This window comes from Nonlabens sp. (genome assembly GCF_047636915.1).
Classification (GTDB): domain Bacteria; phylum Bacteroidota; class Bacteroidia; order Flavobacteriales; family Flavobacteriaceae; genus Nonlabens.
On the sequence record NZ_JBLIGN010000018.1, the window covers coordinates 1 to 42,329 of the forward strand.

Genomic DNA, 42,329 nt, shown 5'->3' on the forward strand with positions numbered 1-42,329 from the left:
GCATCCACTCCTATGGAAAAAATTGACATCAGTTTTATGAAGTTGATCGATAGAGACAGTTTGCAAGTTTCTTTTGCAGCGAGGCTAGACAGCCTTAAAAACACAGTTACTCTAGATTTTGAAAGACAAGAAGAACAAAAATACAACCTCACCATCTTCCCAGGGGCTGTAACTGACTTTTATGGTTCGCAAAATCCAGATACCCTTGATTATAACTTTACAACTAAAAAATCTACATCATTAGGTAATTTTATTATTACTCTTAATGGCGGCAATTCTTTTCCTGTTATTATTCAGGTGACTAAAAAAGACCTGAGTGTAGAAGCTGAGTTATCGGTAAATAAAAATGGGGTCTATGATTTCCTTTACCTCAATCCTGGAGACTATTACATCAGAGTTATTTACGACACCAACTCTAATGGTGCATACGACTCCGGGAATTTCTTAAAAGGCATACAACCAGAAGAAGTATTTTATAGTCCTGAATTGATTCAATTAAAAGCCAATTGGGACAGAAAGTACACGCTTAGTTTAAAGTAAAACTATCACGATCCTCTAGAAAGCGCAATTTAGAACGGTATGTATCGATTTCAGATTTGTGTATTTCTACCGTTTGAATCCCTTCTGTTTCCCATGGATGAGCAAGTAATTCCTGACCCAATACATGATAAACCTGAGAATGACCGTTATAAGTCATTCCCGTACCGTCTGTTCCCACTCTATTAACTCCTATGCAATAGCTCATGTTTTCAATCGCTCGCGCTTTTAAAAGTGCATCCCAAGCATTAATTCTAGGCACAGGCCAGTTAGCTACATAAATAACCACATCATAGTCTTCTGTATTCCGTGCAAAAACAGGAAAACGCAAGTCGTAACAGATCTGCAAGTTAAATTTCCAGCCTAAATATTCTGCTATTACAGGCTGTTTTCCACGATGATATACTTTGTGTTCACCAGCGAGTGTAAAGGCATGACGTTTGTCATAAATTGCAGAAGATCCATCAGGTCGCATAAAGATGCCACGATTTACATATTGATTTCCTTCTTGAAACATCACACTTCCATAGATGGCAAAATCCCCTTTAACAGCGTGATCTTTTAAATAATCTAAAATTCCGGAGTCACAAGCAAGACCCTCTGGCTTCATAGAAAAACCTGTAGTAAACATTTCTGGAAGTATCACAAGATCTGTTTTCCCATAAAGGGATTCTAATTTTTCAAAAAAGCGATCGAGATTTTTTTTGGGGTTTTCCCAAACTAATGATGCCTGTATTAAGGAAATGCTTAAAGAAGTCTTTTTCATGTGTGGGCGAAACTATTTTTTTTGTTTTCAGTCGCAGCTTTTTATACGAGAAAAAAAACTCTTTGACAACTACCTAAAAACCAGAACTTTGATGGTCAATCATAAATTATAGCTTTACTTATTCATCAAGTCCTCAATCTCTTCAGCTTCAATAGGAATATCTCTCATTAAATTAAAAGGAGCACCACTGTTGTTGATCACCACATCATCCTCCAAACGTATTCCAAAACCTTCTTCTGGAATATAAATCCCTGGTTCTACAGTAAAGACGTTTCCTGCCTGCATGGGTTCCCATAGAACTCCATAATCGTGCGTATCCAATCCCATGTGATGGGATGTCCCATGCATAAAATATTTTTTATAAGCTGGCCAGTTGGGATCCTCGTTTTGAACATCGGCTTTGTCGAGTAAACCTAGTTCTAGTAATTCTTTAGTCATTATGCTTCCTACCTCAACATGGTACTCTTTCCATAAAGTTCCTGGAACGAGCATTTTAGTAGCCTCATTTTTTACTCTAAGAACAGCATTATAAACCTGCTTCTGTCTATCGGTATAGCGTCCATTTACCGGTATGGTACGGGTCATGTCGCTAGAGTAATTGGCATACTGGGCACCTGCATCGATCAGCATCAGGTCGCCAGATTCCGCTTTTTGATTGTTTTCTATATAATGCAATACATTTGCGTTGTTTCCGCTCGCAATAATAGGGGTATAGGAAAATCCATCACTGCGCCTTCTTATAAACTCGTATAAAAATTCTGCTTCTACCTCATACTCCATAACACCAGGTTCTAAGAAGCCTAACACCCGGCGGAAACCTGCATTTGTTATATCACAAGCCTTTTGTAACAAATCGATCTCGATCTGATCTTTTACAGCACGTAATCTTTGAAGAATAGGGGCTGCTTTTGAATAATTATGTGCTGGAAATTGTGATTTAGCTTTCTTTATAAAACGGTCTTCCCGAGTTTCTAACTCCACAGACTGTCGGTAATGCTCATTGGTATTGAAATAAATGGTGTCGCATTGCGTCATCATTTCAAAAAACTTCTTATCAAAATCACTCAACCAGTAAACGGTCTTGATCCCAGTAACTTCTGTTGCTTTTTCCTTAGTTAATTTCGCTCCTTCCCAAACGGCAATATGCGCATTAGTCTCTGTCACAAAAAGCACTTCTCTATGAGCAGGGTCTGGACATTCTGGAAACAAAACTAAGATGGTATGTTCCTGATCTGCGCCACTTAAATAGAATATATCTCTATTTTGTGAAAACGGCAATGTACTGTCTGCTCCTGTAGTAAAAACATCGTTGGAATTAAAAACAGCAAGACTCGACGGCTTCATTTTGGCCGTGAAATTCTTTCGGTTTTTGATAAAAAGATTCGGGTTTATAGGATGGTATTTCATTGTAAGGTCTGTAAGTAAGTTTAAAAAGATGGCTAGAGATCACTTTCGCAATCAATCGAGTTCCACGGAAGCTTCTATTTTTTAAAGAAAACAGAAAGCAGTATTCCATAAATAGCAAGGTAAGAATAGACCACAAGACAGCAAAGGAAACTAGAGTTCATTAACAAATGAAATCACTCCAAGACCCTATATGAATTTAAAATTAAGAACGCTTCTTTTTCTTGCGGTTCTTAAGAAATGTAACCACTAATAATAAAACGATAAGAACGGTAACACCGATAATGAAATATCTTGCAGCTTCCATAGGTTTGGGTTTTGATTGGGTATTTAAAGTTATACTTTTTTCACCGATAAAAAAAACTATCATAATAATGAGATCGAGAATAGTTTTAGACAACGCCAAAATATAGGTAGGCCTTTTACATAAAGATAGATAGGATGCGTTTACATCCTAATTAAAACTCCTTTGCTCCGTCCCAGATAATTCGTTAAAACAAATTTTTGAGATAAAAAAGGGGGCAAAAAGAATGGTAACCAAATCGGATCGGATAGGTAAAACCGGTGTTCTTCAGAGGCGGGATTAATGCTGCCTCTTTTGATGATAGGTAGTGCACTTTATTCGTCCACAAAAACACCGTTCTCTGGTTTTGCAAAAGTCATAACGTCCATATTTGCAGCATCTACATCTACTTTAGTAAACACTCTTGGTGTTCCTTGTGGTACCGTTGGTTTATTCTGCTCTACTTTATACCAAATCAACTCTTGAGGAAGTAATAAACCATTTACTTCTTGCCATTTGTTGTATTTGATATAACTATATTGATCCGACTTCCCTTCTTTACCATAGGTAACGGTATAAGCGAGCCATTCCATTTTCTTATTTTCAGGGTGGTAATATATTATATAGTTATCATCTGGAGCATCTCCTATATTTGCTTGAAAGCCTATTTTAATCCCTGGATACGTAGTTCCCTGTATGTCTAACGGATTCACATCATTATAAATGATTCCATCATCTGCAACTATAAAAGGCATCGCATAAAAATAGAACATGAGGTTGTGATAAAAGCGAGCCCTTGCTTCTGGAAAATGAGTACTGTCTTGATCGATCCACACTTTACCGTCTTTAGAACCTATAGTATGCGTAGGTGATTTCACCACTATATCTCTAGTTTTTAAATCCGTAATGGTTTCTTGATCTCCCATTATATAAGTCAAGCTCTTCATTTCAGACCATTTTGAAAGACTTCCATGAGCGGTAAGAACATCTTGCAATCTGTCTGGATATTGAGATAGATCTACCATTTCTTTCTTTTCGGTTAATTCTTGATCGATAGCAACTTCATTTTTGTCTTCGGTTTTGCAGGACAAAATCAATGTCGTTACCAATACCGCTCGTATTGTATTCTTCATGTGTGAAAATTATAAAACCACATTGGGATTTTTATAGGGTTGTGGTAAAGCTACGTTTTTCAATTTAGTATGAAATATAAGACTGCCTCCCTAAAATCATGTTGCTTTATTAAAGGCTTTGCAAGGAGCATGTCCAAATGAAAAACAGTCTGCTCAGAGTTACTGAGAACCAAAAGAGCTTGAAGCGGTGTACTATTTGTTTAAATAGTTACATCACAAGAGCGTTGCAATATCGATTTATTTCCAGCATCGTAAACCCCATATTTGATTTACAGCCTAACTTAATAGTGCTTTCCTACCACCTTCTCGAACAGATGTAAACAATACCAATACTACTAGTTGACCTGTCCAATCTCAGGAGCAATTCCCAAAAATATTATAGAAACCAATAAGCACAGGAAACCTTCCCTTATGGAATAATGAAGAGGAACGTTAAAGGTTTTTCAAATTCGCCTTTCCTGTTCCAGTTCCAATTCAAAGTCCCTATCTTTAAACTCCAATTAAAAAATGCTTTATGAAAACCATTTTATCTTTTCTATGTATCAGTTCTTTGCTACTTTCAACAGCTCAAAATCTGCTGCCTTCTGATTCACAGGTGATTCAAAGCAGTTTGGAAAAAATGGAGCAAATGGCACAAACATCGCCATTTAAAAATCTTGTGTTTAAAAATATCGGACCGACTGTGATGTCTGGCCGTGTCGTTGATGTAGATATAAATCCAGCAGATCCTACAGAAATGCTAGTTGCTTATGCCAGCGGTGGATTATGGTATTCTACTAATAATGGAACCAGCTTTACTCCTATTATGGATAACGCCAGTACCATCAATCTAGGCGATATTGCTGTGGATTGGGATTCTAGAACCATATGGGCAGGAACAGGAGAAAACAACTCCAGTCGCAGTAGCTATGCAGGAATAGGCATATTAAAATCAACGGATTGGGGGAAAACATGGAATCCACCTATGTTAACCGATTCCCATCATATAGGCCGCATATTAATCGATCCTAAAGATACAGATCATGTTGTTGTCGCCGTTACTGGCCCTTTATACTCCGCCAGTGATCATCGGGGCATTTATACTACAAAAGATGGCGGCGCCAACTGGGAAAAAACACTGTTTGCTACAAATATGGCAGGTTTTATTGATCTAGCTGCCGCACCTGAAGATTTTAATGTCCTGTATACTGCCAGCTGGGAAAAAGACCGGAAGGCCTGGAATTTTGATGGCGATGGAGCAGCGAGTGCGATTTATAAAAGTACCGATGCAGGGGAATCTTGGACTAAAATAACAACAGCGACTAGCGGTTTTCCTATGGGAACTAATGTAGGACGTATAGGTCTTGCTGTATACGATGCCCGTACGGTTTATGCCATTCACGACTCACAATTTAGAAGAGCTAAAGAGGATGCAGGCACCAATAAAAAGGAAGGTCAAAACCTTTCTAAAGATGATTTTAAATCCATGTCCAAAGAGGATTTTCTCCAATTAGAGGACCAACGACTCAATGCTTTTTTAAAGCAAAATGGCTTTCAAGAAAAATACCGTGCAGAAAATGTAAAGAATATGGTACGTGCTGGAGATGCGACACCTCTAGACGTGGCAAAATACTTAGAAAATGCCAATACACAACTTTTTGACACACCCGTAAAGGGAGCAGAATTGTACCGTTCTAATGATGGAGGTACAACTTGGAACAAAACTCACGATAAACAAATTGACGGCGTATTCTACAGCTACGGTTATTATTTTGCTCAGGTTCGCGTAGATCCTAGCGATGTAGATCATGTGTATGTTATGGGCGTGCCTATCATCAAATCAGATGATGCTGGTAAAAGCTGGATGAGTATCTCTAAAGAAAATGTACATGCAGATCATCACGCTTTGTGGATAAATCCCAACAAACGAGGTCATCTTATCAACGGTAACGACGGTGGTCTTAATATCTCTTACGATGATGGTGCCACCTGGATCAAGAACAACTCGCCTGCTGTCGGTCAATTTTATGCTATTAACTTTGATATGGAACAACCCTACCATGTTTATGGCGGCTTGCAAGATAATGGTGTTTGGGTAGGTGCTCACGACGCTAGAGAAGACAGATCTTGGCACCAAAAAGGGCAGTATCCATGGGAAACTATAATGGGTGGCGATGGTATGCAAATCCAGATCGATTCTAGAAATAGCGACCTGGTTTATACAGGATACCAATTTGGGAATTATTATAGAATTGATAGAAATAAAGAGCAACAAACCTATATACAACCCAAGCATGAATTAGGAGAATCTCCGTACCGTTTCAACTGGCAAACTCCTATCCTATTGAGCTCCCACAATCAAGACATTCTTTATTTAGGCGGCAATAAACTTCACCGTTCTATGAATCAAGGTGATGACTGGACAGCTATCTCTCCAGATCTTACTCAAGGTGGCAAAGAAGGAAATGTAGCCTATGGAACACTGAGCTCTATCAGTGAATCTCCTTTTCAATTCGGTCTGATATATACCGGTTCTGATGATGGATTAGTTCAAATCACCAAAGACAGCGGTGCCAGCTGGAACTCCATCAAAGGAGACTGGCCAGCAAATTTATGGGTGAGTCGTGTGGTCTCTTCTCAACATAAAAAAGAACGTGTTTATGTCACCCTTAACGGTTATAGATTTGACGATTTTACTACCTACGTTTATAAAAGTGATGATTATGGACAGACCTGGAAATCTATAGGAGAAGCACTTCCTACTGCTCCAGCAAATGTCATTATTGAGCATCCTAAAAAGGGAAATATCCTTTTTGTAGGAACGGATAATGCGAGCTATATAAGTACCGATACCGGAGCTACTTGGGAACTATTAAATAACGGCATGCCACCAGTAGCCGTTCATGATATAAAAATACAGCCCGTGGCAAACGATCTGTTAATCGGGACACATGGTCGTTCTATTTATACCGCAAACCTGGATGCGCTAGAGTTGTTAAATGATAAAGGTTTCGCTTTCGCGAAAATCGATAAAACAAGAGCTTCTTCCAGATATGGATCTAAAGGCTTTATGTGGAGCAAAGAACCAGAGCCTAAAATTAAACTTTCTTTTTATACAAAAATGCCAGGAAAAGTAACCATAGAAGTCCTCAACGAAAAAGGGAAAACCATTTATGAAAATGCAATAACCACTGACCAAGGTTTGAACTTTTACAACTATGACGGTACGGTAGGAGCCTATGCATTAAAAAGATTTGACAAGGAACATCAACCAGAAAAAGCAGACAACGGAAAATACTATTTACCTAAAGGCACTTATTCTGTAAAATTATCTGGCAATTCTAGTACAACAGCACAAGAACTGATTGTAGAGTAAAAACCCTAGCCTAAACCTTCCCAAAAAGAAGGGATCTTTTGTGCTGCATTTATCTTTATGAAAAACTATGTATACCTCTTTTCCATTCTTATCGCGAGTTGCGCGGCTAACAAGTCAACTCAAAACGACACCACTTTTATGACAACTACCATCCAACTTGAAAATGAGCAAGTAACTATTGATTTATCCCAACCCATTGACATCAGTCTTGCCGTACAAAATAATGCAGGTGTAGGAGCTTGGTACATCGACCAGCCACAAATTAAATACGTGGAAGTAGATGGATATGTGGGCAATGTGAAATTGGGTGGCTCGACTAATTTTAATGACGTTAATTTTAACCCGCATAGTCATGGAACCCATACAGAATGTATAGGTCATATTACCGAAGGGTTTCACAGTGTGAATGATGCACTGGATGGAACTTTTTTTAAAGCTCAATTGATAAGTGTAACACCGCAAGAGCTGAATGGCGATCGAGTCATCAATGAATCGGTTGTTGCTCCTCTAGAAGCTGGAATCAATGCCGTTATTTTGCGTACGTTACCTAATTTAGAAAGTAAGAAAAGTAAAAATTACTCCAACAGCAATCCGCCATATGTAGCTGCTGAATTGATGTTACGCTTTCGCGAAAGCGGTATCCAACACCTACTCATCGATCTACCCAGTGTAGATAAAGAAAAAGACAATGGTGCACTGCTGGCTCATAAAGAATTTTGGGATTTTAATGGGCAGCAACGACTTGACGCCACCATTACAGAGTTGATTTATGTTCCTGAGGCAATACCAGACGGCCTCTATATGATAGATCTTCAAGTGGCACCTATAGAAAATGATGCAGCACCTTCTCGCCCCATTCTCTATAAGATATTTTAAATTTGTTTTAAAAATATGCCTTCCTCTTTCAGTGGCTGGCTTTAGCATAAAACACTTTATTTTTTAAGTAGTAAAAAAAGCAACAACGCGCCGTCTTAAGGGAAAACATGTAAAAAGAGGTCCTTGTTTCTATTAAAATGACAGGTGGTATTGCCACTCGTAAAGGGGCAACGCTAAATGGTACTGATTTGGTTCTCGATGAAGCTAAGGATAGTGAAAACGCTGTGAATAGTGAATTTAGAAATGTATATTTGATAAAAGTGATGTAATGGACGTACCAACAAGAAAAAAAGAATGTATTCAAGAGTTTCTAAAACTCGAAAGCACTGAAGCTATTTGTTCCTTTAAGGGAGTTTTGAAAAGCATGCGCAGCAGGACTTCTTTTAAAACTTAGAACCGCGACAATGGAAGAGTTAAGGGGTCTTTACTTTTAAAGAAAACTCAATTTCTAGTACGAAAGAAACTATTGCTTAACAAAAAAAAAATCAAATAGTTAGTTTACAAAAATTATAAGGTTATTTGAGTTGTAGATTCGGCCGTCTATACGGTAAATAATTGCGATGAATTTAATTCTAGACCCAACCAAAAACCACTAAAAAAATAGCGCTACATGCAAATAGACGAGATTAGAGAGTATTGCCTTGCTAAACAAGGAGTGACGGAAGAATTTCCTTTTGATAAAGTGACTCTCGTTTTTAAGGTGATGAATAAAATATTTTGTCTTGCCGCACTTGAAAAATGGGAACGTGGAGAAAAGACCATTAATTTAAAGTGCGATCCTAGAAAAGCGGTTGGACTGCGTGAAAAATACGATGGCACTGTAATAGGTGGTTTTCATTCCAATAAAAAACACTGGAATACCGTTTATACCGATCGTAATTTGCCGAGAAAAGAATTACTACACTTGATCAACCACAGTTATGATCTTGTAGTAGCACAACTGACTAACAAAGACAAAGAGCTTTTAAAGAGCCTCTGACAAAAGAGGAACAATCTCTGCGTGAGAAGACCAAAAACACAAAACAACTCAGATTGACGTGTAAGGGTTCAATTAATAACAAATAAAAACTACCTACTTGGAATCCAAACTCCACTCCTTTTATAAAGAGCGTATCGCTCAATTTACAAATTCCAGCAACCGACTTCAGAATCAGCTGCGACTGTCTAGCACGATCAGGTTTCTGGTATTTATTGCCGGTGCCGCAGCTGTATATTTCCTTTTTAATTACTGGCAATATGCACTTCTCACCGGATTTGTGTTTTTTGGTGTTTTTCTGTTTTTAGTTTCTCGACATGAGAATTTAAAACGAAAACGTGATTTCCAAATTGGCTTAAGAGATATTAACGGTAAAGAGTTGCAAATTCTAGATCGCGATTTTCAAGGATTTCCTTCTGGTAAAGAATTCTTAGAGGACGATCACGAATACAGTCGCGATATTGATCTTTTCGGCACAGGATCTTTATTTCAATACTTGAATAGAAGTGTTACCAAAGAGGGTGTGATCTCGCTTGCGCAACAACTCAACAGCAATGACATCACTGCGATAGAGGAAAAACAAGCAGCCATAAAGGAACTTGCTGAAAAAGTAGATTTTAGACAGGAATTTTGGGCAACAGCCACTTTGTTAGACCAGGAGCGCAATCCAAAATCTATGCTGAAATGGGTTAAAGGTTATAAGTCTTTTGTTCCTAAGGTCTTTTCTTGGTTGTGCTGGTTGTGGGTGGCATTGAGTATGACAACATTTACCCTGTATTTCTACGATCAGATTTCAGGCTATATTCCAGCAGCTGTATTTTTTATTGGTTTGGGAATTACAGGAAAATACTTGAAACAAATTACTGCCTTTTCTGGTAACATAAGCAGCTTAGAATTATTTTTTAGTCAGTACAGTCAGTTGGTTTTGGCCATTGAAAACGAGACTTTTAAAAGTGATGTATTAGTAGCTTTAAAGTCAACTATCACCACCTCTGGAGCTCCTGCATCAGCACGTTTTCATGATTTGGCACGAGCAATAGGCAGACTAGATCAGAGAAATAACATGCTGTTTGGCGTTTTGGCAAACGGTTTGGGACTTTGGGATTTAAAACAAGTACATACCATTGAAAACTGGCTGCAAGAGAATGCCAGCCCCATAGAAAGTTGGCTGCAAGCCGTTGCAGAGGTAGACGCTATGAGCTCGCTAGGTAATTTTGCTTACAATCATCCTGATTATACCTATCCTATCATTGAAGAAGGCGATTTTCAATTGAAAGCTACCCAAGCGCATCATCCATTATTAGATCCTAAGAAGTCCATAGGTAATGACATTGGTATTTCCTCAGGAGAATTCTTTATCATCACTGGGGCAAACATGGCTGGAAAAAGTACGTTCTTAAGAACCGTTTCCATGAAAATAGTGCTGTCTAACGTAGGTTTACCTGTTTGTGCACATCAGGCAAGTTACAGTCCTGTAAAGCTGATTACAAGCATGCGTACTAGCGATTCTTTAACTGACGACGAGTCTTACTTTTTCAGTGAATTAAAACGTTTGAAATACATCGTAGATAAAATAGAGACCGATAGGTATTTTATAGTTCTTGATGAGATTCTAAAAGGAACCAACAGTCAGGATAAAGCTAACGGTTCTCGCAAGCTCCTTGAAAAGCTCTCCAGGAAACATGCGACTGGAATTATCGCCACACACGATCTAAGCCTTACTGAGGTGGCTAACGAGTACGATACTATTTCCAACTACTTCTTTGATGCAGACATTACAAATGATGAGCTGACTTTTGATTATACGTTTAAGGATGGAATCGCTACCAATATGAATGCGAGTTTCTTATTGAGGAAAATGGGGATAGTAGATTAGTGGGTGAGTGAAAAATATGTTTTTAATTCAAAAAAAAATGTACTCCTTTATCAACTTTAAATTCTCTAACACACCAGCATCACTTTGCAAATTTATAAAATACATTCTTGGAGAACGTTTGCTCACATCTAGTTGCTGCTGATTTTTAAACGCTCCAAAAAACACTTCTTGTCGAGATAAAAAAATAATCATGTGAACTTGAAGTGAGTTTGTTTAGATTCATCAGAAACAGTTTAAAAGGTTTCAGGCCCCATTTATCCATTAAATTTCTAGCTATAAATATTAATCAAAAAGTATGAAAATGAGTTTTTATACCGAGTCGCGTATGTGTTTTATCGATGAACAAGGTTGTAATATCATTCTCTCAACAGACTAATCTTATTAAAAACATCATAAATCACAATCCCAGCACAAACAGAAATGTTTAAACTGTGTTTGGTACCAAACTGGTCTAATTCTATGACTTCTTTACAGGAATCTACCACTTCTTGCTGGACGCCTTTTACCTCGTTCCCCAAAACGATGGCTACTTTCTCCCCTTTGGCAGGTGAAAAATTGTACAGATTTTGGGAGCGCTCTGCTTGTTCAATCGCGCAGGTAGTATACCCTTCTTGATTGAGTTTATTTACTATGTCAATAGTGTGTTCTAGATATTCCCAGTCTATGGTTTCTGTCGCGCCTAATGCTGTCTTTCTAATGTCTTTATGTGGTGGTTGTGCTGTAATACCACATAAATAGACTTTCTCTACACGATATGCGTCTGCACTGCGGAAAATGGATCCTATATTATTTAAACTACGCACATTATCCAATACGATGACCAAAGGCGTTTTTTCACTTTCTTTATAACCTTGAGGGGAAAGGCGATCTAATTCTTCGTTTAGGAGTTTTCTCATCTTTCAAATATAAGAAGATGTCTTTATGAAAGGAACTCTAAGCATTTAGGTTTTCGGAGAATATAGTGTTTTGCGTATCCTATTTTAAAGGAGTACCACAGAGGCTATTATTATTCTGCTTTCGCGAAAGCGGAATAATAATCAGCGTATAAAAAAAGGACAAGCTTAAGGCTCTCCTTTTTTTATACTTTGAACTATCTGCTACAAGTTTACAGCAGGACAATTACAACTCCATCTGTCTTTTTTACATAAGAAGTCAATTCCAAGTGTAATCTGATGAAAACCACCATTAGAAAAGCGAATATCTCCAAACTGATAACTGTAGTTATATCCAAAGGTAAACTCATTGTACTTGATTCCAAAAATAGGAGAAAGAAGAGATAAGTTTTGTTCTTGAACGCTATTTCCATCGAGATATTCGGCACCGTCAAAACTCTGACGGTAAGAAAGTCCCAAGTAAAGAACGCTGTTCTCGTTAAGGTCGTAATAAGCCTTTGCATTAATGTCCATAAATTGCTCTGCTGTTCGATCGGTACGCTGATACAAAAAAGATGGCTCAAATTGCCAGTCGCTATTGCGGGGTGCAAAAAGGTACCCTAAAGTTGTTAAGTAACGACGCTGGTTATTGCTTTCAAAACCTTCAGAATATATCTCACGGTTCTGAAAAACAGCATTTTTAACAGTAAAATGCGCATAAAACTCTTTAAAGAAATAAGACATTCCTATATCCACATTTAAATAGGTATCACTTCTAAGTACCCCAGTTATGATGGGATCAAAATCATTACGATCAAAGTCAGACTCATCAAGTCTACTTTGAACCATACCAGCACTCATACCAAAAGAAAGTCGGTTTAAATCTTCATAACCACCGCCTACTTGAAGATGGTACGCATAGGAGAGGTAAGCACCTGTTTGCGAGTGGTACCCATTTTTATCATTAAATAAGATAGCTCCTACACCACTGTTCTCTCCAACTCCTGTGTTAAAACTCAATGTCTGTAAATTAGGGGCATCTGCCTGATCAAACCATTGCTGTCTGACCGTACCTCTTATTTTACCACAAGCTGCCGCACCTGCCATAGAGGGGTGAATAAGATAATAATTATCAGTTAAATAATCTAAATAAACTGGAACTCCTTCTTGTGCAATGGCCATCTGACCAGTAAAAACGACAGCGAGTACAATGAATAGTTTCTTCATGTTTAGTTTTATGTGACTTACTAATGCCAAAAGCATTAAAATGGTTATATCTGTTGTATTGATCTGTCAATTACCTTAAAATTTAACAAAACCTTGTTTGGGCGCATCCTCAAAATAATCGACTATTTTTTAAAAGTCAATTAAAATTCGAAAGTTCCCAAATATATAGATTTTTGGTATAGGATTATGAATAATACGAATTATGTTCGGACAGTATAGCATTAATCCTATAATAAGGACCCGATTATTCCTGTTATCGATTATAAAATACCATTTATAGTTATTATCGATGATTTAAATGACCTGTTATCCTTATTGCTAAGCTTATCTTTGTCATTAATTATAACAATTATGGATAAGCATCAAATAAATATAATTTCTACCAGTAACGAAGCGATCGTTAAATTTGAAAGCAATCATTTTCTTGTAAAAAATCACAGTTACGAATTTAAAAATACTGACGAGGCGAAATCTTCTCCTCTTGCCCAACAATTATTTTACCTGCCTTTTGTGAAAACGGTTTATATAGCGCAAAATTTTATCGCTATAGAACGTTATGATATCGTTTCCTGGGAAGACGTACAAAATGAAATTTCAGAACAGATACAAGAATATCTGAATAGCGGCAAGCCTCTTGTGAAAACTGATGGTGAAAAAAAGCAAGTGCCAGTAACCGTCTATGCTGAAACAACACCTAATCCAAATTCGATGAAGTTTGTAGCAAATAAAAAACTCACCGTTAATAGCAAAGAGTTTAAAAGCATCAATGATACTGAGCCAGACACATTATCGAGAGGATTGTATTCATTTCCTTTTATAAAAGAACTTTATATTGATGAAAACTATATTTCTATTCAAAAACACGATGTGACTACCTGGGAGGAAGTTACTCATGAAGTGCGGTCTTTTATTAGAGAAACTCTCGAAAGTGGTAAAGATATAGGAGAAACAAAATACCAAAGTACAGCCATAGTTAAAGAAAAAGGGGAATCTGTGGACTTACCTAAATTTGAAAATCTAGATAATATTTCTAAGAAAATAGTTGAAATCCTAGACGAGTATATAAAACCAGCAGTAGCTAATGATGGCGGTAATATCGTTTTTGAAGGTTATGAAGAAAGTAATGGCGAGGTTCGTGTAATCCTTCAAGGAGCTTGCAGCGGCTGTCCTTCTTCTACTATGACCTTACGTAATGGAATTGAAAGTATGCTTAAAGAAATGATCCCTGGTAAAATAGAGCGAGTAGTTGCCCTAAACGGGTAAATGTTGCGAGTTTTATAACTGAGAATAATAAAACATACCACCATCAAGGTTTTAGGTTATTGAGTTCGTAGTTAACAGCGATAAAACTTGTAAAAAGGTACTCATAATGTGGTTGCACATGATTTTAAAAGCGCAAAAAACATAAACTCTGTTTATCGTCAATGAGAGCAGTGATAACCTAAAAGACAGTAAAATTTCTGAGTATCGCGTGAATGTGAAAATTACTTTAAAGGTAAAATAATTCTAACCAGCCTTAAACTCTTTGAGATAAAAAGGTTCAAAATAAGCAACATCTTCGGTGTCCTTTATTTTGAACTTTTCTATGGCAAGATCGCATATAGTCAGGGCTGTAGGATTTGAAGTTATATATAAATGCTGTTCTTCTTTTATCAACGCTCTAAACTTTTCTACTCCAGTACCTATAAAAGTGACCTTTCTGTCAAGGATTAGACCTTTTTCTTCGGGAGCACGAAATTGAGAAAAACTTTCTCCATCCAATAGTATTGCAGACACGTTTTGCACTTGATCATCGCCATGAAAAACAGAACCATAAACTTCCATCCTTCTTGCGTCCAGCATTGCGATGGTTATGCCAGACGCTGTATTTTGCTTGCTCAAGGACTTTAAAGTGCTAATGGCAATCATAGGAATTTCTAACGCATAGCACAATCCTTTTGCCGAGGCGACTCCTATACGCAATCCTGTATATGAACCGGGTCCTTCACTAACTGCAACAGCATCAAGGTCTTTTGTCGAAAAATTATTGCGCGCTAAAATATCTTTGATATATACATGTAAACGTTCTCCATGACTATATGCATCACTATTATCCTCTAATACATCAAGACAGTTGAGCACTCCATACTTGTTTGCAAAACCTCCGTTCTCTACCGCTAATGCTACAGAACAATTGGTAGACGTAGTTTCTATGCATAAAACTAAAGACATAACTATTGTTCTTTGGCTTCTTCTGAAGTGGTTTCTTTGGACTCTTTATCTTTTTTTGAATTTATGAGCTTTCCTGACTTTAAAGTTTTCGTGACCGTTCGATAAGGCCCTGTAATTACTCTTTCCCCTTTTTCAAGTCCGGTAAGCACCACTATATTTTTATCATCTTGAATACCTGTAGTAATCACTCTTAATTTTGCTTTGCCATTTTCTTCTAAATAAATACATTCAAACTTTTGCTCGCTCATAGAAACATCTCGAGATTTTTCTTTGCTCTCGATAGTATCGTTCTTTATAACAATAGAACTGATGGGTATGGCAATAACAGCCTTATTTTCTCTAGTAACGATATCAACAGTCGCGGTCATTCCTGGCTTGAATGGGCTATAATTTTCACTCTTCCCTTCTGTGAGTTTTTGGTAACTTCTTGGTAAGATTCTTACTTTTACCTTAAAATTAGTTACTTGATCTGCACTTAGTGTTCCAGTAGCTGTATTTGCAATTTCAGTTACCTCTCCTTTAAATTTTCTTTTTAAATAAGCATCTACTTCAACAATAGCCTTATCTCCTACTTGTATCTTTACAATGTCGTTCTCATTAACGTCTACTTCAACTTCCATTTGAGAAAGATCTGCAACGCGCAGTAATTCTGTCCCTGCCATTTGTTGCGTTCCTACTACTCTTTCCCCCAACTCTACAGCCAATAATGATATAGTTCCTGACATGGGTGCAAAGATGCTAGTGCGTGCTAAATTGTCTGTGGCTTCGTTAACTGTTGCTCCAGCACTTTTAACTGAAAAATAGGCAGATCGCTCTGCTGCTTTTGCTCTTTCATAAGATGCTGTAGAAGTATCAAACTCTGACTGTGAGATGACTCCTTTATTAAAAAGCTGTGAAGCTCGTTGAAAATTTGCTTTCGCTTCAACAAGACTTGCTTTTGCTTGCTCAAATCCTGCTTTTGTATTAGCCAGTCCTGCTCTAGACCTACTCACACTAGATTGTAACAAATCTGGATTAATTTTAGCTAGAAGATCTCCTTTTTGAACGGCTTGTCCTTCTCTTATAGGTAATTCGATGATTTCTCCAGGAACTTCAGGCGAGATACTTACCTCCACTTCTGGTTTAATCTTACCCGTAGCGCTTACCGTCTCTGTTATATCCATAGTGGCAACATCCATTACTTCTACGAGAATTCCTTCGTCACTGTTTGCGGCAACTATTTTGTATCCAAAATAACCCAACACCGAAACGGCGACTGCGATTATTATAATAATTATTACCTTTTTCATGATTGCTTTTTTAAAGTTTTAATTCATCTGCCTCAATACCATTAAATAATTCCAAAACTTTTAGCTTAAAAATATAGTCGTACTTACTACTTAATAAAGAGCTTTGAGAATTAGTAAGAGCTGTTTGTGATTGATTAAAATCAAATGCGTTCATACGCCCTACATTATAACGCTCTCTAGCATATTCAAAAGCAAGCTGCCTAGCTTCCACGACTATAATAGCGCTTTCATAGGCTGCTCTTGAACCTTTTGCATCGTTATAAGATTGATAAATATTACGCTTGAGATCAAGTTTCGTTTGATCTTCATTAAGTCTATTACTTTCTACATTGATTTCACTTCGATCTATGTTGTTAGTCACTTGCCATCCATTGAAAACAGGAACGTTAAGACTTAATCCATAAGAAATACCATCATTGCGTGCTAACTGATCAAAAAGCGGATCAGGTTTACCTATCAAACCAGTAAAGTTAGGAGCTAAAACACTTTGATTTGTTCCTTCGACTATACCTATTTGTCTTGTAGGTGAATCTGGGTCGAGAAAAGAATTAAAGTTTCCTTGACCTGATTCTCTGGTATTATAATTAAAGAAGGCAGACAATCTGGGTAAAATGGCTGCTTTAGAAATTTTTAAATCTTGTTCAGCAAGAAGTGTGTTTTGCTCAGCTATTTTTACTTCAAATCTCTTTTCTGTCGCATTTTCATAAATATCATTTACAGCACGATCTAATATAAAACCGTTTGGATCGCTTAATTCGGGATCTTCAACATCAAAATTTGTAAAATCGTCTAGATTCAATATTTGGGCTAATGCAATTCTAGAAATTACCACGTTGTTGTTGATACCAATGATCTGCTGCTCCTCATTTGCATACGTAGCTTTTATCTCTAGAAGATCCCCTCTAGGTATAGAACCGGCTTCCACTAGTTGAGAGGTGAGATTTATTTGATCTTGAGTGAGATTATGCTGTGTTTCTAGTCTTTTTAAATTCTCTTTGTTGAACAATACATTGAGATAAGAATTTGCTACGTTAAGTAAGGTATTATCTTCTATCAATTCAGAATTGTACTCCCTAGATAAGACATTCATTTTGGCCCTTTGTAGCCTATACACGTTTGCCCACCCATCAAATAAAGTAACTCCAGAATTTACTCCATACGAGGAATTACGGGTTGTTTGCGTCTGTAAGACCCCAGTGGTAATGTTTTGAGTAAGACCCGTGTTCCAAGAATTATTAGCGCTTGCATTAAAAGATGGCAAGAAAGAACCTACGGCATCTTTCTTATCTAGTTTTGCAACTTCTGTGTTTAAATCGGCTTGTCTGATATCTATATTGTTATCGATAGCATACTGGACGCATTCCTGTAAACTCCAAGTTTTGATTGTTTGCGCTTTTGCGAAAGCAGAACTAAATATAACAATGCTGCAAATTATTAACTTCTTCATAATATGATTGTGTCTATATGTAGATTTAAGATGTGATTTGTTACAAAAAATATTAATCGCCGTAACCTCCGCGTCCAGAAGGAGCTTTCAGAGCGTTCCAAACTTTGATCTGTTCCCCTTCTTTTACTCCAGAAAGCACTTCAACATTAATACCGTTGCTCAATCCCAGTTCTATATCACGACGCACGAATTCTTGATCCCCTGTCTCTATTTCCACAAAAGGCTTTTTAGTCTGTGGATCGTATTGTACTAGTGCTTCTTTGATACTCAAGACATCATCTCTTCTATCTAAGATGATACTTGCATTTGCGCTTAATCCTGCTCTGATAAAAGTGGAGTCTTGCGATGCTTTAAGCGTTCCTTTAATAGCAAATTGAATCGCACCGTTTTCTGCAATTCCTTTAGGCGCCACATAATCTAAAATAGCATCAAATCTTTTATTATCAAAAGCGCCTACTGTAATTTCAAGTGCCAGACCTTCTTTAATTTTTCCTACCTCGCTCTCGTCCACTTTACCTTCAAAAATCATTTTATTTACATCGGCAATCATCGCTATAGCGGTACCTTCATTAAAGTTATTTGCTTCAATCACTTGATTTCCTTCCTTTACAGGAACGTCTAATACCATTCCAGAAACCGTTGCGCGAATGGATGTTTGTGCATAATTACCTAGCCCAGCCGTAGTTCCTGTTCTTATAATGTCATAGTTTTGTTGTGCACCAGTAAGGTTTACTTGCTCTTGCTTATACCGCTGTAAAGCGTTATTATAATTGTTTTGAGCAAGGTCGAACTCGTTTGCTGCAACCACTCCTTTGTCAAAAAGGGCTTTTTGTCTGTTATAAATTGCCTTTTGATTATCGAGAGCCAGTTTTGCCGTTTCTACAGATGTTCTAGCCCCTGCAATATTATTTTTGGCATTGGTCAAAGAGGACACATTAGGTACCACCTTTATATCTGCGATAAGATCTCCTGCTTTTACAAAATCTCCAGCTTCCACATGAATTTTATCAATAACCCCAGAAATGTTAGGTTTGATATTTACCTCTTCTTTAGGAACAATGCTACCAGTGGCGACTGTCTCTTTGATAATGGTTTCCATAGTAGGTTGCTCTGTCATATAGGTAATGGGATCTTCTTGATCTTTTTGCCAGATATAATAAATTCCTACTATTGATAGTAAGAGAATGATGATTAGGGTGATGACGGTTCCGGTGCGTTTCATTAGGGTTGCTTAATTGTTATTCTGTTCTTAATGCATCTACTGGTTTCATAGTAGTTGCTCGTGATGCTGGAATAAATCCAGCTAGTAATCCTGATATAGTTAATATGATTAAGGCTATAATAATTACGATAATATTTACGGATGGATTAACAAAATTATCCACAGGACCGCTTTGATCTAGTATATAATTCATAACCCAAATCAACCCAGCTGCAAAAGCAATTCCAGCAAGACCAGAAATCAGGGTTAACACAATTGATTCCTGAAGAATTTGGGCTTTTATGTTCCATGGTGTTGCTCCTAATGCTCTGCGCACACCTATTTCGTTAGTGCGTTCTTTAACTACAATAAGCATGATATTACTTATACCTATGCCGCCAGATAGCAGCACTAGAGCACCAACAAAATACCCTACAAAGGCAAGTATGTCAAACAAACCATTAAACTTTGCAAATTCCTCAGCAACATCGTTATTCCCTATAGCTCTATTATCTTCAGGATGAACACCGTGTTGTTCCTTCATAATACCAATAACCCGCTCTTTTATAGCGGTTATACTAATACCGTCATAAGCTGTTAATGTCATCCACCTTACATCATCTGCAGAGTTAAAAGCTTTTCCAAAAGTTGTAAAAGGCACAAAAATAGTATTTGCTTCTTCTTCACTATCTCCATTTGTATTAGGGTTATCAAAAACACCCACTACCTTAAAATTTACTCCTTGAAGCGTGATATAAGTACCTATAGGCTCTTCCCCTATATTGTATAATGACTTTACAACGTCCACACCTATTACGGCACTTTTCATTTCTTTCTGAATATCAGAATAACTGAGCCACCTTCCCTTTAAAATATCCATGTATTGTTGCTCAATAATTTCTGGATAATCACCATTTACCTGAAAAGCACCAGTTTTCTCATTGCGAGTTACGTTATTGGAACCTCTATAACCACCCAACTGTTGTCTAGGAGATACATATTTTAAAGCAGGTAATTTTCGTTTAAGCGCCTCTACATCTGATAGCTTAAATTGTATTCTACGACCTTTGTTCATTCCTTTATAAGGAATAGAGGTGCTTTGCCCCCAAATGTACATTGTGTTCGTTGCCTTATCTGCAAATTGAACATTTACACCTGTTCTTAGGCCGTTAGTTAATGCGAGCAAAGCAACGAGAATAAAAATCCCCCAAAAAACTCCAAACGCAGTAAGCAACGTCCTCAATTTATTTGCATTGAGTGCCTCTAGTATTTCGTTCCATCTGTCTCTATTAAACATATTACTCGTCTCTTAAGGCTTCAATAGGTTTGATATTTGCTGCACGTCTTGCTGGTATAAAACCCGCTATTGCTCCGGATATTACAAGAATGATTACTGTAGTAATAGAAGTTGCAAAGTCAACGGTAGGATTATTAATAAAGTCATTTTGAATATAAGGTGCAGCTATCTCTAGCAGTCCTACCCCTAAAAACAGACCTATCAATCCTGCAGTACTTGTAATGAATATAGACTCCTGTATAATCATCATAATTATCTCGCTGGGCAATGCTCCTAATGCCTTTCTAATTCCTATTTCCTTAGTGCGCTCTTTTACTACGATCAACATGATATTCCCAACACCCACTACCCCAGCAATAATAGTTCCTAAACCTATAAACCAAAACACGGCTTTTATGGTATCTATTAAATCAAAAAAAGGTTTTGCTTGTTCTAATGAATCACTTACCCTTATGGCGACTCTATCATCTGGTGCAACCACAAATCTCGTTCTTAAATCCTGTTCAATGGATGCGGCCATTTGAGCGCCTAACATTGCTGTCTCATCAAAGTCTTTACCCATATTAACCGTATATGCGATGCGGCTTATGTTTTGCCCTTGGTTAAAAACCTTTTGAGCTGTTGACACGGGAATGAACATCCTTGACTCTTCTCTTGTTCCACCTGGGTCCGTATAAACGCCTACTACCGTAAAGTTAATATTGTTATTTACCAATATAATTTCTCCTATGGGATCCGTATCCGGAAATAGGTCTTCTTTCATTTGATAGCCTATAATGGCTACTTTACGAGATTCTGCTATGTCTGATTCCGCTATAAAGCGACCATGGGACAGTGTTGCGTTTTCTATGAATTGTTGATCTGCGTAAACACCTTCTATGCGATAACTTCCTTGTTTATCTTTATAGTTGACCTGACCACCCCAATTTCTGTACAGACTCGTTTTATATTCTATTTGATCTTCGTATTTGTTATTGAGACTTTCATAGTCTGCATTGGTCATTTGAAGTCTGCGACCGGGATTAAGACCCTTGTATTCTTTGGTAGTTGTTCTTGTGGTTATCTGAATGCGGTTTGTTGCATCATTAGAGAATTGTTCTCTTACACCATTTGCTATCCCGGAAGAAACTCCCAAAAGAATCACTAAAATGAAAATTCCAGAAGCGACAGATAAGCTGGTTAAAAAAGTACGGAGCTTGTTTTTCCTTATCGTATCAAAGATTTCTTGCCAACGCTCTAGATTAAACATAAGCAGAGGCCTTAATTTGATTTACTAGAGTGTCGTCTATAATTCTACCATCTTTAAGATTCACGATACGCTTTGTCATTTGAGCGATATCTGGTTCGTGAGTTACTACTAATATAGTACGACCTTCTTCATTTATTCCTTGAATAAGCTCCATGACTTCACAGGAAGTTTTAGTGTCAAGTGCTCCTGTAGGTTCATCAGCTAGAAGAACTTTAGGATCACTGGCCAGAGCTCTAGCAATAGCCACACGTTGTTTCTGTCCACCAGAAAGCTGATTGGGCAAATGGTCTGCCCAGTCTGCGAGACCTACTTTTTCTAGGTAGTGCATGGCCTTTTCATCTCGTTCCTTACGACTTACTTTTTGATAATACAGTGGTAAAGCCACATTATCAAGAGCATTTTTATAACTGATCAAATTAAAAGACTGAAAAATAAAACCCAAAAACTTATTGCGGTATTGAGCAGCAATTTTTTCATTTAGGTTTTTAATAGGAGTGTTGTCTAGCGTGTAGGAACCACTATCTGCTTCATCTAACATCCCAAGAATGTTAAGAAAAGTAGACTTGCCAGAACCAGAAGAACCCATAATTGAAACGAGCTCACCTTCCTTTACAGAAAAATCAATACCTTTTAAAACATGCAAGGACGTATTTCCTGTCTTATAGGATTTATGTAAATCTGTAATTTCGATCATCGTTAGTGTTTCAAGTACCTGTTTTAAATAGGCTATTTAACTAGACCGCAAATTTCAGCACTTGTTACATTAATTCTTGTAATAAAATGTTAATTCCTTAGAGATTGGAAACGATTCAGGTTTTACCTGGACTTCAGCAACAGCATTAACCCTCTATTTGATCAGATTTCTTTTGTGTGCTTCTGTAGATCATATAAATTATTACGCCCACAAGAATATAAGGGAATGCCATTAAGTAAGTAATTCCACTGTTCAACCCTTCGGCTGCTGCAGTGTCTCCCGACCCTTCTATAACGGCACGACACATAGCACATTGCGCTTTCGCGAAAGCGGAAAAACAAAAAACAAAAATTATAACAAATAGCTTTTTCATCGTTATTTATTAGTAGTAAGGTTGCATAAAAACATACACTAAAACACCCGAAATTGCAACATATAACCAAATAGGAAATGTCCAACTGGCAATTTTTTTATGCTTTTCAAACTTTTTATTCAGGGAAAAGTACACCGTATACAGTACTAATGGCAAAATAATGGCACAAAGAACTATATGACTCACTAGAATGAAAAGATACAAGTATCTCAAAGGCGCATCTGAAGGATAGGCGATAGGCTCATTACTTATTTTAGAAATCACATAGCTTACAAGAAATAAAGCACTGAGGACAAAAGCAGTCGTCATGACCCATCTGTGGGCTATTCGATTTTGTTTTTTGATCAATACGTATCCTGTAACTAATAAGACGGCTGTCATCGCGTTAATCACCGCATGAAGAAGTGGAAGCTGACCAGACTCAACCCCTAAAAAATTGAAATGTACTGGCATAAGCATCAATACGACCACCACTAATGGGACTAGTATAGAAATGGCTATAATAATCGCTGGACCTCTTTTTTCTAACATATATTACTTATTTAAAAGTGTTTCTGCATCTTCAATAATTTCCTGAATTTGAGCAGGTATTTCATTTTCTTGGACTCCATTATATTGATAAATCCAATTTTCATTATCCTTATCTATCCGTATTTTACGGGAACGTATATAGCCTTCACTGTCTACTAGCGCAAAATTACCACTATGCTCAAAGCGAATGTCTTCATTATCACTTTCTGACACATAAGAATTAAATCCTTCCCGACTTAACTTATAGGTAGTTTCTTTATCTCCAGTAAGAAAATACCAGTTATTATTTGCGTCATACTTCTGGGCATACTCTTTTAAAACTGGTGGCGTATCGTGTTCTGGATCTATAGTTATAGAAACTGTTCTGAAATCTTTTTGAGACTTAAGTGACTCGCTTATTTTAGACATGTTCATACTCATGGGTGTACAAATGGTTGGACAAGTGGTAAAAAAGAAGTCTATTACGTATACTTTACCAAGAAGTGAATCATTTGTTATGGTGTCTCCTAATTGATTCACAAACTTAAAGTCAGGTACTTTATTGAATTTTTTTAAAAACTTATCTGCTACAGGCATGCGATGTTCAGATCTATTACTATCTACGACTTTGTCTTTTTTTACATAATGAATGACATTTGTTACCGCAAAATATCCAAAAATAATAATGACAATCCCAAGACCTATATAGTATGGCGTATCCTTTTTCTTACTCATCTTTTTGAATTTTTTCATCTCTGTTTTTCTTAAAAGCAAATCTATATTCAGCAAGGAGTACCCTCATATCGTCCATCATCCTTTTATTTAAATTTGCTATAAGATAGGTATCATACCCATATACAATTCCTAACTCTTCATCATCAGAGCGACCTCTTAGTGATAGTTGTTTATCGACTACAAACGCGTGCTCTGAAGATAGATCACTATTAAGACTAAGATCCGACTGAAATGATGAAAATAGCTCTTTAATCTCGTCCTCACTACCTACCAGAAAGTGCCAATCGGCAAGATCTGTCGTTTCGGCCATTTGCGCTTTAATTTCTTCAATATCTTGTATGCCTTCCTGCGGTAAAATGCTGATCATTTGAAAACCGTCAAATTGATGGAAATCCTTGTAAATTTTTTCATTGATATTGGAAACATAACCTAAACGACTATATGGCTTATCTCCTAAAAATGTAATAATGGAAACACTATCAGTCAGGTGTATGCTTTTACCCTCCAACGTTTTGAACGCCGTTAATTCAGCGACCTTTTCAGTTACTATAGGTAAGGTTTTAAAATGATGTTCACCGTTTAAAAAAAACAGATACGTAAGTAATGGTAAAGCAAATAATATGAGCAATACACTAACTATAGCTACTCTGCTAGTTTGTTTAATTCCTTCGGCTTTAGGTAAATCTGACATAATTTGATGTGATAATTTTTTCAAAATAAGGTATAAAAAAGGACGGCAAAACCGTCCCTTTTTTATATAGCCCTAGTCGTCATTAAAAGTCTGTACTTACAGCGGCATCTCTATACACTTGGTAGATGTAATCACCTTCTACTAGTAAAATAGCCATTAAATAAATGATAAGGAAGACTGCCGACCATACTACTGCTCTTCTTAGTCCACTTGTTTCATCTCTCATGTGCATGAAGTCCCATGTAATGTAGTACGCCTTTACTAAAGTAAGGATAATAAATATCCAGTTTAAGTATTTAAGAGCTAGAAAAGTTCCATTAAGAACATCTGGTTTGATATAACCTAAAGCTACTTCTACTATAGTAATCAAAGAAAGGAATATAAGTACTCCCCAAATCTTTTGCGTATTAGATTTAAACTTAACAAGACCTCTAAAAATCTCTAATTTATGCTCTGTGTGTCCTTCGGTATGTGCTACGTGATCTGCCATTTTAATATCTTAAAAAATTATACTAGGTAAAAGAATGTAAATACAAATACCCAAACTAAATCTACAAAATGCCAATAAAGACCTACTTTTTCAACCATTTCATAGCTACCTCTTCTTTCATAAGTTCCTAAGAGAACATTGAAGAAAACAAGTAAATTAAACATGACCCCAGAAAAAACGTGAAAACCATGAAACCCTGTAATAAAGAAAAAGAAATCTGCAAATAGTGGAGCACCATATTCATTTTCCGTAAGATTAGCACCCTCTACCACTCCTACAGCTTCCTTGTTAAGTTTTAGCAAAGCATCAGCTCTAGACAAAACTACTTTCTCGCTTGCACCAGTTTCTGGATTAACCTCTATTTTCTGTGTTCTAATCGTGACATTAGAATTTGCTGCAAAACCATTTTTAACTTCCTCAATGGTGTAAGTAGCATTATAATCACCAGAAGATTCAAACCAAATTCCTTTATTGTTTCCATAAGGGACTACGTCTCTAGGTCCTATTTGCGTAAAATCCTCTAAAGCCACTCGTTTACCCGTTTCTACATCTAGAAACTGAAGTATATTACCGCCTTTTGTTTTTACAGCTCCATATTCACCAGCGATAAAGTTCTTCCATTCCCATGCCTGTGACCCTACGAACACCATACCACCGATTACAGTAAGTAACATATAAAAAGCTACTTTTTTTCTATCCATTTGATGTCCCGCATCTACTGCAAGAACCATAGTGACTGAAGAACCGATGAGAATAAAGGTCATTAAAGCCACGTAGAACATAGGTGCATCTGTACCATGAAGGAATGGAAAGTGATTGAACACCTCGTCTGCAAGAGGCCATTCTTCCATAAATTTAAATCTCGAAAAACCGTAGGCAGCAAGAAAGCCTGAAAATGTTAGTGCATCCGAGAGAATAAAAAACCACATCATCAATTTTCCATAGCTGACGCCAAGTGGCTTGGTGCCACCTCCCCATTTTTGCTCTTCCGTACCAGTAGAAGCCACTGCTGTATCCATAACTTTCTGTTAAATATAAGTTGTTGCAAAAATAGGTTAAAAAATATCTTTAGCAAAAACTAAAAACAGAAGAAGAAAAATCCATAGCACGTCAACAAAGTGCCAAAAAATTGCTCCTAATTCAAAACCTAACATTTCTTCCTTAGAATATTTTTTAGTAACCGCTTTAAAAGTTACCACTGTCAATGCTATAAGACCGGCAACAATATGGGCCAAATGCGCCATAACCATGATATAAATAAAAGAGCCCGCGACACTACTCCCCTTTCCAGTAAAAAAAACACCTGAATCAGTGAGCGAACCAAAAGCTATAAATTGCATTGCAACAAAGGCAGATCCTAACAAGAAGGTAATAGATGTAAATAATGAGGCACCGGATATATTATTACTTTTCAGACTTTTCTTCGCAAGAAACAAGGTTAACGAACTCAACAAAATCACACCTGTACTGTAAAAGAATTCTGATGGAAGATTTACTTCTACCCAATCTCTTCGGCTGCTGCTTATGATATAAGCGCTGGTTAAACCTGCGAACATCATGATTAAACTCATGATCGCAAACCACATCATCTGTATCTTGGAACGGGCGATCTTTTCTTTTATGGGTAATTGCGTTAAATCTATCATTTTATCTTAAAAATTTATCTACTACGTAGATGATTTGTATAAGCGTGATATAGCTCACACTCACTAGCATTAATTTCTTTGCAACAGCATTACTGCGTTCCTTATAGAGCTTTACAGCATAATACAGAAACCACGCTCCTAACAGGGCAACAATAAAAGCGCTATACGGAGTCATAAATAAGTCCCCTGTGACTCCAAAAACTGGAACTAAAGAGAGCATAACTGTCCAAATCGTATACAGTATAATTTGAATAGCAGTCCCTTTATTTGCTGAACCTGTCGGTAACATCTTAAAACCACCAGCTTTATAGTCGTCCTCGAGCATCCATCCTATTGCCCAAAAGTGAGGGAATTGCCAAAAAAACTGTAACATGAACAAGGTTCCCGGTTCAATACCAAAATTCCCGCTAGCCGCCACCCAACCTAACATGTAAGGGATAGCACCTGGGAAAGCACCTACAAACACGCAAAGCGGCGTTCTAGTTTTTAAAGGCGTGTAAACCGCTGCGTAAAGCACAATACTCAGTGCGCCAAAAAAAGCGGTAGCAAAATTGATAAGAAACAACATGTAGATACCACTTACCGCCATGATGAGTCCATAAATCCATGCATTCTGTGGTGAAACCCTACCTGTAGGTAAGGGTCTATTTTGCGTGCGTTTCATCAACGCGTCAAGATCTTTTTCTATAATTTGGTTGAATACATTCGAAGAGCCTACTAAAAAATACCCTCCTACACAAAGCAGCAGTACGGTCACCCAATCGTAGCTTTCGGCACCTAAAAAATATCCTGCAACCGAAGAGAACACTACGACTATAGATAGCCTAGGTTTAGTAATGTCTAGGTAGTTTTTGATTACACTAGAAGGATTTTCTATGACATTTACTCGACTCAAAAAAGCAGGTTTTAAAGATTTGCAAAGATACTTCACAACTCCTTTGTAGCAAAGGTTTTAAAAAGCTTTCGGTCATAAAGGAATCACAAGATAAATTCTCCTGATATATAGGGATATACCTGTTTTGCTTTTAGTGAAGTAAGATAAATAAAGGGATCAAAAGTTTCTTACAACAGATTAGACTTCCTCTTCTACACTTCAATTTAAGTATAGGGCACTTTATCAATTACATCTCAGAGGTTTGGTCAACAAAATACCTATGAAAAGAGAATTATGCTTGTTTTTTTGAGATTCAGAGCTGGCATATATTTTGGCCCTCCGTTCTTTGTCAATCCTTTAATTAAATTATCGAACTGCTCCTTAAGAGTAAATTCAGTTGTTTTAAAATGAATACCACTTTTAAGGTAAGAAACTGGCCCTTTATATTTGTTCTATATGAATGAATAAAGGGCATAAAAAAAGGAAAACTCAGATGAGCTTTCCCTTTTTTATATAAATCAGAGAATTAATATGAATCCTTTTTTCTCAATTTTACTATTCCAATACCTATAGCTGCAATGACAGCTATAACTATTCCAGGAATAGGCGCTTGTGCATCCTCCACATCACCATCAAATCCTGGCTGCGCATAAGCTGTTGTTGTTGCAATCATTAAAATTGCTAAAACTAAGTATTTATTATTTTTCATTATTTGTTACAATAATATTAGTAACCATCCTCTAATTCAAAAAGGAATTTTAATTACTACACTTAACATATATTAACAAACATAATTATTTTTGTTGAACCCGCAAGTTTTTGTTAAATATTTTTTTCGTTTGGTGCAATGAACACAAATTTTGTGGCCCTTTTGAAATAAATCGTTTATTTAGGAAGTTAGTAATTCTTTTATGAAACCAACCTTCCAAAACTCAACCGACTAAAAATTACACCAAAACACCTCTAAAAATGAACACATTATCTAACCTCATCCCAAACTTTAAGTTCAACAAACTCGATACAACGTACACGGAAAAGTAGTCTGTCTTGTCTTTAAAAAACAAAATTAATTATTTTACCCGGTACAACTATTGCTTTTTTGACCGTTTTCCCTTCTAGTTGTTCTTTCACTTTCTCATTTGCAAGAACCATTTTTTCCAACTCATCTTTAGAAATAGCAACCGGTAAATCTAGAGTAAATTTCATCTTACCATTAAAGGAGACGGGATACGTCTTGGTACTTTCTACGAGATGCTTCTCATCAAAAACTGGAAAAGGCGCTTCACTGATAGATTCCTTATTCCCTAATAAAGACCATAATTCTTCCGCAATATGAGGCGCATAGGGTGACACCAGAATAGCAAGCGGTTCCAGCACCTCACGACTGTTACATTTTTGAGCGGTGAGCTCATTTACAGCAATCATAAAACTACTCACACTCGTATTAAAAGAAAAGTTCTCAATGTCTTCTTGTACTTTCTTAATCGTTTTATGCAAGGTCTTCCTGCTGTCTAGAGAAGCTTTATCATCGCTTACAGAGAACCCTGCATCATTGTGATAGAGTTTCCAAAGCTTTTTCATAAAACCATATACTCCGGTGATACCTGCTGTATTCCATGGCTTGGCTTGTTCTAGTGGTCCCAAAAACATCTCATACAACCGCAAGGTATCTGCTCCGTACTGATTACAAATGTCGTCAGGGCTCACCACATTATACTTGGACTTGGACATTTTTTCTACTTCTCTGGACACTTTGAATTTACCTTCACTATTTCTGACAACTTCAATATCATTAAACTCCGACCTCCAATTCTTGAAATAATCAACATTTAACTCGTTTGAAGGATTAACTAGGGAAACGTCACTATGAATAGGTCTATTTCTGATACTCACATTTACAGAAGATAACTTCGGTAATTTTTCAAGAAATTCATTTTTGACACTAGTTTCTTTCTTTTCTAAAAAATCCTGAAACTCTTGACTTTCCTCATCGATATCTTCGGAAACAATAAAGTTGTTTTTTTCTATTATCGGAGTAGCAATTTCCAAAGACTCTACATTTGTATAAGCCCCATCCACAATTCTTACATCAGCGTAAAATAACTTTACAACAGCACTCTCCCCCAAAATCATCCCTTGATTGATCATCTTTTGGAACGGTTCTTCTACGGAGACTTTTCCTAAATCGTGCAATAACTTTACCCAAAACCTGCTGTACAGCAAGTGACCAGTCGCGTGCTCGCTTCCTCCTATATACAGGTCTACATTTTCCCAGTACTCTTGTGCTTCCTTAGAAAACATCTCGTTCTCATTTTTAGCATCCATATACCTAAACATATACCAAGAACTTCCTGCCCAGCCGGGCATGGTATTTAATTCTAGTGGAAACAGACCGTCGCGGCCATCCTTATTAGAAACCACTTTATTTTCATTTATACACCAACTCCATGCGGCCGCTCGACCTAAAGGCGGTGCACCATCTTCCGTTGGTAAATATTCGTCCACTTCTGGTAAAACGATAGGCAAATGCTTGCGGTCTATCATTTGTGGCAACCCATCTTTGTAATATACTGGAAACGGTTCCCCCCAATAACGCTGTCTGGAAAACACGGCATCCCGCAATCGGTAGTTAGTCTTCCCTTTTCCAGCCCCTATTTCCTCTAGCTTTTCAATTGCCACAGCCATGGCACCTGATGTGTAACTCATTCCGTTTAAGAAATCACTGTTGCAAATAAGTGTTTTATCTTTAGCCGTATAGGCTTCTTCGGTACTATCTATACCGTCAAAAATATTTTTAATCGCAGGCATTCCTTCTTGACCAGCAAAAAAATGAGCAAATGCATGATCCCGCTCATCTCCACAAGGTACTGCCATTACAGCTCCAGTGCCATAACCTGCCAGCACATAATCCCCTATCCAAACAGGCACAGGTACACCACTTAATGGATGCGTAGCATAAGCTCCCGTAAATACACCGCTTATGGTCTTGACATCAGCCATACGTTCTCTTTCTGATCGTGCAGCAGTTGCTTTTTTATAGGCTTCTACCGCCTCTTTTTGCGCTGGGGTAGTAATGACATCTACAAGTTCATGCTCTGGCGCGAGCGTCATAAAGGTTACACCATATATAGTATCTGGTCGGGTAGTAAACACGTCCACTTTATGATCGCCTAATGGAAACGAAACCATTGCACCAATAGATTTTCCTATCCAATTTCTTTGTATTTCTTTGATAGATTCTGACCAGTCCAGTCCTTCTAGACCGTTCAATAACCGTTCTGCAAAAGCGCTAATTCTCATCATCCATTGGCGCATTTTTTTGCGCACTACTGGATGTCCACCACGCTCTGAAACACCGTTTACAATCTCATCATTTGCCAGTACGGTTCCCAGTGCAGGACACCAGTTGACTTCTGTATGAGCTAAAAAAGTTAGCCTATAGTCGAGTAGTATTTCTTGTTGCTCTTTATCGGTAAACGCATGCCACTCTACAGCGGTGAACTGTCGTATATCTTCCTCTGTGGCAGCATTGATGTTATGAGTTCCGCTTTCGCGGAAGCGGGATTCCAACTCACTTATCAAGCTAGCTTTATCGGCATCTTTATCATACCAGCTATCAAAAAGCAAGGTAAAAATCTCTTGTGTATAGGTATAATAATTTGGGGAAGAGGTTCGTAGCTCGCGATCCCAATCAAAGCTAAAACCTATGCGGTCCATCTGATTGCGATAACCAGCGATCTCGTTTCCAGACTTATCTGTTCCTCCTTCAATATTCGTTCTCGTGGTTTCTGCAGGATGTTGACCGGTTTGTATCGCATACTGCTCTGCTGGCAATCCAAAGCTATCGTAACCCATGGGATGCAAGACGTTAAAACCAGTGTGACGCTTATAACGAGACACAATATCACTTGCAATATAACCTAACGGATGCCCAACATGAAGCCCTGCACCACTGGGATACGGAAACATATCCAATGCATAAAACTTAGGTTTATCCGAATTATTAACCGCTTTAAAGGTTTTATGATCTGCCCAATGTTTTTGCCATTTTGCTTCTATTGTCTTGTGATCGTAGAGTAACATAGTTTCTTCTTCTAAGGCGCAAAAATACTAAAGCATAAGCTATTTGTGGAACTAATTAATCGTAGAGATGGGAAAAGGTTTAGGGAAACTAATAAGCATCGTGTCCACCACTGCTTGTTTCATCCCAGCTAGCGCTCTAAAAAACCAGGTAGGTTTCTATTCCATCAAGCGGCCTTTCATTGATTTTAATTGAAAAAAAAGACGCTAAGCGTTAATAGGCACAACATGTGCAAGTTCTAATTTCTTCACCGCTAGCGCTATGAGAAAATATCTTAGAATCACTAATTATCTAAGGTGCTTTATAAAACATAAAACAGACTAAAAAACAGATCCTTACGTTTGTGAATTAAAATATAGGTCTGGAACTCGTTATAGGTCTGTTACTTTGTTATTTTTGTAAATCAATTCAAGTTGCTGTAAAATTATGTCATCACAGTCCAGTTATCAAAAACGCCGTTTATTCAGCTCCTATTTTTGGGTAGTCATTAGTTTATTTTTGGTTCTTTTTATGTTGGGTTTGCAAGGTTTTTTGCTGCTCAACAGCCAGAAACTAGCCGACTTCTTTCGCGAGCAAGTTCCTATGTCTATCTACTTTAAGGATACGGCTAAAGAAGTAGAAATGCGCCAGCTAGAAAAAACACTTCAAATGGCAGCATACACTAAAAATGCTGTTTTTGTGAGTAGCGAAGAAGGCGCACAACAAACTAAAGAAGATTTAGGAGAAGATTTTGTAGCAAAATTAGATGGATTTAATCCCATCCCTAATTCCATAGACGTGCGATTGAACGCAAAATTTGTAACCGCAACAGAGATCCAGCAAATTGCAGATGATCTAGCTGCAAAAGATTTTGTACAAGAAGTAAGCTATGATAAACCTCTAGTTTCTTTATTAAATGAAAACGTAAAACGCATCTCTTTCTGGATGCTGGTTGTTTCTGGAATTTTTGTCTTGATTGCCTTTTTGTTGATCAATAGTTCCATAAGACTCAGCGTCTATGCAAAAAGATTTACCATTAAAACCATGCAAATGGTGGGAGCCACTAAAGGTTTTATAAGAAAACCTTTTATTCTAACCAGCATCAAATTAGGACTTATTGCGGCTGTACTAGCCTTAGCCTTACTAGCGGTAGTGGTTTATTATGCTGATGGTTTTATTCCTGAATTAGAAATACTCAAGAATTATGAAATGCTCACCATATTATTTGTGGGCGTTTTAGTTTTCGGGATTTTAATAAGTTTGATGAGTACTTATTTTGCAACGACTCGCTATTTGAATTTGAAAACTGATGAACTGTATTATTAATGACGACTGTCTTTTAATAAAAGAAGACACACTCCCTAAAGAAAGATAATCAAAAGAGAAAGCTTTTTCTTTTTGCCTTCCTCTCCTAAAGGATGGTCGGAGTTCAGAAAGGCTAGGTTTCTAAAAAAAATAAAGAGTATAGAATAAGCAGTATGATTTACTCTTAATCAAATTGATAAATAAAATTAATTGTTCATACACCCTTTGATCCTGAAAGCTTTCGGCAAGGGAACGGAAACAAAAAACATTTAAAATGAAAAAAGGAACTGTTAACGCTTTTCAAGGAAAAGCTACAAAGGCTAATGAGAAAATAAAACCACCTGTGGTAGAAGAAAACATACAACCAAATTTTGAATTTGTTTTTAAAAAGAAAAACTACTTGTGGATGGTTATTGGTTTGTTCGTAATCGCTATTGGTTTTGGACTTATGGCTGGTGGCGGCAGTGAAGATCCCGCAGTTTTTAATGAGGCGATTTTTTCCTGGAGACGCATTAGGCTTGCACCGATGCTAGTTTTAGCCGGTTTTGGAATTGAGATGTATGCTATTCTTTTAAATCCTGACAAAAAGTAAATGGAAACTTTTGATGCACTGGTCTTAGGAGCAATTCAAGGGCTCACTGAGTTTTTACCCGTTTCTTCTAGTGGGCATATCGAATTAGGAAAAGCGGTATTGGGAACAGACATAGGCAATAAAGAAGAAAACTTACTCTTTACGGTTATAGTACATTTTGCTACCGCTTTGAGCACTATTATTGTCTTCCGAAAGGACATTATAGAAATATTGAAAGGTCTTTTTTCATTTAAATGGAATGAAGAAACTCAACTTGCTTCTAAAATAGTCCTGTCTATGATTCCCGCAGTTATTATCGGCTTGTTGTTTGAAAAGCAACTAGAAGCACTTTTTGAAGGTAAAATAATACTTGTAGGGTTTATGCTCATCCTTACTGGATTGCTGCTATTTCTAGCTGGTAGAGCTAAGAAAACAACTAAAGGTGTGACCTGGAAAGATGCCTTGATCATAGGTGTGTCTCAAGCAATTGCAATGCTGCCAGGGATCTCTAGAAGTGGCGCAACCATATCAACATCTGTGTTGTTAGGTAATGATCGTACCAAAGCGGCTCGTTTTTCTTTCTTAATGGTGGTGCCCTTGATTTTTGGGAAAATTGCAAAAGACGGATTAGATATTATAAAAGGTGATGTGATCATTGATACGGTTTCTACAACACCGCTTATTATGGGTTTTCTCGCAGCATTCATCACAGGCCTTGCTGCTTGTACTTGGATGCTTTCTTTGGTAAAGAAAGCAAAGCTTCATTATTTCTCTTACTACTGCTTTGGGGTTGGAATAATAGCTATTACTGCTGGAGTGATGAATACCTAAGACAGTATTATATTCTTGCTATCTAAATTGGTATATTTCTTATCGTATTTAGATGACTCCGATTAATAATGATCTCGCAACTAAAACTTTGATTTCTAAAAATACTTTCGCCACTTCTAATCGTTATTTCTGTGATCAAGTGGTTTCTTATTCCTACGCCCCCCATTTGACGATGAAATCCCACTGAGCAGTTTTCAAGGAATGGTATTTGACAGCAACTAAAATATTTATAGAGGTCTTGACTGCTGTGATCGCGTTCAGGTTTATGACAAACGCGGTAAATTCCAAAGAGGATAGAACGTACCAACCCTGGGCGGAAATTTTTACATATAGATAAGAAAGATCAGATACTAATCACCCCTTACCGCAATTCTAATGTACTTCAATTCTCAAAACAAGGCGATCTTATTTCCGCACAATATATAGACTACTACCCTGTTGGTAAATTTCATAAGAGTACCATTTCCCTTGAAGCTATTCGTCTATATTACAACTTTAAGAAGGGTTTTGTTCTTAAATCCGAAACCTGTAGTAATGCAGAAATTATAGTGGTTCAGAATTTGTGGTTTCGATTGATTGGAAGAGTAAAATTCTTTGCTAGCCCTAAATCAAAACTTAAAATCATGAACTTACTTCAAGATCATATCACCCACCATCGTGATCAGCTGTTAGTTTATTTAAACTTTAAGGGAATCACGCCACCGGAATTTAGTGGCTGGTAAATTTAAAGTTTAAGATAAAAAAAACGGCTTCTATTTCTAGAAGCCGTTGTTTATATAATGAATTATGTTTATGCCGCTTTCTCGAAAGCGAAACACTCAACAATTACTGGATACTATTGAAAATCTGAGGCCTGTAAAACTTGGTTTACATTAATCTCAGTAGTCTTCATAGTAATGCTTTGACCTGCCATAGGAACTACCATCGTGTGTGGAAAGTAAATTCCGTCTATGCTTTTATAGTCTCCTAAAGTCGTTACCTGAGAAACTTCCTGTCCATTAGGCCCTTGAGCAACTTCAACGGTTTGCATTTTAAACCCCGATTCCATATCATAATAGTTGGTAGTTTTCTTACCGCTGTTATCCTCTGCAATTACAACATATGCGTTGCTGCCATTTAAGTTTTCAGCACCTTTCAAGGTAAGGATGTACTGACCATTCAAGTAGGTTTGTTCTTTAAACAAGCCCGTTTGACCTTTCATAACGTCAGTTATTTCGGCTGGCATATCGATTTTCTGACCCATTTGTACCATGTAGCCTTTCTCACCGTCAAAAGCTTGCTTTAAAACAGTCCCCATTCCTACTATACTTATTTCATTAAGCATCAGATTAGGAGATTTTTGTTTTATGGTGCTTACCATTTTTTGACCTTGGAAAGAGGCGTTCATAGTTTGCACGATGCTGCTCACATTATCAAGTTTCTCTGCTCCACCTATAGCCTGAAGGTAACCATTAATTACAGACTGTGCAGTTGTTCCAGCAGGAAGGGTTATGGTTGATGGACGCTCTGTGGGGCTTGCGTATTTATCATAAAACTTTACCGGAAGTTTTTTTCCTTCAAACTCCATTTTCTCTAGATTATCTAACACGTCACTGGCTTTACCCACTATGACTACTCTTGAATTATCTAATTTAAAGTATTTGTTTGCAACACGCTGCACATCTTCAACGGTAACTCCATTAATGTTCTCAAGATAGTTAGCATAGAAATCCTCTGGTAGGTTATTGCGTTTGATATTTAATGCATAACTCGCAATTGTTTGTGGACGCTCTAGTGCCATTACAAAGTTGCCTACATATTTTGCCTTTGCATCTATTAAGGTTTGCGGATTTACAGGCTCAGTTCTTATTCGTTTTATCTCCTTAAAAAACTCCACAACTGCACTGTCAGTAACCTGGTTGCGCACCTTAGCACTTGCATTAAATCTAGAAACACCATATCTACTCGCTCCTAAACTGGAGTATGCTCCATAAGTATATGCTTTATCTTCCCGCAGGTTCTTAAATAGATATCCTTCGCCACCACCACCTAGGATGTTATTTGCCATAAGAGAAGAGAAATAATCGCTATCGCTTTGTTTGAGGCTTACATTATTCGTAATTGATATGTCAGATTGCACAGCATTAGGCATATCGATGAAATTTATTTCTGAGCTTTTGACATTGGGCGTTAAAATAGGAGCTGGTAATTCTTGAATATCCTCCTTATCCCAATTTTTAAAATACTTTTTAATTTGTTTTTTAGCCTGTTTAGCCTTTATATCACCTACAACAACTATATAGGCATTATTGGGCGCAAAACCCCTTTTATAGTACTCTAAAACATCTTCAAAAGTTACATTTTCAATAGTTTCCTCCGTAATAAACTCCCCATAAACATGATCTTTACCATAAGCTAGTGCGCTCACTACACGAGCTGCTGTAGCGTCCACACTTTTCTCACCTGTTTTTAAGCTTTCTATGAGTTTTTCTTTCTCTTTTTCAAATTCTTCTTTTGTCAGTAATGGGTTGATAGCAGCGTCGGCCATTAACTCAAGAATACGTTCTGAATATCTAGATAGTGAACTGGCATAAGCACCACTAGAGCTAAAATTTAAAGATGCCCCTAAAAAATCAACCTCGTCATTAAATTTATCTTTGGAAATTGAAGTTGTTCCATTTCCAAGCATAGAAGATAATAGATCTAAAACACCTGCTTTTTGGCCTTCAAAAACTGGTTGGTTATCTATACTTAATTGGTAGGATACCCGTGGCAATTTATTGTTTTCAACGACTAGAATTTTAATTCCATTTTTTAATTGAAATTCTACAGGCTTCTCAAGAGTAATGATGGGCTCTGGGCCAGCTTGTGGCATTTTTGATCGATCTAATTGAGCGGCTGCATTAAAGCTTATAAAAGCAATACAAATTACAACGGCTATTTTTCTATATAGTATATTCATTTTATTGGTCTTCTTTATTAGGTAAATACTGAATTTCTACTCTTTGATTAGGACTTAAGTACTTTTTTGCAACATCTCTGATTTCCTTTCTCGTAATAGATCTATAAAGTTCAAGTTGCGAGTTTATTAAGTCGGTGTCTCCATATAATAGATGGTATGTAGCCAGACTACTTGCTATACCTGCAACACTTGAATTTGAATTTACAAACTGATTTTCAAATTGATTGAGTAGTTTTTGATAATCACGTTCAGTTATTAATTCGGTTTGCATTTTTATGATTTCCTCATCAATTTCAGCAAGTAAGGTATCTAACGATACCTCTCCTTGCGGTAATGCAAATAGGGCAAAAATATTATAATCTACTTGTCCTAAATTAACCGCTTGTACTCCTAGAGCTTGTTTTTGCTCGTCAACCATCTTTTTGTACAACACGGAACTTTTTCCACCGCTTAAATAACTAGATATCATGTCTAATATGTATGCGTCTCTAGTGGACTGACCGGGTAATCTGTAAGCTCCTATTATAGCAGGGATTTGAATATTCTTATCGTATTTAATTGCTTTTATGGTTTCAGTAATCGGCTCTTCTTTGGGAAAATTGCGAGTTACATCTGGACCTCTTTTCACCTCGCTAAAGTATGTAGCTACTAGTTTTTTCGTTTCTTCTATCTTAATATCCCCAGCTACAACGAGTACCGCATTGTTGGGTACGTAGTATTTATCAAAATAGGATTTGAACTCTTCCAGTGTAGCGGCGTCTAGATGCTCCATTTTACCAATATTCTCATCTTTGTAGGGATGCACTTTGAAAAGGTTTTCTCCCACCGCACTTAAGATCTGACCGTATGGTCTATTATCATTACTTTGGCGTTTTTCTTCTTTTACTACTTCATTTTGAGTATCTACACCTATTTGATCGATAACAGGATGCAACATACGCTCCGACTCGAGCCATAAACCTAACTCTAATTTATTAGAAGGGAAAATCTCGTAGTAGTAAGTTCTATCTTGAGAAGTATTTGCATTAAAAGTACCACCATTTGCAGGGATTATTTTCATGAATTCACCTCGTTCTATATTCTCTGTACCTTCAAACAGGAGGTGTTCAAAGAAGTGAGCAAACCCTGTGCGGGCTCTATCACCGTCTTTTCCACCTACATCATACATTACAGATGTGATTACTACTGGGGCTGTGTTATCTTGATGTAAAATAACGTGCAAGCCATTTTCTAGGTCATATTCTGTGTATTTAACCTCTTGAGCTAAACCAGTGGCTGTTGCAAAAGCAACTGCTAGACTTAAAACAATCTTTTTCATTTGATAATTTTTATGTTTACATACTACGTAAGTATCTTTTCTATATAAAACGTTACATAAAGATTAAAAACTTCCTAAAGTCAGAGTCTAAAAGAACTCCCATCGTTAAAATAAAATAAAAACAGCCATAATAACCATTCATTTAAACTAACTTTAGGTCACAACAAAATTTATGAAAACTACACAAACAACAAAGTACTCCATATTAATGGCGCTGGCACTCATTGTCTATTTTTTAATCATTAACAAGATAGGTTACGGGGCTAAGAGTTATTTAAGTTTATTCAATGCTGTTATTGTGGGCATTGGTATTTTTTTCGTTATACGAGACGTCCATAAAAATACAGTTAAGTTTAAATATTTAGATGGATTTGTTGCTGGAATCAAATCCGGATTTGTCGCTACTTTAATCTTTACGGTATTTATGGCTATTTATCTTTTTGAGATAGACCCAGCACTCGCTCAACAATTAAAAAAACAAATAACCACCGCTGGAGAAGAAATAGAATTTGCACTATTGTTATCTATCCTATTATCTGGTGTTGCTACATCCATAGTAACGCCATTACTCATCCTGCCTATCTATATGAAGTCTTGGAATACAAAGGATACAAGAAAAAAACAGAAACCACTTAACCAATAACTACAAATTAAATGCTATAGTTTGTTGATCACTTTGTTAATACCGGTATTAAAGGTATATTTGCAATCCGAAATTATTAACATTTAATCAACAATTATGTACGCAATCGTAGAGATAGCAGGGCAACAATTCAAGATCGAGAAGGATCAAAAGTTGTTTGTACATCGTTTACAAGAGGATGAAGGTGCGTCAATTAACATTGACAAAGTTCTTCTTTTAGGGAATGGTGACAACATCACACTCGGCGCCCCAGCTATAGAAGGAGCATTTGCTGAAGCAAAAGTTCTGAGTCACTTAAAAGGTGACAAAGTAATCGTTTTTAAGAAAAAACGTAGAAAAGGATATCGTAAGAAAAACGGACACCGCCAGTATTTAACTCAAATTCAAATTTCAAATATTTCTGCTTCAGGTAGAAAGAAATCTGAATCTAAGAAGACTGCTGCTCCTGTAAAGGAAGATAAGCCTGTTGCTAAAACTGTTAAAGCAAAAGATGCTCTCGAAGCAAAAGTAGAAGATACTTCTAGTAACCTGAGCAGTCATACAGTTGCAGAACTTAAAGAACTAGCAAAAGAACGAGGACTGGAAGGATATTCAGCATTGAAAAAAGCTGAACTCATCGAGTTACTTAGCAAATAATAACCTAAAAATTAGAACAAGATGGCTCATAAAAAAGGAGTAGGTAGTTCGAAAAACGGAAGAGAATCAGAATCTAAACGCTTAGGTGTCAAGATTTTTGGAAATCAAGCAGCTATTGCTGGTAATATTCTCATTCGTCAGCGTGGCATGACTCACCATCCCGGTGAAAACGTATATGCTGGTAAGGACTTTACATTACACGCAAGAGTAGACGGACTAGTAAAGTTTACTAAAAAAAGAAACAACAGATCATATGTATCTATCGTTCCTGTAGCTGAGGCTTAAGAAACATTTCTTTTACAAAATCAAATCCCAAACCGAATGCTTCGGTTTGGGATTTTTTTGTTTCTACCAGCACTAGAATACTTCACAGTAAAAATGTCGATCTTAAAAGCTGTCTGCTTAAGTTTTTTACAAAGTAAACAAGCGTTTACTTCACTTATAAGGAATACCTAATGGAAAATGAAATGCTACTATGTAAGGGTGGATCAAACAATGTTTTAGAAAAACAGCCCTGATTAAGAAAATAACTTAGTTGATATATATATATCAAGTTTCAAATCTCTAACGACACTATACCCGGTCTGAACTCTTTAATTTTGCCATTAAATATTCTGCTGAATCACAAGTGATTCTATTATTAAAAATGCTCCATATGGCCACATCATGCATTTAGAAAGATTTGTCAGTCACACTAAAACATTTGAAATGGGTTGTTCAACTTTATTATGCCAATTTGATAACTTTAATATGACAACGTCTTTGTGTGTGGTGTTTTCAAAGGTATAGATTTATCATTGCACTAAATTGTAAGCTTTATAAATGCTTGGATATAATTTAAATAGAATCTCAGCCATTTATCTCTGTCTTAATGTCCATTTGGTTTTGGATTTGAATGATAAATATCGGCTACTAGCTAATAATTGTTTCTGCGTATCTCCATTAACTAGAAGTTCATCCTTATATGAACCTCTAACAGTATGCAATTAAACATATTAGAAATCAGAGTTTCTTAAAATATTTTCCAACCCTATAGTACTTTGGTTTTGCCATAAAACACAGACCATGAATAAAAGTACTCCCTATAACAGACACCCTGCCATTACAAAGTTATTAAACTTTGTTCTGCGAAAATAATTAGCCGGTCAGCTGAATCGTTTAACAGCGATTGCCACTACAAGACCTGTATGATTAGGAATATATAGTAACCATACGTCCCAGGGCTATTAAATGGTGTATATGCACTCCCAAAGCTATCAACACTGATCATTGCCTGCGAAAAGTAACCAATCTTCTGCATATTTCTTATATATACAACCCTTAAAATCGCTAGGACGTTTTTGTAATGATATTGAAGAACCCTATTATTGATTTTATAATAGTCCCAAAAACGTTTTACACTCTCAGCTCGGGTATCAAGAGATACCTTTTTGACAAAGAATAAAACTTGTAAGTTGTATGAGTGCCTTTTGCTATTAATCCAAGTATCTTTTTACAATCCTACCAATATTAACAAGCGTCCAGCCTCTACCTTTTATAATGCCATACAGCTTTTCTTCTAAAGGGAACCTCCTCAACTATTATTTGTGAGGAAAAACTTTTGGAATAAGAGAGTTCTGAGTGGTGTTTTTGGTGTAGTGTACTCTACACCTACGAATTGAAATGAATATAATCCTGAGAAGACTCATATCTTGTACAATCAAAATAGCCTAAGATGACTACTGTCCCTACATAAATATAAACACAAGTTCTATTTACTTTATAGGTTAAGATTAATAAATTCCACTGAAATAACTCTACAGCCTTTTATTACCTGATAATATCAAATAGGCCCAACTTGTGACGAGAAGCTTGCACCAAAATAAGGAATAATACCGCATATGGGTGCGTTTTTATAAGGCCAGCATTTTAGTTGTTTCAGCAACCAAATATCCGAATAGAACTGTAATAACCTAAAGCTGTGGTCCATATATATGCTTATATATTATTTATCTAGATAAAGTAGGAAGCTA

Annotated in this window: 36 protein-coding genes and 1 pseudogene; 13 read left to right on the forward strand and 24 right to left on the reverse strand. The window is 36.9% G+C overall.

All coding sequences use genetic code 11. The annotated features are described in order from the left end of the window. Positions 1 to 540, forward strand: a pseudogene (locus ACJAT0_RS04745) (hypothetical protein); the annotation flags it as partial. Here ACJAT0_RS04745 and ACJAT0_RS04750 read toward each other — a convergent pair. The 3 genes from ACJAT0_RS04750 to ACJAT0_RS04760 form a co-directional block, all read right to left on the reverse strand. After that, on the reverse strand, positions 527 to 1,303 hold the full coding sequence (locus ACJAT0_RS04750) for a nitrilase family protein (RefSeq protein ID WP_374004213.1): 777 nt from the start codon (positions 1,301 to 1,303) through the stop codon (positions 527 to 529). The pseudogene ACJAT0_RS04745 and the gene ACJAT0_RS04750 sit on opposite strands and share 14 nt — an antisense overlap. Before the next feature lie 114 nt (positions 1,304 to 1,417). Then, positions 1,418 to 2,710: an aminopeptidase P family protein gene (locus ACJAT0_RS04755; RefSeq protein WP_415180730.1), complete on the reverse strand. Its 1,293-nt coding sequence runs from the start codon at positions 2,708 to 2,710 to the stop codon at positions 1,418 to 1,420. 615 nt (positions 2,711 to 3,325) lie between these two features. Continuing rightward, complete coding sequence (locus tag ACJAT0_RS04760) at positions 3,326 to 4,123, reverse strand: DUF6503 family protein (RefSeq protein WP_415180731.1); 798 nt, start codon at positions 4,121 to 4,123, stop codon at positions 3,326 to 3,328. A 514-nt stretch (positions 4,124 to 4,637) separates the two neighbouring features. Here ACJAT0_RS04760 and ACJAT0_RS04765 point away from each other — a divergent pair. From ACJAT0_RS04765 to ACJAT0_RS04785, 5 genes are all read left to right on the forward strand, one after another. Continuing rightward, entirely contained in the window at positions 4,638 to 7,478 is a 2,841-nt protein-coding gene (locus ACJAT0_RS04765) for a WD40/YVTN/BNR-like repeat-containing protein (RefSeq protein ID WP_415180732.1), read from the forward strand. A 57-nt stretch (positions 7,479 to 7,535) separates the two neighbouring features. Then, a complete protein-coding gene (locus ACJAT0_RS04770; RefSeq protein WP_415180733.1) occupies positions 7,536 to 8,354 on the forward strand; it encodes a cyclase family protein in 819 nt (272 codons plus the stop codon). Between the two features lie 137 nt (positions 8,355 to 8,491). Next, complete coding sequence (locus ACJAT0_RS04775) at positions 8,492 to 8,623, forward strand: hypothetical protein (RefSeq protein WP_415180734.1); 132 nt, start codon at positions 8,492 to 8,494, stop codon at positions 8,621 to 8,623. 341 nt (positions 8,624 to 8,964) lie between these two features. Beyond that, on the forward strand, positions 8,965 to 9,333 hold the full coding sequence (locus tag ACJAT0_RS04780) for an MmcQ/YjbR family DNA-binding protein (protein WP_415180735.1): 369 nt from the start codon (positions 8,965 to 8,967) through the stop codon (positions 9,331 to 9,333). Positions 9,334 to 9,430: 97 nt separating this feature from the next. Continuing rightward, positions 9,431 to 11,206: a MutS-related protein gene (locus ACJAT0_RS04785; RefSeq protein WP_415180736.1), complete on the forward strand. Its 1,776-nt coding sequence runs from the start codon at positions 9,431 to 9,433 to the stop codon at positions 11,204 to 11,206. Positions 11,207 to 11,562: 356 nt separating this feature from the next. Here the strand turns inward: ACJAT0_RS04785 and ACJAT0_RS04790 are convergent, their stop codons facing one another. Beyond that, the gene (locus ACJAT0_RS04790) at positions 11,563 to 12,102 is read right to left on the reverse strand and encodes an RNA methyltransferase (protein ID WP_415180737.1); all 540 of its coding nucleotides are present in this window, start codon (positions 12,100 to 12,102) and stop codon (positions 11,563 to 11,565) included. Positions 12,103 to 12,303: 201 nt separating this feature from the next. Then, complete coding sequence (locus ACJAT0_RS04795) at positions 12,304 to 13,305, reverse strand: type IX secretion system membrane protein PorP/SprF (protein WP_415180738.1); 1,002 nt, start codon at positions 13,303 to 13,305, stop codon at positions 12,304 to 12,306. 351 nt (positions 13,306 to 13,656) lie between these two features. On the opposite strand from ACJAT0_RS04795, the gene ACJAT0_RS04800 reads away from it, so the two are divergent. Beyond that, positions 13,657 to 14,568: a NifU family protein gene (locus ACJAT0_RS04800; RefSeq protein WP_415180739.1), complete on the forward strand. Its 912-nt coding sequence runs from the start codon at positions 13,657 to 13,659 to the stop codon at positions 14,566 to 14,568. Positions 14,569 to 14,811: 243 nt separating this feature from the next. Here ACJAT0_RS04800 and tsaB read toward each other — a convergent pair whose 3' ends face one another. The 17 genes from tsaB to ACJAT0_RS04885 all read right to left on the reverse strand — a co-directional run bounded on the left by tsaB (position 14,812) and on the right by ACJAT0_RS04885 (position 32,095). Further along, positions 14,812 to 15,516, reverse strand: a complete 705-nt coding sequence (gene tsaB, locus ACJAT0_RS04805) for a tRNA (adenosine(37)-N6)-threonylcarbamoyltransferase complex dimerization subunit type 1 TsaB (RefSeq protein ID WP_374004203.1) — start codon at positions 15,514 to 15,516, stop codon at positions 14,812 to 14,814. Positions 15,517 to 15,518: 2 nt separating this feature from the next. After that, on the reverse strand, positions 15,519 to 16,805 hold the full coding sequence (locus ACJAT0_RS04810) for an efflux RND transporter periplasmic adaptor subunit (protein ID WP_415180740.1): 1,287 nt from the start codon (positions 16,803 to 16,805) through the stop codon (positions 15,519 to 15,521). Between the two features lie 10 nt (positions 16,806 to 16,815). Beyond that, the gene (locus tag ACJAT0_RS04815; RefSeq protein ID WP_415180741.1) at positions 16,816 to 18,252 is read right to left on the reverse strand and encodes a TolC family protein; all 1,437 of its coding nucleotides are present in this window, start codon (positions 18,250 to 18,252) and stop codon (positions 16,816 to 16,818) included. 52 nt (positions 18,253 to 18,304) lie between these two features. Then, positions 18,305 to 19,474 carry an efflux RND transporter periplasmic adaptor subunit gene (locus ACJAT0_RS04820; RefSeq protein ID WP_415180742.1) on the reverse strand — a complete coding sequence of 390 codons (1,170 nt, stop codon included), beginning with the start codon at positions 19,472 to 19,474 and terminating at the stop codon, positions 18,305 to 18,307. Between the two features lie 16 nt (positions 19,475 to 19,490). Continuing rightward, entirely contained in the window at positions 19,491 to 20,750 is a 1,260-nt protein-coding gene (locus ACJAT0_RS04825) for an ABC transporter permease (protein ID WP_374004197.1), read from the reverse strand. A gap of 1 nt (position 20,751) precedes the next feature. Next, a complete protein-coding gene (locus ACJAT0_RS04830; RefSeq protein ID WP_374004195.1) occupies positions 20,752 to 21,999 on the reverse strand; it encodes an ABC transporter permease in 1,248 nt (415 codons plus the stop codon). Beyond that, entirely contained in the window at positions 21,992 to 22,693 is a 702-nt protein-coding gene (locus ACJAT0_RS04835; protein ID WP_374004193.1) for an ABC transporter ATP-binding protein, read from the reverse strand. Before ACJAT0_RS04835 ends, ACJAT0_RS04830 begins: the two co-directional genes overlap by 8 nt. Positions 22,694 to 22,838: 145 nt before the next feature. Next, complete coding sequence (locus tag ACJAT0_RS04840; protein WP_415180743.1) at positions 22,839 to 23,066, reverse strand: hypothetical protein; 228 nt, start codon at positions 23,064 to 23,066, stop codon at positions 22,839 to 22,841. A gap of 9 nt (positions 23,067 to 23,075) precedes the next feature. Next, a complete protein-coding gene (locus tag ACJAT0_RS04845; protein ID WP_415180744.1) occupies positions 23,076 to 23,597 on the reverse strand; it encodes a DUF420 domain-containing protein in 522 nt (173 codons plus the stop codon). Positions 23,598 to 23,600: 3 nt separating this feature from the next. Then, positions 23,601 to 24,311 carry an SCO family protein gene (locus tag ACJAT0_RS04850; RefSeq protein ID WP_415180745.1) on the reverse strand — a complete coding sequence of 237 codons (711 nt, stop codon included), beginning with the start codon at positions 24,309 to 24,311 and terminating at the stop codon, positions 23,601 to 23,603. After that, positions 24,304 to 25,002, reverse strand: coding sequence for a membrane or secreted protein (locus tag ACJAT0_RS04855; RefSeq protein WP_415180746.1), 699 nt, complete (start codon positions 25,000 to 25,002; stop codon positions 24,304 to 24,306). Before ACJAT0_RS04855 ends, ACJAT0_RS04850 begins: the two co-directional genes overlap by 8 nt. 82 nt (positions 25,003 to 25,084) lie before the next feature. Next, complete coding sequence (locus tag ACJAT0_RS04860; RefSeq protein ID WP_374004187.1) at positions 25,085 to 25,492, reverse strand: cytochrome C oxidase subunit IV family protein; 408 nt, start codon at positions 25,490 to 25,492, stop codon at positions 25,085 to 25,087. A 17-nt stretch (positions 25,493 to 25,509) separates the two neighbouring features. Beyond that, entirely contained in the window at positions 25,510 to 26,511 is a 1,002-nt protein-coding gene (locus ACJAT0_RS04865) for a cytochrome c oxidase subunit 3 (protein WP_415180747.1), read from the reverse strand. A gap of 36 nt (positions 26,512 to 26,547) precedes the next feature. After that, positions 26,548 to 27,138 carry a cytochrome c oxidase subunit 3 gene (locus ACJAT0_RS04870; RefSeq protein ID WP_415180748.1) on the reverse strand — a complete coding sequence of 197 codons (591 nt, stop codon included), beginning with the start codon at positions 27,136 to 27,138 and terminating at the stop codon, positions 26,548 to 26,550. Between the two features lies 1 nt (position 27,139). Continuing rightward, a complete protein-coding gene (cyoE, locus tag ACJAT0_RS04875) occupies positions 27,140 to 28,033 on the reverse strand; it encodes a heme o synthase (RefSeq protein ID WP_415180749.1) in 894 nt (297 codons plus the stop codon). 505 nt (positions 28,034 to 28,538) lie between these two features. Beyond that, on the reverse strand, positions 28,539 to 28,721 hold the full coding sequence (locus ACJAT0_RS04880; protein WP_374004183.1) for a hypothetical protein: 183 nt from the start codon (positions 28,719 to 28,721) through the stop codon (positions 28,539 to 28,541). Positions 28,722 to 29,065: 344 nt separating this feature from the next. Then, a complete protein-coding gene (locus tag ACJAT0_RS04885) occupies positions 29,066 to 32,095 on the reverse strand; it encodes a leucine--tRNA ligase (protein ID WP_415180750.1) in 3,030 nt (1,009 codons plus the stop codon). A gap of 421 nt (positions 32,096 to 32,516) precedes the next feature. On the opposite strand from ACJAT0_RS04885, the gene ACJAT0_RS04890 reads away from it, so the two are divergent. The 3 genes from ACJAT0_RS04890 to ACJAT0_RS04900 all read left to right on the forward strand — a co-directional run bounded on the left by ACJAT0_RS04890 (position 32,517) and on the right by ACJAT0_RS04900 (position 34,779). After that, positions 32,517 to 33,398, forward strand: a complete 882-nt coding sequence (locus ACJAT0_RS04890; protein ID WP_374003784.1) for a cell division protein FtsX — start codon at positions 32,517 to 32,519, stop codon at positions 33,396 to 33,398. 253 nt (positions 33,399 to 33,651) lie between these two features. After that, the gene (locus ACJAT0_RS04895; RefSeq protein ID WP_415180751.1) at positions 33,652 to 33,969 is read left to right on the forward strand and encodes a DUF3098 domain-containing protein; all 318 of its coding nucleotides are present in this window, start codon (positions 33,652 to 33,654) and stop codon (positions 33,967 to 33,969) included. After that, positions 33,970 to 34,779, forward strand: coding sequence for an undecaprenyl-diphosphate phosphatase (locus tag ACJAT0_RS04900; RefSeq protein ID WP_374003778.1), 810 nt, complete (start codon positions 33,970 to 33,972; stop codon positions 34,777 to 34,779). A gap of 835 nt (positions 34,780 to 35,614) precedes the next feature. Here ACJAT0_RS04900 and ACJAT0_RS04905 read toward each other — a convergent pair. Further along, a complete protein-coding gene (locus ACJAT0_RS04905; RefSeq protein WP_415180752.1) occupies positions 35,615 to 37,720 on the reverse strand; it encodes a M16 family metallopeptidase in 2,106 nt (701 codons plus the stop codon). Between the two features lies 1 nt (position 37,721). After that, positions 37,722 to 39,038 carry a M16 family metallopeptidase gene (locus tag ACJAT0_RS04910; protein WP_374003780.1) on the reverse strand — a complete coding sequence of 439 codons (1,317 nt, stop codon included), beginning with the start codon at positions 39,036 to 39,038 and terminating at the stop codon, positions 37,722 to 37,724. 172 nt (positions 39,039 to 39,210) lie between these two features. Between ACJAT0_RS04910 and ACJAT0_RS04915 the strand changes: the two genes are divergently transcribed. The 3 genes from ACJAT0_RS04915 (at position 39,211) to rpmA (ending at position 40,602) form a co-directional block, all read left to right on the forward strand. Then, a complete protein-coding gene (locus ACJAT0_RS04915) occupies positions 39,211 to 39,681 on the forward strand; it encodes a DUF4199 domain-containing protein (protein WP_374003781.1) in 471 nt (156 codons plus the stop codon). 96 nt (positions 39,682 to 39,777) lie between these two features. After that, on the forward strand, positions 39,778 to 40,317 hold the full coding sequence (rplU, locus tag ACJAT0_RS04920) for a 50S ribosomal protein L21 (RefSeq protein ID WP_415180753.1): 540 nt from the start codon (positions 39,778 to 39,780) through the stop codon (positions 40,315 to 40,317). A 21-nt stretch (positions 40,318 to 40,338) separates the two neighbouring features. After that, positions 40,339 to 40,602 (forward strand): 50S ribosomal protein L27, encoded by a 264-nt coding sequence (gene rpmA / locus ACJAT0_RS04925; RefSeq protein WP_374003783.1) that lies wholly within the window; start codon positions 40,339 to 40,341, stop codon positions 40,600 to 40,602. Positions 40,603 to 42,329 lie beyond the last annotated feature (1,727 nt).

Coding starts and splice junctions, on each gene's coding strand:
- ACJAT0_RS04750 (WP_374004213.1), bottom strand. CDS start 1,303: ATGAAAAAGACTTCTTTAAGCATTTCCTTAATACAGGCATCATTAGTT.
- ACJAT0_RS04850 (WP_415180745.1), bottom strand. CDS start 24,311: ATGAGTAAGAAAAAGGATACGCCATACTATATAGGTCTTGGGATTGTC.
- ACJAT0_RS04845 (WP_415180744.1), bottom strand. CDS start 23,597: ATGTTAGAAAAAAGAGGTCCAGCGATTATTATAGCCATTTCTATACTA.
- ACJAT0_RS04905 (WP_415180752.1), bottom strand. CDS start 37,720: ATGAATATACTATATAGAAAAATAGCCGTTGTAATTTGTATTGCTTTT.
- ACJAT0_RS04795 (WP_415180738.1), bottom strand. CDS start 13,305: ATGAAGAAACTATTCATTGTACTCGCTGTCGTTTTTACTGGTCAGATG.
- ACJAT0_RS04760 (WP_415180731.1), bottom strand. CDS start 4,123: ATGAAGAATACAATACGAGCGGTATTGGTAACGACATTGATTTTGTCC.
- ACJAT0_RS04755 (WP_415180730.1), bottom strand. CDS start 2,710: ATGAAATACCATCCTATAAACCCGAATCTTTTTATCAAAAACCGAAAG.
- ACJAT0_RS04765 (WP_415180732.1), top strand. CDS start 4,638: ATGAAAACCATTTTATCTTTTCTATGTATCAGTTCTTTGCTACTTTCA.
- ACJAT0_RS04825 (WP_374004197.1), bottom strand. CDS start 20,750: ATGTTTAATAGAGACAGATGGAACGAAATACTAGAGGCACTCAATGCA.
- ACJAT0_RS04915 (WP_374003781.1), top strand. CDS start 39,211: ATGAAAACTACACAAACAACAAAGTACTCCATATTAATGGCGCTGGCA.
- ACJAT0_RS04900 (WP_374003778.1), top strand. CDS start 33,970: ATGGAAACTTTTGATGCACTGGTCTTAGGAGCAATTCAAGGGCTCACT.
- ACJAT0_RS04870 (WP_415180748.1), bottom strand. CDS start 27,138: ATGATAGATTTAACGCAATTACCCATAAAAGAAAAGATCGCCCGTTCC.
- ACJAT0_RS04910 (WP_374003780.1), bottom strand. CDS start 39,038: ATGAAAAAGATTGTTTTAAGTCTAGCAGTTGCTTTTGCAACAGCCACT.
- ACJAT0_RS04800 (WP_415180739.1), top strand. CDS start 13,657: ATGGATAAGCATCAAATAAATATAATTTCTACCAGTAACGAAGCGATC.
- tsaB (WP_374004203.1), bottom strand. CDS start 15,516: ATGTCTTTAGTTTTATGCATAGAAACTACGTCTACCAATTGTTCTGTA.
- ACJAT0_RS04840 (WP_415180743.1), bottom strand. CDS start 23,066: ATGAAAAAGCTATTTGTTATAATTTTTGTTTTTTGTTTTTCCGCTTTC.
- ACJAT0_RS04820 (WP_415180742.1), bottom strand. CDS start 19,474: ATGAAACGCACCGGAACCGTCATCACCCTAATCATCATTCTCTTACTA.
- ACJAT0_RS04815 (WP_415180741.1), bottom strand. CDS start 18,252: ATGAAGAAGTTAATAATTTGCAGCATTGTTATATTTAGTTCTGCTTTC.
- ACJAT0_RS04775 (WP_415180734.1), top strand. CDS start 8,492: ATGACAGGTGGTATTGCCACTCGTAAAGGGGCAACGCTAAATGGTACT.
- ACJAT0_RS04865 (WP_415180747.1), bottom strand. CDS start 26,511: ATGGATACAGCAGTGGCTTCTACTGGTACGGAAGAGCAAAAATGGGGA.
- ACJAT0_RS04855 (WP_415180746.1), bottom strand. CDS start 25,002: ATGTCAGATTTACCTAAAGCCGAAGGAATTAAACAAACTAGCAGAGTA.
- rpmA (WP_374003783.1), top strand. CDS start 40,339: ATGGCTCATAAAAAAGGAGTAGGTAGTTCGAAAAACGGAAGAGAATCA.
- ACJAT0_RS04770 (WP_415180733.1), top strand. CDS start 7,536: ATGAAAAACTATGTATACCTCTTTTCCATTCTTATCGCGAGTTGCGCG.
- ACJAT0_RS04895 (WP_415180751.1), top strand. CDS start 33,652: ATGAAAAAAGGAACTGTTAACGCTTTTCAAGGAAAAGCTACAAAGGCT.
- ACJAT0_RS04790 (WP_415180737.1), bottom strand. CDS start 12,102: ATGAGAAAACTCCTAAACGAAGAATTAGATCGCCTTTCCCCTCAAGGT.
- ACJAT0_RS04880 (WP_374004183.1), bottom strand. CDS start 28,721: ATGAAAAATAATAAATACTTAGTTTTAGCAATTTTAATGATTGCAACA.
- rplU (WP_415180753.1), top strand. CDS start 39,778: ATGTACGCAATCGTAGAGATAGCAGGGCAACAATTCAAGATCGAGAAG.
- ACJAT0_RS04860 (WP_374004187.1), bottom strand. CDS start 25,492: ATGGCAGATCACGTAGCACATACCGAAGGACACACAGAGCATAAATTA.
- ACJAT0_RS04830 (WP_374004195.1), bottom strand. CDS start 21,999: ATGTTTAATCTAGAGCGTTGGCAAGAAATCTTTGATACGATAAGGAAA.
- ACJAT0_RS04810 (WP_415180740.1), bottom strand. CDS start 16,805: ATGAAAAAGGTAATAATTATTATAATAATCGCAGTCGCCGTTTCGGTG.
- ACJAT0_RS04780 (WP_415180735.1), top strand. CDS start 8,965: ATGCAAATAGACGAGATTAGAGAGTATTGCCTTGCTAAACAAGGAGTG.
- ACJAT0_RS04885 (WP_415180750.1), bottom strand. CDS start 32,095: ATGTTACTCTACGATCACAAGACAATAGAAGCAAAATGGCAAAAACAT.
- ACJAT0_RS04835 (WP_374004193.1), bottom strand. CDS start 22,693: ATGATCGAAATTACAGATTTACATAAATCCTATAAGACAGGAAATACG.